At 70.6% G+C, this 57,492-nt stretch carries 47 protein-coding genes and 1 tRNA gene (1 of these 48 cut by a window edge); 19 read left to right on the forward strand and 29 right to left on the reverse strand.

Features of this window, described 5'->3' with window-relative positions:
* Window positions 1–558, reverse strand: the 5' portion of a protein-coding gene (locus JW613_RS15030; protein WP_209211317.1) for a nucleoside triphosphate pyrophosphohydrolase. Its footprint begins 456 nt before the window's first position; 558 of the gene's 1,014 nt are visible here — the first part of the coding sequence; its start codon is at window positions 556–558; the stop codon falls past the left edge of the window.
* Between the two features lie 89 nt (window positions 559–647).
* Complete coding sequence (locus JW613_RS15035; RefSeq protein ID WP_209211318.1) at window positions 648–1,310, reverse strand: SurA N-terminal domain-containing protein; 663 nt, start codon at window positions 1,308–1,310, stop codon at window positions 648–650.
* 344 nt (window positions 1,311–1,654) lie between these two features.
* On the opposite strand from JW613_RS15035, the gene JW613_RS15040 reads away from it, so the two are divergent.
* Window positions 1,655–2,917 (forward strand): FUSC family protein, encoded by a 1,263-nt coding sequence (locus JW613_RS15040; protein WP_209211319.1) that lies wholly within the window; start codon window positions 1,655–1,657, stop codon window positions 2,915–2,917.
* Window positions 2,918–3,102: 185 nt separating this feature from the next.
* Here the strand turns inward: JW613_RS15040 and mfd are convergent, their stop codons facing one another.
* The 6 genes from mfd to JW613_RS15070 all read right to left on the reverse strand — a co-directional run bounded on the left by mfd (window position 3,103) and on the right by JW613_RS15070 (window position 13,659).
* Window positions 3,103–6,663, reverse strand: coding sequence for a transcription-repair coupling factor (gene mfd / locus JW613_RS15045; protein WP_209211320.1), 3,561 nt, complete (start codon window positions 6,661–6,663; stop codon window positions 3,103–3,105).
* 175 nt (window positions 6,664–6,838) lie between these two features.
* Window positions 6,839–7,759 carry a coiled-coil domain-containing protein gene (locus tag JW613_RS15050; RefSeq protein WP_209211321.1) on the reverse strand — a complete coding sequence of 307 codons (921 nt, stop codon included), beginning with the start codon at window positions 7,757–7,759 and terminating at the stop codon, window positions 6,839–6,841.
* A 90-nt stretch (window positions 7,760–7,849) separates the two neighbouring features.
* Window positions 7,850–8,860, reverse strand: a complete 1,011-nt coding sequence (locus JW613_RS15055; protein ID WP_209211322.1) for an LCP family protein — start codon at window positions 8,858–8,860, stop codon at window positions 7,850–7,852.
* A 185-nt stretch (window positions 8,861–9,045) separates the two neighbouring features.
* Window positions 9,046–11,613 carry an SUKH-4 family immunity protein gene (locus JW613_RS15060; RefSeq protein WP_209211323.1) on the reverse strand — a complete coding sequence of 856 codons (2,568 nt, stop codon included), beginning with the start codon at window positions 11,611–11,613 and terminating at the stop codon, window positions 9,046–9,048.
* A 7-nt stretch (window positions 11,614–11,620) separates the two neighbouring features.
* A complete protein-coding gene (locus JW613_RS15065) occupies window positions 11,621–12,634 on the reverse strand; it encodes an SMI1/KNR4 family protein (protein ID WP_209211324.1) in 1,014 nt (337 codons plus the stop codon).
* A 158-nt stretch (window positions 12,635–12,792) separates the two neighbouring features.
* Window positions 12,793–13,659, reverse strand: coding sequence for a hypothetical protein (locus tag JW613_RS15070; RefSeq protein ID WP_209211325.1), 867 nt, complete (start codon window positions 13,657–13,659; stop codon window positions 12,793–12,795).
* A 189-nt stretch (window positions 13,660–13,848) separates the two neighbouring features.
* Here JW613_RS15070 and JW613_RS15075 point away from each other — a divergent pair, with 189 nt between their 5' ends.
* Window positions 13,849–14,496 (forward strand): YwqJ-related putative deaminase, encoded by a 648-nt coding sequence (locus JW613_RS15075; RefSeq protein WP_245225700.1) that lies wholly within the window; start codon window positions 13,849–13,851, stop codon window positions 14,494–14,496.
* Window positions 14,493–15,035: an SUKH-3 domain-containing protein gene (locus JW613_RS15080; RefSeq protein WP_209211326.1), complete on the forward strand. Its 543-nt coding sequence runs from the start codon at window positions 14,493–14,495 to the stop codon at window positions 15,033–15,035. The genes JW613_RS15075 and JW613_RS15080 overlap by 4 nt, the downstream gene beginning before the upstream one ends.
* Window positions 15,036–15,059: 24 nt before the next feature.
* Here the strand turns inward: JW613_RS15080 and JW613_RS15085 are convergent, their stop codons facing one another.
* The gene (locus JW613_RS15085; protein ID WP_209211327.1) at window positions 15,060–16,628 is read right to left on the reverse strand and encodes a sensor histidine kinase; all 1,569 of its coding nucleotides are present in this window, start codon (window positions 16,626–16,628) and stop codon (window positions 15,060–15,062) included.
* A gap of 228 nt (window positions 16,629–16,856) precedes the next feature.
* Here JW613_RS15085 and JW613_RS15090 point away from each other — a divergent pair.
* From JW613_RS15090 to pth, 5 genes are all read left to right on the forward strand, one after another.
* Window positions 16,857–16,927: transfer RNA gene (locus JW613_RS15090), tRNA-Gln, on the forward strand.
* A gap of 132 nt (window positions 16,928–17,059) precedes the next feature.
* On the forward strand, window positions 17,060–18,631 hold the full coding sequence (gene glmU, locus JW613_RS15095; RefSeq protein WP_209211328.1) for a bifunctional UDP-N-acetylglucosamine diphosphorylase/glucosamine-1-phosphate N-acetyltransferase GlmU: 1,572 nt from the start codon (window positions 17,060–17,062) through the stop codon (window positions 18,629–18,631).
* A gap of 164 nt (window positions 18,632–18,795) precedes the next feature.
* A complete protein-coding gene (locus JW613_RS15100) occupies window positions 18,796–19,773 on the forward strand; it encodes a ribose-phosphate diphosphokinase (RefSeq protein ID WP_209211329.1) in 978 nt (325 codons plus the stop codon).
* A 290-nt stretch (window positions 19,774–20,063) separates the two neighbouring features.
* Entirely contained in the window at window positions 20,064–20,672 is a 609-nt protein-coding gene (locus JW613_RS15105) for a 50S ribosomal protein L25/general stress protein Ctc (RefSeq protein WP_209211330.1), read from the forward strand.
* 179 nt (window positions 20,673–20,851) lie between these two features.
* On the forward strand, window positions 20,852–21,442 hold the full coding sequence (gene pth, locus JW613_RS15110) for an aminoacyl-tRNA hydrolase (RefSeq protein ID WP_099881735.1): 591 nt from the start codon (window positions 20,852–20,854) through the stop codon (window positions 21,440–21,442).
* Between the two features lie 23 nt (window positions 21,443–21,465).
* On the opposite strand, the gene JW613_RS15115 is transcribed toward pth, so the two are convergent.
* The 6 genes from JW613_RS15115 to JW613_RS15140 form a co-directional block, all read right to left on the reverse strand.
* Entirely contained in the window at window positions 21,466–22,080 is a 615-nt protein-coding gene (locus JW613_RS15115; RefSeq protein WP_209211331.1) for a hypothetical protein, read from the reverse strand.
* 386 nt (window positions 22,081–22,466) lie between these two features.
* A complete protein-coding gene (locus JW613_RS15120; protein WP_209211332.1) occupies window positions 22,467–23,093 on the reverse strand; it encodes a hypothetical protein in 627 nt (208 codons plus the stop codon).
* A gap of 20 nt (window positions 23,094–23,113) precedes the next feature.
* Window positions 23,114–23,509, reverse strand: coding sequence for a hypothetical protein (locus JW613_RS15125; RefSeq protein ID WP_209211333.1), 396 nt, complete (start codon window positions 23,507–23,509; stop codon window positions 23,114–23,116).
* A gap of 245 nt (window positions 23,510–23,754) precedes the next feature.
* Window positions 23,755–26,070, reverse strand: a complete 2,316-nt coding sequence (locus tag JW613_RS15130) for a hypothetical protein (RefSeq protein WP_209211334.1) — start codon at window positions 26,068–26,070, stop codon at window positions 23,755–23,757.
* A gap of 33 nt (window positions 26,071–26,103) precedes the next feature.
* Complete coding sequence (locus tag JW613_RS15135; RefSeq protein ID WP_209211335.1) at window positions 26,104–26,598, reverse strand: hypothetical protein; 495 nt, start codon at window positions 26,596–26,598, stop codon at window positions 26,104–26,106.
* A gap of 174 nt (window positions 26,599–26,772) precedes the next feature.
* Window positions 26,773–27,339, reverse strand: a complete 567-nt coding sequence (locus JW613_RS15140) for a DUF421 domain-containing protein (RefSeq protein ID WP_209211336.1) — start codon at window positions 27,337–27,339, stop codon at window positions 26,773–26,775.
* Window positions 27,340–27,648: 309 nt separating this feature from the next.
* Here JW613_RS15140 and JW613_RS15145 point away from each other — a divergent pair, with 309 nt between their 5' ends.
* The gene (locus JW613_RS15145) at window positions 27,649–28,164 is read left to right on the forward strand and encodes a hypothetical protein (protein WP_209211337.1); all 516 of its coding nucleotides are present in this window, start codon (window positions 27,649–27,651) and stop codon (window positions 28,162–28,164) included.
* A 61-nt stretch (window positions 28,165–28,225) separates the two neighbouring features.
* On the opposite strand, the gene ppc is transcribed toward JW613_RS15145, so the two are convergent.
* Complete coding sequence (gene ppc, locus JW613_RS15150) at window positions 28,226–30,961, reverse strand: phosphoenolpyruvate carboxylase (protein WP_307865917.1); 2,736 nt, start codon at window positions 30,959–30,961, stop codon at window positions 28,226–28,228.
* A gap of 413 nt (window positions 30,962–31,374) precedes the next feature.
* Between ppc and JW613_RS15155 the strand changes: the two genes are divergently transcribed.
* The 4 genes from JW613_RS15155 (at window position 31,375) to JW613_RS15170 (ending at window position 34,725) form a co-directional block, all read left to right on the forward strand.
* Window positions 31,375–32,514, forward strand: coding sequence for an acyl-CoA desaturase (locus tag JW613_RS15155; RefSeq protein ID WP_209211339.1), 1,140 nt, complete (start codon window positions 31,375–31,377; stop codon window positions 32,512–32,514).
* 163 nt (window positions 32,515–32,677) lie between these two features.
* Window positions 32,678–33,280 carry a TetR/AcrR family transcriptional regulator gene (locus JW613_RS15160; RefSeq protein WP_221506569.1) on the forward strand — a complete coding sequence of 201 codons (603 nt, stop codon included), beginning with the start codon at window positions 32,678–32,680 and terminating at the stop codon, window positions 33,278–33,280.
* Window positions 33,281–33,373: 93 nt separating this feature from the next.
* Window positions 33,374–34,054 carry a Uma2 family endonuclease gene (locus JW613_RS15165; RefSeq protein WP_209211340.1) on the forward strand — a complete coding sequence of 227 codons (681 nt, stop codon included), beginning with the start codon at window positions 33,374–33,376 and terminating at the stop codon, window positions 34,052–34,054.
* A 107-nt stretch (window positions 34,055–34,161) separates the two neighbouring features.
* Entirely contained in the window at window positions 34,162–34,725 is a 564-nt protein-coding gene (locus tag JW613_RS15170; protein WP_209211341.1) for a GNAT family N-acetyltransferase, read from the forward strand.
* Window positions 34,726–34,827: 102 nt separating this feature from the next.
* On the opposite strand, the gene JW613_RS15175 is transcribed toward JW613_RS15170, so the two are convergent.
* The gene (locus tag JW613_RS15175; protein WP_209211342.1) at window positions 34,828–35,631 is read right to left on the reverse strand and encodes a trans-aconitate 2-methyltransferase; all 804 of its coding nucleotides are present in this window, start codon (window positions 35,629–35,631) and stop codon (window positions 34,828–34,830) included.
* Between the two features lie 71 nt (window positions 35,632–35,702).
* On the opposite strand from JW613_RS15175, the gene JW613_RS15180 reads away from it, so the two are divergent.
* Both JW613_RS15180 and JW613_RS15185 read left to right on the forward strand, forming a co-directional pair.
* The gene (locus JW613_RS15180) at window positions 35,703–36,200 is read left to right on the forward strand and encodes a MarR family winged helix-turn-helix transcriptional regulator (protein WP_099881772.1); all 498 of its coding nucleotides are present in this window, start codon (window positions 35,703–35,705) and stop codon (window positions 36,198–36,200) included.
* A gap of 53 nt (window positions 36,201–36,253) precedes the next feature.
* Window positions 36,254–37,015 (forward strand): SDR family NAD(P)-dependent oxidoreductase, encoded by a 762-nt coding sequence (locus JW613_RS15185; protein ID WP_245225701.1) that lies wholly within the window; start codon window positions 36,254–36,256, stop codon window positions 37,013–37,015.
* 38 nt (window positions 37,016–37,053) lie between these two features.
* Here the strand turns inward: JW613_RS15185 and JW613_RS15190 are convergent, their stop codons facing one another.
* The 5 genes from JW613_RS15190 to galT form a co-directional block, all read right to left on the reverse strand.
* The gene (locus tag JW613_RS15190) at window positions 37,054–37,485 is read right to left on the reverse strand and encodes a PPOX class F420-dependent oxidoreductase (protein ID WP_245225702.1); all 432 of its coding nucleotides are present in this window, start codon (window positions 37,483–37,485) and stop codon (window positions 37,054–37,056) included.
* A 175-nt stretch (window positions 37,486–37,660) separates the two neighbouring features.
* Entirely contained in the window at window positions 37,661–38,569 is a 909-nt protein-coding gene (locus JW613_RS15195) for a response regulator transcription factor (RefSeq protein WP_209211343.1), read from the reverse strand.
* Window positions 38,570–38,879: 310 nt separating this feature from the next.
* The gene (galK, locus tag JW613_RS15200; protein ID WP_209211344.1) at window positions 38,880–40,037 is read right to left on the reverse strand and encodes a galactokinase; all 1,158 of its coding nucleotides are present in this window, start codon (window positions 40,035–40,037) and stop codon (window positions 38,880–38,882) included.
* Complete coding sequence (galE, locus tag JW613_RS15205) at window positions 40,034–41,041, reverse strand: UDP-glucose 4-epimerase GalE (protein WP_209211345.1); 1,008 nt, start codon at window positions 41,039–41,041, stop codon at window positions 40,034–40,036. Before galE ends, galK begins: the two co-directional genes overlap by 4 nt.
* A gap of 175 nt (window positions 41,042–41,216) precedes the next feature.
* Window positions 41,217–42,362: a galactose-1-phosphate uridylyltransferase gene (gene galT, locus JW613_RS15210; protein ID WP_209211346.1), complete on the reverse strand. Its 1,146-nt coding sequence runs from the start codon at window positions 42,360–42,362 to the stop codon at window positions 41,217–41,219.
* A gap of 281 nt (window positions 42,363–42,643) precedes the next feature.
* Between galT and JW613_RS15215 the strand changes: the two genes are divergently transcribed.
* Window positions 42,644–44,314, forward strand: a complete 1,671-nt coding sequence (locus tag JW613_RS15215; protein ID WP_209211347.1) for a sodium:solute symporter family protein — start codon at window positions 42,644–42,646, stop codon at window positions 44,312–44,314.
* Between the two features lie 28 nt (window positions 44,315–44,342).
* Window positions 44,343–44,657 (forward strand): hypothetical protein, encoded by a 315-nt coding sequence (locus tag JW613_RS15220; RefSeq protein WP_209211348.1) that lies wholly within the window; start codon window positions 44,343–44,345, stop codon window positions 44,655–44,657.
* 132 nt (window positions 44,658–44,789) lie between these two features.
* On the opposite strand, the gene JW613_RS15225 is transcribed toward JW613_RS15220, so the two are convergent.
* The 7 genes from JW613_RS15225 to JW613_RS15255 all read right to left on the reverse strand — a co-directional run bounded on the left by JW613_RS15225 (window position 44,790) and on the right by JW613_RS15255 (window position 56,014).
* Window positions 44,790–45,464 carry a helix-turn-helix transcriptional regulator gene (locus tag JW613_RS15225; protein ID WP_209211349.1) on the reverse strand — a complete coding sequence of 225 codons (675 nt, stop codon included), beginning with the start codon at window positions 45,462–45,464 and terminating at the stop codon, window positions 44,790–44,792.
* A gap of 227 nt (window positions 45,465–45,691) precedes the next feature.
* Window positions 45,692–47,494 carry a PQQ-binding-like beta-propeller repeat protein gene (locus tag JW613_RS15230; protein ID WP_209211350.1) on the reverse strand — a complete coding sequence of 601 codons (1,803 nt, stop codon included), beginning with the start codon at window positions 47,492–47,494 and terminating at the stop codon, window positions 45,692–45,694.
* Between the two features lie 150 nt (window positions 47,495–47,644).
* Window positions 47,645–48,988 (reverse strand): outer membrane protein assembly factor BamB family protein, encoded by a 1,344-nt coding sequence (locus JW613_RS15235; protein WP_209211351.1) that lies wholly within the window; start codon window positions 48,986–48,988, stop codon window positions 47,645–47,647.
* A 331-nt stretch (window positions 48,989–49,319) separates the two neighbouring features.
* Entirely contained in the window at window positions 49,320–51,191 is a 1,872-nt protein-coding gene (locus JW613_RS15240) for an ABC-F family ATP-binding cassette domain-containing protein (RefSeq protein ID WP_209211352.1), read from the reverse strand.
* Between the two features lie 127 nt (window positions 51,192–51,318).
* Complete coding sequence (locus JW613_RS15245) at window positions 51,319–52,179, reverse strand: EamA family transporter (protein ID WP_209211353.1); 861 nt, start codon at window positions 52,177–52,179, stop codon at window positions 51,319–51,321.
* A gap of 89 nt (window positions 52,180–52,268) precedes the next feature.
* Window positions 52,269–53,909, reverse strand: a complete 1,641-nt coding sequence (locus JW613_RS15250) for a penicillin-binding transpeptidase domain-containing protein (protein WP_209211354.1) — start codon at window positions 53,907–53,909, stop codon at window positions 52,269–52,271.
* 308 nt (window positions 53,910–54,217) lie between these two features.
* On the reverse strand, window positions 54,218–56,014 hold the full coding sequence (locus tag JW613_RS15255) for a dolichyl-phosphate-mannose--protein mannosyltransferase (protein WP_209211499.1): 1,797 nt from the start codon (window positions 56,012–56,014) through the stop codon (window positions 54,218–54,220).
* 124 nt (window positions 56,015–56,138) lie between these two features.
* Here JW613_RS15255 and rsmI point away from each other — a divergent pair, with 124 nt between their 5' ends.
* Window positions 56,139–57,005 (forward strand): 16S rRNA (cytidine(1402)-2'-O)-methyltransferase, encoded by an 867-nt coding sequence (rsmI, locus tag JW613_RS15260; protein ID WP_209211355.1) that lies wholly within the window; start codon window positions 56,139–56,141, stop codon window positions 57,003–57,005.
* Window positions 57,006–57,201: 196 nt separating this feature from the next.
* Entirely contained in the window at window positions 57,202–57,492 is a 291-nt protein-coding gene (locus JW613_RS15265; protein WP_209211356.1) for a hypothetical protein, read from the forward strand.

A 57,492-nucleotide genomic window follows, 5' to 3' on the forward strand; every position in this document is an offset into this window, starting at 1 on the left:
GAAGACCACCTGGAGCAGTACGTCGCCGAGTTCCTCGCGCAGTTCGGCGCGGTCGCCGCGTTCGATGGCGTCGATGAGCTCGTAGACCTCCTCGACGCCGTACTTGAGCAGGTCCTCGTGGGTGCGCAGCGCGCTCCACGGGCACTCGCGGCGGATCCGGTCCATCACCTGCACGGCGTCCAGCAGCCGGGCGCCGGGCAGGTCGTAGGAGCCCGGCAGCAGCTCCAGGTCCGGCATGGCCACCCGTCCCGAGCCCGCCAGCCGGGCGAGACCGTCGGTGAGTGCGGGCTCGCCCTCGGCGGTGGCGAGTACGACGACCGACCGGCCGCCGCCTTGAGCGCACTCCTCCACCAGCGCCCGCGCGTCCAGCTCGACGCCTGCCTCCGCCTTGACGCCCGCGTCCCGCACATAGGGCAGCTGCGGATGCGCCGGGTCGGCGCACACCACCCGATCGGCGGTGCGCAGCGCTTCCCAGGCGGGCCAGGACAGCAGTCCGGGCGCCACCCGGTGGGTGGTGGTGAGCAGGACGACACGGCCGGTCTCGGGGATCTCGTTCACCCTACGAACCTAACCCGGACGGCCCTGGGAGCGGCGAGTGCTCCCAGGGCACCGGACGGCCCGAGGGCCCGACGGCATGTGCCGGCCGGCTACATCTGCCGGCCGCGCTCCGCCGCCTCGCCGGTCACATCGCGCAGCCACGGGGTCTTCGCCCCGGTGAGGGTGGAGCGGTCCGCGTCCCAGCTGCCGTAGCGCGGGTTCACATCGATGTTCATGCGCTTGGAGACCTTGGACAGCTCCGCGGTCAGCTGCTGGTTGCCGTTCGGCGACATCGGGTCGATGCCCTTGGCATCGGCGATCTTCTCGACGAGCAGCTGCATGCGGATGCGGTTGTCGATCTCGTCGGGCGCGACGCTCTGCTGCCGCAGCAGCGCCGCCTCCAGCTGCTTGCTGCCGCCCGCCTGCTCCTCCAGCTGCGAGCGGACCCGCTGGACCTCGCGGCGGCTGACACCCACTCCCGCGTCCTCGGCCGCCTGTTCGACGATGCGCTCGCGGATCATCCCGTCGAGCGTCGCCCGGGTCAGCTTGCCGCTCTGCTTGATCATCTGCTCGCCCTGCGGGGCGTCGCGCTGCGCGTCCCGTACGGCGCCGACCCGGGACTGGAGCTGCGCCATGCTGATCCGGTCGCCCTTCACCAGCGCTGCCGCGCCCGGGTGCGCGTCGTTGCCGCACGCGGTGAGCAGCGGTACCGCGGCAACCAGTGCCGCGACGGCGGAAAGGGTGAGCGCGGACCTGCGGTGACGGCTTTCCATGGGGCCTCCCGGCGGCGGCGAGGGTCGCGCGTCCTCGCACGACCTGGCGATGATCGATGGTAGGGAGTCGAACGGGTCCATGACCACCGGTTCGACATCAAATCGACCAACGATTCGGGAGCAGTTGGGTAGCTCTCCCGTTCATCGGTACACGCGGCCGACCCCTCGGCGGTGGTTCGGGGCGCGGCGGGGCCGTCCGGTGTGGTCCGCCGGGCCGGCATGGACCGGGAGGACCGGGTGACCCGGGGCCGATGGAGTCGTCCCGGCCGCCGACCGCACCGCGACCGTCACCCCTACGGCGCTCTTGTGGTGGCACCGGAAGGAAAAGCGGGGAGGGACGCAGGGTGCGTGAAGTCACCGACCCACTGCTGAACCTGGTGCGGCGGCACCGGGAGCCCGTGGTCGCCCAGACGGCCAGGTCGACCATCGCCGCCGTGATCAGCTACGCCGTCGCCCTGCAGCTCAGCAGTGAGGCAGCACCGCTGACCGCGCCGCTCACCGCGCTGCTGGTCACCCAGGTGACCCTCTACACGACGCTGCGCACGGGCATCCGCCGTGTCAACGCGGTCGTGGCCGGGGTGCTGGTCGCCAGCGGCTTCAGCGCACTGGTCGGGCTGACCTGGTGGAGCCTGGGCGTGGTCATCCTCGCCGCGCTCATCATCGGTCGTTTCGTGAAGGCCGGCGAGTTCGTCCCCGAGACGGCGATCAGCGCCATGCTGGTGCTGGGCGTGACCCAGAACCAGGTGGCGCAGATGGCCTGGGACCGGGTGCTGGAGACGCTGATCGGCGCGGTGGTCGGACTCGGGTTCCAGGTGCTGTTCGTCCCACCGGTGTGGGTGCAGCCCGCCGGTGACGCGGTCATCGATCTGGCGGGCCGGATGAACCGGCTGCTGCTGGGACTCGGCGAGGACGTGTGCGGCTTCACCCCGGTCAGCCAGGCCGCCGACCGGCTGCACCAGGCACGCAAACTCGACCACGACATCGTGGAGGTCGATGTCGAGCTGCGGCGCGCCGAGGACAGCCTGCGGCTCAATCCGCGCGTCCGCGAGGGCCTGCTGTCCCGCATCGTCCTGCGCACCGGGCTGGACGCCCTGGAGATCTGCGCCGTCGTGCTGCGCACCACCGCGCGGACAGTGACCGACCTGGCCAAGAAGCGCTTGGACGAGCCGCTGTTCAGCGAGGAGATCGCCGACAGCATGCGGCAGCTGTACGTCCATATGGCCGCCGCGGTGGAGGCGTTCGCCGTACTGATCACCACACCGGTCAGCGCCAGCGCGGAACAGGCCGAGGACCGGCTGGTGCGGGAGCTGGAAGCCAGCCGCGCCAGCCGGGACACCGTCGCCTTCCAGCTCCTCGACAAGGTCCGCGAGCACCCCCGGCAGTGGCAGCTCCACGGCGCGCTGCTCGCCGAGGCCGACCGCCTCCTCGACGAGCTGGACGTGGAGAAGCGCTCCCAGCGCCTGTGGGAGGAGCTGGACCGCCAGTCCCGCGAGCAGCGCGAGCGCAACCCCGTCCTGCGCCGCATCCGCCAGATCCGCAGCCGTGAACGCTCCCACCGGCGCGAGCAGGAGGAGGAGCGCGAGCTGGAGTGGGAGGAGGAGCACTGAGCCGCTGCCCCTACCGGGTGACCACCGAACGACCACTGAACGACGACCGGGTGCGGTGGTCTACCACCGGCGGTGCTCCGACCCGCCCGGGCGGTCAGAACGAGCCGGGCGGGACGTGGGAGGAGGGCGCGTCGTGCGCTGACGCCGCGCTCCGCTGCGGCGGACAGCCCGGCTCGGCCCGCTGCTCAGGCGCCCGGGATCGTGGTGAGGAACTCCCCCACCCAGGCCAGGAGCTCACGGCCCGTCACGGGCTTCGCGCCGAGGGTGGCGGGCTTGGGGCGGGGCACCAGCACCTGGCCGGCGGTCTGCTTGACGACCGAACCCGGGTACAGCCGCTTGAGCCGCAGCTCCTGCGACTCCCGCAACTCGACGGGGCTGAAGCGGACGTTGTTCCCCTGCAGGGTGATGTCCGTGACCCCCGCGGAGCGGGCCAGCATCCGCAGCCCGGCGACCAGCAGCAGGTTCTCCACCGGTTCGGGCAGCGGCCCGTAGCGGTCGGTCAGCTCCTCCCGTACGGCGGTGATGTCCGCCTCCGTGTTGGCGGAGGCGATCGACCGGTAGGCCTGGAGCCGCAGCCGCTCGCCCGGCGCGTAGTCGTGCGGGACGTGCGCGTCGACCGGCAGCTCGATCTTGACCTCCAGCGGGGCCTCCTCGACCTGGCCCGCCTCCCCGGATTCCAGGGCCGCGCGGTAGTCGGCGACCGCCTCACCGACCATCCGGACATACAGGTCGAAGCCGACCCCGGCGATGTGCCCGGACTGCTCGCCGCCCAGCAGGTTGCCGGCGCCGCGGATCTCCAGGTCCTTCATCGCCACATACATACCGGCACCCATCTCGGTGTGCTGGGCGATGGTGGCCAGCCGCTCGTGGGCGGTCTCCGTGAGCGGCTTCTCCGGCGGGTAGAGGAAGTAGGCGTAGCCGCGGTCGCGGCCCCGGCCCACCCGGCCGCGCAGCTGGTGCAGCTGGGACAGCCCGAAGGTGTCTCCGCGCTCGACGATGAGGGTGTTGGAGTTGGAGATGTCGATGCCGTTCTCCACGATCGTCGTGGAGACCAGCACGTCGAACTTCTTCTCCCAGAAGTCGACCACCACCTGCTCCAGCGCCTGCTCGCTCATCTGCCCGTGCGCGGTGGCGATCCGCGCCTCCGGGACGATCTGCCGCAGCCGCGCCGCCGCCCGGTCGATGGACTCGACCCGGTTGTGGATGTAGAAGACCTGCCCCTCGCGCAGCAGCTCGCGGCGGATGGCCGCGCCGATCTGCTTCTCGTCGAACGGGCCGACGAAGGTGAGCACCGGGTGCCGCTCCTCCGGCGGCGTGGTGATCGTGGACATCTCGCGGATGCCGGTGACCGCCATCTCCAGGGTGCGCGGGATCGGCGTCGCGGACATCGTCAGCACGTCCACGTTGGCGCGCAGCTTCTTCAACTGCTCCTTGTGCTCGACGCCGAACCGCTGCTCCTCGTCGACGATGACCAGGCCCAGCTCCTTGAACTTCGTCTCCGAGGAGAAGAGCCGGTGGGTACCGATGACGACGTCGACGGTGCCGTCCCGCAGCCCGTCCAGCGTCGCCCGCGCCTCGGTGTCGGTCTGGAACCGGGAGAGCGCGCGTACGTTGACCGGGAACTGGCCGTACCGCTCGGTGAACGTGGAGAAGTGCTGCTGCACCAGCAGCGTCGTCGGCACCAGGACCGCCACCTGCTTGCCGTCCTGCACCGCCTTGAAGGCGGCCCGCACGGCGATCTCCGTCTTGCCGTAGCCGACGTCGCCGCAGATCAGCCGGTCCATCGGGACGGACTTCTCCATGTCCTCCTTGACCTCGCCGATGGTGGTCAGCTGGTCCGGCGTCTCCGCGTACGGGAACGCGTCCTCCAGCTCCCGCTGCCAGGGGGTGTCCGCGCCGAACGCGTGCCCCGGCGCGGCCATCCGCGCGCTGTAGAGCTTGATCAGGTCGGCGGCGATCTCCTTGACCGCCTTCTTGGCCCGCGCCTTGGTCTTCGTCCAGTCCGCGCCGCCCAGCCGGTGCAAGGTGGGCTGCTCGCCGCCCACGTACTTGGTGATCTGCTCCAGCTGGTCGGTGGGCACGAACAGCCGGTCGCCGGGCTGGCCGCGCTTGGCCGGCGCGTACTCCACCAGCAGATACTCGCGGGTGGCGCCCTGCACCGTGCGCTGCACCATCTCGATGTAGCGGCCCACGCCGTGCTGCTCGTGCACGATGTAGTCGCCCGGCTGGAGTGTCAGCGGGTCGATCTGCTTGCGGCGGCGCGCCGGCATCCGGGTGCCGTCCTTGCCCGCCGCCTTCTGGCCCGACAGATCCGTCTCCGTCAGCACCGCCAGCTTGAGGCCGGGGGCGACGAAACCGTTGTCGAGGGAGCCGCACGCCACGTGCACCAGTGACGGGTCCAGCGTCAGCTCGGGCCCTGCCGGCCTGGCCGGCACCCCCTCGCCGCCCAGCACCTCGACGGTGCGCGCCGCGGGTCCGTGCGCCTCGGTGACGTACACGCACCGCCAGCCGTCGGCCAGCCAGCCCTTGGTGTCGGCGAGCGCACGAGCCGTGTCGCCGCGGTACGACTCGGGGGCGCGCAGGCCCAGCTGAAGGGTGTCCCCGTCGTCCTCCGTCTCGGCGTCCGCGGCGAATTGGCTGACCGTCCACCACATCATGCCCAGCTCGCGGGCGTGCTCGCGCACCTCGGCGATGCCGCGCAGCGAGGCGGCGCCCACGTCGATGGGGGCCTTGGCGCCATCTCCGTCACCCGAACCGGCAGTCGCCGCCCAGGACGCCTGCAGGAACTCCTGGCTGGTGGCCACCAGATCGGCCGCGCGCGTACGCACCCGCTCCGGGTCGCACACCACGGTCATGCTGCCGGCCGGCAGCACGTCCAGCAGCAGCTCCATCTCGTCCACCAGCACCGGCGCCAGGGACTCCATCCCCTCCACCGCGATCCCCTCGGCGATCTTGCCGAGCAGCTCGTGCAGCTCCGGGTGGACCTCCGCCAGCTCCGCCGCGCGCCGCCGGACGTCGTCGGTCAGCAGCAGCTCGCGGCACGGCGGCGCCCACAGCCCGTGCTCCGCGATCTCCAGCGAGCGCTGGTCGGCGACCTTGAAGTAGCGGATCTCCTCCACCTCGTCGCCCCAGAACTCCACCCGGACCGGGTGCTCCTCGGTGGGCGGGAAGACGTCCAGGATGCCGCCGCGGACCGCGAAGTCCCCGCGCTTCTCCACCAGCTCCACGCGTGCGTACGCGGCGGCCGACAGCGCGTCGACCACCTCCTCCAGATCGGCGCTCCGCCCCTGCTTGAGCGAGACGGGCACCAGCTCGCCCAGCCCCTTGACCTGCGGCTGGAGCACGGAGCGGATCGGTGCGACGACGACCGAGACCGGGCCGGTGGCCGGGTCCGACGGGTCCGGGTGCGCCAGCCTGCGCAGCACCGCCAAGCGGCGGCCCACCGTGTCCGAACGGGGACTGAGCCGTTCGTGCGGCAGCGTCTCCCACGAGGGGTACTCGACGATGCCCTCCTCCGGGAGGAGGGAGCGCAGCGCGGCCCCGAGGTCCTCCGCCTCCCGGCCGGTCGCCGTCACCGCCAGCACCGGCCGGGAGGCCGAGCGGGCCAGCGCTGCGACGGCGAAGGGGCGGGCCGCCGCCGGGCCGACGATGTCGACGTGGTGCCGGTTGCCGTCGGCTGCGGCCTGGACGGCCTCCTCCAGCGCGGGGTCCTTGGTGACGGCATCGAGCAGACCGTGCAGGCTCATGAGGGCTTCGCTTTCGGCTTTCCGTCCGGGCGGGCGCGGTGTGTCGTGCTGGGCGCGCACGACGAAGAGCCCGGTTCGCAAGCGAACCGGGACCCTTTCAGGGTACGCCGCACCGGTGACACCGCCCCCGCCCGTCACGGACCGGGAGCTGCGACCGGGTGGGGACGGAGCCCCCTCAGTCCGCCGCTGAGGCTGACTGCTGAGCGGGGACGGCGGGGTCTTCCGGAGTGCGGCCGGTGAGGGCCGCGAGCGAGGACCGGACGTGCGCCATGTGCTGCCGCAGCTCCTCGGCCCGCTCGGCGTGCTCCCGCAGCACCCGTTCGGTCTCCCTCTCGATCCCCTCGGCCCGTACCCGGGCCTGAGCGATCAGCTCGGCGCCGCGCGCCTCCGCGTCCTCCTGCTGGTGCCGTGCCGCCTCCTCGCTCTCCGCGTGCTCCCGCTTGGCGTCGGCCAGGGCGCGCTGGCCGCGCTCCTCCAGCTCGGCGGCGTAGGCCTGGAAGTCGGCCTCCTTCGTGGCCAGCTCCCGCTCGAAGGCGTCCGCCTGGGCGGCCTGCTCCTTCTCCTGTTCGGTGAGGAGCACAGCGCACCTGCGGGACATCTCCTGCAGCGCTTCGGAGGCGTCCTGGCTGATCTTCTCGGCCTGCGCACGCGCCTCGGAGCGCAGCTCGTCAGCACGGTCCTGGGCCGCGTCGAGGGTCCTGGTCGCGGCGGCCTCGGCGTCCGCGCGGCGGCGGGAGGCCGCGTCGCGGGCGGCGTCGCGCACGGCGCGGGCCTCTTCCTCGGCGCGTTCGGTCAGCTGCTGCGCCTCGGACTCGGCCGCGGCCCGTACGTCGGTGGCCTCGGACTCGGCGGTGGCGAGGAGCCCTTGGGCGCGGGGGCCCAGCGCTTCGTAGGTCTGCGGTGGCAGTGCGGCGGCGACACCGCGCAGCCGTTCCGCCTCCTCGGCCAGCTCCTGGGCGAGCTGGGTGAGCTGCGCGGTGCGGTGCCAGGCGGCCTCGCGTTCCGCGTTCAGCTCGGTCACGCGGCCGTCGACCTGTTCGGGCCGGTACCCGCGGCCCCGGACGACAACGAAGCCGTGCGGCGACGACGCACTCATATCGAGCCCCTTATCTCAGCTGTCCCGTCACTCTCTGCGATCCGACGGTCCCGACGCTCACGCAACGGGACCGGCCTGCCCCAGGATGCGCTACTTCACCGGGGTTGCCGTAATCGGCACATCCTGTCGCAACTGATGAAAAAGAGAACGTGACCCGGATGGCTCCCACGCGACCACACTTCCGGCACCCGGCACGCTGAGCCCGGGGTTCGCCACCGGGACGGTCGTAGTACCCCCGTCGCCCTCCGTCAGCCGTCTGATCTTCCAGCCCATTCGTGTGAGTGACAGCGCGGAGCTCCCCTTGTCGACGGTGACCGCGTCCAGGGCGGAGCCGAGGAACGGATAGAACCGGAACGGGTTGCCCACGGTGCCCGGGCCCGTGCCCTCCCGGATGAGAGCGCTCAGCAACTGCCGCTGCCGCTTCACCCGCCCCAGGTCCCCCTCCGGATCGCTGTAGCGGGCCCGTACGAATGCCAGCGCCTGCCTGCCGTCGAGGGTCTGGCAGCCCGCGCGCAGGTCCGCACCCGACTTCTCGTCGCGCAGCGGCTTCTTCAGGCAGATCCGCACGCCGTCCAGGGCGTCGACGACCTGGGTGAAGCCGAGGAAGTCGATCTCCGCGTAGTGGTCGAGGCGCAGCCCGGTCGCCTGTTCGACGGTCCGGGTGAGCAGCTCGGGGCCGCCACGCGCATACGCCGAGTTGATCTTGTCGCGGCCATGGCCCGGGACGGTGACGTACGAATCGCGGGGAATGCTCACCAGATACGGCCCCGCCGCGCCGTAGTGCAGCACCATCACCGTGTCCGTGTTGCGCTGGCCGCCCCCGCCGACGTGCAGCTCCTCGCGCTCCCGGCGGCTGAGATCGGCGCGGGTGTCGGTGCCGATGATCAGCCAGTTGGTGCCCTTGCCCGGGGGCGGGCGGCCCGGATAGTCGGCGAGCGCCTGAGTGTGCCGCACCCGGTCGTCCGCCCACACATAGGTCCCGGCGACCGCCGCGCCGCAGGCCAGGACGAGGACCAGGAGTGCGAGGGCCACCGCCCGCGGCCATCGGCGGCGGCGTCGCGGCCGGCCCGCGCGGTAGAGGGTGCTGCTCTCCCCGTACATGGACCGAGGGTCCCGCACCCGGCCCGCGGCCGCCCGCCACCCTGACCCGTCCGACGGACGCCGCCCCTACCCGGTCCCGGGGTGCGCGGGCGTCGTACGGGACCGGGGGCGGGGGCGGAGCTGTGGCCGGGGCCGGTGTGGCCCCGGCCCGCGGCGGGACCGGGCGCCCGCGAGGGGACGGAAGATCAGAACAGACCGTCCCACATCTGCTCCAGCAGGACCGCCCACCAGTTCTCGGGCGAGGCCAGAGCGGCGGCGTCCAGCGCCGCGAGCTGGGCCTGGAAGTCGACCGTCCACCGGCCGGCCTGCTCCGCCGTCAACCCGAACCGCAGACGCCACATCCGCCCCAGCATGGCCATGCACCGCACGAACTCCGGCAGCCCGGTGTTCACGAACTGCGGCGACGCGGGTTGGCCACCGGGCCCCGCCTCCAGCGGCACGGCGACGATGTTCGCCGTCCCGTACTGCACGCACAGCTGCCGACCGAAGTCCGTCCCCATCACCAGGTAGGACCCCGCGTCGGAAGCGGGCTGCACACCGCGCTCCTGGGCGAGCTCGGCCAGGGTGGGCACCGGGCGGCCTGGCTGGGCCTGGCCCCAGAAGAAGGGGCCCATGTCGATGGGGACGCCCGCCCAGACCAGGGTCTGCGCCACGATGTCGGGCACGCCCTGCCGGGAGACCGCCCGCTGATCGAAGCGGAAGACCCCCTGCGGCCCGAACGCCTGCATGAGCTCCTGCCCGATGGCGTCGGGCGGAATGGGCGGCGCGGGCGGGATCTGACCGGGAGGCGGCAGCGGCACCCGCTGGGGTGCCGGCCGCGCGGGGCCGTCGGCGACCTGGTGCAGCTCGCCCTGGTGCTCGACCAGATGCCGCATCCCCTGCTGCCGGGACGCGTGGTCGGTGCCGTACGAGGCGGTGTGGCTCACCCGCACCTGCGGCCAGGTCTCACGGATCATGCGCGCGCAGTAGCCGCCGGGCAGGTCGCAGGACTCCAGCTCGGTGTGGAGCTCGACGACCTGCTGCGGGGGCACGTTCATCGCCCGCAGCTCGTGCAGCAGCTGCCACTCCGGGTGCGGGGTGCCCGGCGCGGAACGGCGGATGAGCTGCTGCTCGGAGCCGTCGGGCGCGCGGTAGCGCAGGACGGCCATGTAGCCGGGACCGACCGTGGGCTGACCGGGCTGCGGCTGCGGCGCACCGGGCGGCGGCCCGCCGGGGCCCGGCGCCATGGCGGGAGCCGGGGCGCCGGGCGGGGGAGTACCGGGCGCACCGGGCGGCGGAGTGCCGGGCGCTCCAGGTGCACCGGGTGCGCCGGGCGCACCCGGGGGCGCGGGCACGGTGGGGCCGCCGGGGCCGGGGCCGGCCAGCATTGTCGCCGCCTGGTGCACGCCGCCACCGCCCGTACCGCCGGGGGGCGGGGTGGCGGAGTCGCCGGGGGCGTCCGCCTTCGGCTGCTGCCCGCTCTGGTTGATCTGCTCGGCGAGGTCGTCGGCCGAGACCATCTGCGTCGGCACATAGCCGCCGCCCGGCCCACCCGGCGCGCCGGGAGCACCGGGTGATCCCGGTGCTCCGGGAGCACCCGGCGCGGAGGGCGGCGGTGGAGTGCTGTGGCCACCGCCGGAACGGCTTGCGGGGGCCCCGGGGGCTCCGGGGGTGCCGGGAGCACCGGGCGGCGGAGGCACGGAGGGACCCGTACCCCTGGAGGACGGCTGGGCCGGGGTGGAGCCGCGCGCGGCACGGCTGGTGGCGGCGTCCGCGACGTCACCGGAGCCGGGGGTGCCGGGCGCCCCGGGGGCGCCCGGCATCTGGAGACCGCCTTGGGAGGGGTCGGCCAGCATGGTGGCGGCATGGTGCACCCCGCCGCTCCCGGGGCCGGCGCCCGTGTCACCGCCCGTTCCCGTGTCGCCCGTGCCGGGATCACCCGTTCCCGTGTCACCCGCGCCGGGGTCGCCTCCGGGCGCGCCGCCCTGGGAGGGCCCGCCGGAGGGCCGGGCCGGGGAGTGACCGAAGTCGGTGTCCGGACCGTCGAGAGCGGGAGCCACCGTCGTCCTGGGCAGCACACTGCCCTCGGGCAGCAGTTCGGTACGCGCCTCGGAGCCGGGGGGCGGCGGGGTGTCGTCCTCGTCGCTGCCCATCAGCGGCGGCGCGAACACGGTCGCGGGCGGCGCCTGCGCCTCGCCCCTTCCGGCGCCACCGGTGTCGGCGCCGTCCCAGGGGCTGGCCCCGGGCGGGTTCCCGCCCAGCGAGTCCCCGGCGGAGGCGGCGGCAGCAGCCGGGGCGGCAGGGGAGGCCGGCGGCGTGTCCGGCACGGCGGAGCCCGGAGCACCGGGCGCAGCTGTCGGACCGGGCGCACCGGAGGTTTCCGGGCCGTCGGCGCGCCGGTCCGGGATGCCCATCTTGTCGGCCGCCTGCTGCAGCCACTCGGGCGGCGTCAGCAGGAACGAGGTCGCCTCCAGATCGAGCCGCTGCTGGGGCGGCGGAGGTGCCACGGCCGGTTCCTCGCCGTACTCCTCCTCGTAGCGGCGGATGACCTCGCCCACCGGCAGCGCGGGCCACAGCGTCGTCTCGCCGCTGTCGCGGGCGATGACCAGCCGGACGTTGCCGCCGTCCGAGACCGGTCCGCCCTCGCGGTCCTCGGCCCAGGCGACGAAGCCCAGGTCGAACTCGCGCACCAACACCTCACGGTGCTGGTAGCCGGGTACGTCACCGTTGACCCAGCGCTCGGCGCGCTCCTGGGCCTGCGCCAAGGTCACCATCGCGCTCTCACCTCTCCACAGGGACGGCGCGGGCGAAGCCGCCGTCCACCATCAGGTTCGCCACGGTCTCCAGCTCCGGCGGGTTGCCGGCCAGCCGCAGCAGGAACTCGTCGAAGTCCGCGCCGCACGGCCGCAGCAGCCGCTCGACCCGCTCCTGGACCTGCATACCGTCGGCGTCCCGGGCGTCGTCGTACGCGCAGAACCACACCGAACCGGGCGCCTCGCCCTTCACCTTCACCGCGATCAGCCCACCCTGCACGAATCCGACCCCCAGGTAGTCCTTGGTGAGGTGGTCGCGCAGGCACTTGTTGATGTAGACGAGATCGTTGACGGCCGCGTCGTCACGCACCGTGAAGAACGGCTGGTCCACCAGCAGGCCCAACTCCGCGTCGAGCGCGACCCCCTGGGGCGCGCAGCCGCCCGCGACCTTCAGGAACGTCCGGTAGGCACCGGGCAGCCGATAGCCCAGCCGCTCCTCGACGTCCACCACCTGCCGCTCGCTCACCGCGGACTCGGGGCCGTGCGGGACGGCGAAGTGCGCGGGCCGGGTCTCCTGGAGGGGGCGCGTACCGGTCTTCTCGTGGTCGACACCCGCCGTCGTCAAACCGCCGTGGTGCCGCAGCAGCGCCTTGACCTCGACGGGCACGAGTTCCATCCGGCGGCTGAACGGCACGTGGTGCCACGTCCAACCGTGCGGGGTGGCGACGGACGGCAGATCCGCCCACAGCTCGTGCCCTTCGGCGTGCAGCGCGGCATTGGCCGACACGTAGTCCGTCAGGCGCAGTTCGTCGCCACCGAAGCCGTCCGGGGGCTCTGCGATCTCTGCTGCCGCACGGGCGTACGCGGAGAAGTCCGGGAACCCGCTGTGGTCGACCCGCACCCCCTGGGGGTAGCGGGCCGCCCTGACGGGATCCGGGAAGTTCACGACCTGCCCGGCGTACGCCCGGTTCGGTGGCGCGGGGGCTTCTCCCCGGCCCTGGGGGCCGGGAGGTGCCCCCACCCCAAGCCGACCTGTCGTCATGGCGTTGGCTCCCTGCTGCTTCTGGCTGGTTCCGAACAGCCTATGCGGTACCGCAGCAGGCAGACACCGCCCCTGGTGGTCAGCCCCGCGACCACCAGGGACTCAGCCCCGCGACCACCGGCGGCCCAGCCCGCGACCACCAGGGATTCGATCCTCGGTCAACGCCCGGTGGCGGCCTCCAGCTTCGCCAACTGCTTGTCCACCACCGGCTTCGGCTCCGCGACCCGCTCACCCGACAGCGAGGTGGACATGAAGCTCATGGTGTGAGCACCGGAACGGACAACCGTCACCAGCACCCCCGTCTTCCTCTTTTCCGGATTTTCCATGAGGAACCGCACGGAGTCGTCGCCCCGGCCCGGAGACGGCCGTGCCTCGACCGTCACCTTCTCGGTCCTGCCGGCCTTCTTGTCGACGATCTGCTCGCACTGCCGCGCGGCGCTCTTGAGATCGCCCATGAACGCCTCGGCCTCGCCCGGCCGATAGGCGGACAGCAGTACCTGGTGAATGGTGCTCCGGGCGTTGAGCTCGTCCTCACTTCCCTTGACGATGCCGGCACCGGCCCAGGCGGAGCGCTTCTGCTCGGAGTCGGAGCTGAAGACATCGATCAGCGGGCGGCACTCCGGGCCGGTCCGCGGAGTGTCGTCGTCGTCCTCACTGAGCGCCGTCTTGCTCTCATTGACCCGATAGCCCGATATGTCCCCGGTCTTGAGGAGCGCGGAGCGCAACTGCTGTTCGCCGAGCGGCTTCGCGGCGGCCTTGTCGCTGCCGTCGGCACCACCGCTGCCGCTCGCGTCACCCTTGCCGTCCTTGCCGTCCTCGGCGTTGCCGCCCTTGGCGCCGCCGTCCTTGCTGTCGCTCTTGCTGTCACTGCTCGCGCCGCCGCCGCTTCCCCCTCGGTCGGCGTCGCCTCCTCCACCGCAGGCCGTGAGCGGCAGCAGCAGCGCGGGCAGCGCGGCGGCAGCCACGAGCGTGCGGCGCGGCGCGCGGAGACGCGCGGGCCGCGTCGTGCGGGTCGTGCGGGTCATGGCCATCCCTCTCGGTCGCGGAGGCTGGCCATCATCCGCCGCCCCGGGGGGCGCCACAAGGCGCCCTTCACGATGTCGCCACCACCGCCACAATTCCATGACATCACCGGCGGAATGATCGACTCATGCGCCACACTGCATACTTGGGCGAGCCCCGGCACAGAGGGGACACTCTGGGAGGAAGCTCCATTGCACACGGCACCACAGGCGCATACACCGCGGCAGCCGGAAGCGCCGCAGTCGCAGCACGGCTCGTACAGCAGCTCGTACAGCAGCGGCGACCCGCGTATCGGCTGGATAGCCGCAGTCGACTCCCTCAGCGCCACCGCACCGGTCCTGCTCCAGCGCCGCGACGGCATCCTGCCGGCCGTCGCCGCCGCCCTGTCCATCCGTGGCGAGACCCTCACCTGCACGGGCAGCAAGGGCGAACGTCCACCCACCCACCACCCCTTGGTGCAGGACTTCCTCGACACCCTCACCACCGAGCGCCGCTCCCGCCAGACCGGCCGCTGCCCCGAAGCCGTACTGCTGTCGCGCTATCTGACCGCCACCGAGGCCGTCCGTGCGGAGAAGCGCGGCGGACGCAAGGCCGCCAGGAACGCGCGGAGCGGCAAGGGGACCGTCGGCAAGGCCTCCCGCACCGGGAAGGCGACCAAGCCGCTCACGCTCAGCGAGGCCAAGCGCGCCCTCAAACACGCCAAGCTCACCGCGCGCCGCATCCGGGAGGACGGCGACCCGCTGCACGGCAGCTACGCGCCGCCGTGCCGCTCCTGCGGGGCGCTGCTGGCCCACTTCGGGGTGCGGGCCGTCGACCCGGCACAGGAGAGCGCGCAGTGACCACCCGTTTCCCCGTCGCCGTCGACGACCCGCTGCGCACCGCCGGGTGGGAGCCCGGCCGCTGGGACATCCGGCAGGCCGAACAGTGGGCCGACACCCTGCGCGGCCACATCTCGCCCGGCGGCCACCGGCACGCGGTCTTCCCCGCGGCCGTCGAGGTGTGGGCCGAGTTCGGCACCCTGCACATCACCCCCACGGGCCCCGGCCGGCATCTGGCCCCCTCACCCGTGTACATCGACCCGCTCCCCGGGCTGCACTCGGCGCGCACCTTCTCCGATCTCGGCCGCGCGCTCGGCACCCAGGTCTGCCCGATCGGTATCGAGGGCGAGGACGAGGCGCTGCTGGCCATCGACGCCGAGCGCCGTGTCTACAGCATCGACGCGACCGGCGACTGGTATCTGGGCGCCGACTTCGACGCCGCCCTCTCCGCCCTGCTGATGGGGCTGGTCCCGGCCCGGCTGAGCGCGACCCCGCCGCCCACTCCCCCGCCGGAGAGCAGCACGGGCCCCGAGGGCCTCACGAACGCGCGTACGGGATGATTCCGGTCGTGCGCACGGGGCGATTCACGGTCGTGCGTACGGGATGATCGCCGAGACGCGGAAGCCGCCCGCGTCCGTCGGCCCGGAGACGAAACCGCCACCGAGCGCCGTCACCCGCTCCCGCATCCCCACCAGGCCGTTGCCGCCGCTGGGCAGACCCGCGTCGGCCGCGCCGTCGGCGGCCGGATCGTTCTCGACCTGGAGTGCGACCTCGGCGGTGCGGTGCGCGACCCGTACCCGGGTGGCCGCCCCCGCCGCATGCTTGTGCACGTTGGTCAGCGCCTCCTGGACCACCCGGTAGGCGGTCTGCTGCACCGGCGGAGGGCACGTGCCGTCGGGGCTGCCCTCGACGCTGAGCTCCACCGTCATCCCCGCGGCGCGTGACTGTCCGACCAGCACGTCGAGCTGCGCGAGGGAGGGCACGTCCGGCACGTCGGAGGAGGCGGCGCCCTTGTCGGCGCGGGGCCCGCCGTCGTGCGCCCCCGTCCGCGCTCCCTCCTTCCGGGCTTCCGCGGCACCCGTGCTCGCCCGCCCGGCGACCGCCGAGGCGAACTCGGCCAGTCGTGAAGGAGCCTCGGCGGCGCCGTCACCGGGCTGCCCGTCGACGGCGTCGGAATCCCCCATGGCCGCCGAGCCGGTCGCGGCGGTGGCGGTCGCGGCGGAACCTGTCGCGGAGCCGGGACGGGAGCCTTCCGCCACATGGGACCGCTCCACCTTGTCTGTCTTGTCCGATTTATCTGCGCGCTCCGAACGCTCCGTCCGCTCCGTACGCTCCGTTTCACCGGACCGCAGTACGCCCAGCATCGTGCGCAGCTCGTTGAGCGCCTGGCGGCCCATATCGCCCACCAGTGCGGCGTTCTTGGCGGCCTTCTCCGGGTCCTTGAGCGCCACCGCCTGGAGCGCCGCAGCGTGCACCACCATCAGGCTCACCCGGTGTGCGACCACGTCGTGCATCTCCCGCGCGATGCGGGTGCGCTCCTCGTTGCGCGCCCACTCGGCGCGCTCCTCCGCCCGGTCGGCCAGCAGTGACAGTTCGCGCTCCAGGCCGTCGGCGCGCTCCCGCAACGACTCCACCAGCCGCCGCCGCGCGCCCACGTACAGGCCGAGCAGCACGGGTGGGGCCGTCACACCGATCGACATGAGGACGGTCACAAGGGGGACGAACCAGGCCGAGGGGTTGAAGTCGGGGTCCTGCCCGATGCTCTGATCGAGCCGGAAAGCGGTGATCACCAGCATGCCGAGGGCGGCCATCGAGGCGAGCAGTCCGGTGATCCGGCGGGGCACCTCGGTGGCGGCGAGCGTGTAGAGGCCGACGACGCTGAGGAAGGTACCCATCTCGGCCGGTATGACGGCGATGGCGACCAGGACGACGGCTATCGGCCAGCGGCGACGCAGCACCAGCATCGCCCCCGCGACGGCGCCGAGCACCACCGCGAGCACACTGGGAATCCCCACTTCCCGGGCGAAGCCCTGACCCTGCAGCGCACACTCCGCGGCGGAGGCCGCGCCCAGGGCGATGTCGAGCACCGCACTCCGTGGTCTCTCCCACCACCACGGCCCGCCCCGCGTACGGTTTTCCCCCGTCTCGGTCATACCGACCACCCTACGACCGCCCCCCGGCAGCTTGCCCTGCCGATCCCCGGAACATCCCATTCCGCTCGTTCGTCCGTGACCGGACGGTTTCCCTCGGCGAGACAGCGCGGCGGCGTGCGCCGGGACAACACCCCCGCCCCTCGCCATTACCGTCGCGTGCGGACCTGATCGTGCGGCATAGTATGGGGTGCCCGATCAGCCGGAGCGGCATATCGGACATACAGTTAATCCCGGGTCGACTAAGGGCAAGTCAGCGGTTTTTGGTGCCGTCGATGGGGGTTCGAATCCCTCCCCGGGAGCCCACTCCCCTTCACGGGCGCTCTCCCCGCTCCCCGCCGCCACTGCCACGCGCGCACCCGTCGACGTCGGCGTGCGCCGACCCACCGGTATTCTGCGGACAGCACCCACCCCCGAAGCCGAAGGGCACACCCGTGAGCGTCACTCGCCCGGCAGCCGTCGTCGTTCTCGCAGCGGGTGAGGGCACCCGCATGAAGTCGGCGACTCCGAAGGTCCTGCACGAGCTCTGCGGCCGTTCGCTGGTCGGCCATGTCGTCAGCGCCGCGCGAGCACTGGATCCGGAGCAGCTGGTCGTGGTCGTCGGGCACGCGCGGGAGAAGGTCACCGCGCATCTGTCGCAGCTGGACCCCGGCATCCGTACCGCCGTACAGCACGAGCAGAACGGCACCGGGCACGCCGTCCGGATGGCGCTGGAGGAGCTGGGTGAGGACGGCCCCGCCGGGACGGTCCTGGTGACCTGCGGCGACACCCCGCTGCTGACCGGCCGGACGCTGCAGCAGCTGGCGGACACCCACGCCGCGGACGGCAACGCCGTCACCGTACTGACCGCCGAGGTCCCGGACGCGACGGGTTACGGCCGGATCGTCCGCGAGAGCGGCGGTGGCGCGGTCACGGCGATCGTGGAACACAAGGACGCGAGCGAGGAGCAGCGCGCCATCCGGGAGATCAACTCGGGGGTGTTCGCATTCGACGGTCGACTGCTGGCGCAGGCGCTCGGCAAGGTCCGTACCGACAACAGCCAGGGTGAGGAGTACCTCACAGATGTGCTCGGCATCCTGCGGGAGGCCGGTCACCGGGTGGGCGCCGCCGTGGCGGGTGATCACCGCGAGATCGCGGGCATCAACAACCGCGTACAGCTGGCCGAGGCCCGCCGGATGCTCAACGGCCGACTGGTGGAGGACGCCATGCTGGCGGGCGTCACGGTCATCGACCCGGCCACCACGTGGCTGGACGTGGGCGTGACCTACGAGCCGGACGCCCTGGTCCACCCGGGCACCCAGCTGCTGGGCAGCACACATCTGGGTCCGGACAGCGAGGTCGGGCCGAATACGCGGTTGACGGACACCCGGGTGGGTGCGGGCGCCACGGTCAGCAACACCGTCGCGCAGGGCGCGGAGATCGGCGAGGGCGCCTCGGTCGGGCCGTACACCTATCTGCGTCCGGGTACCCGGCTGGGCCGCAAGGTGAAGGCCGGCAGCTATGTGGAGATGAAGAACGCCGAGATCGGCGAGGGCACCAAGGTGCCGCACCTTTCGTATGTGGGTGACGCGGTGATCGGCGAGCACAGCAACATCGGCGCGGCGAGCGTCTTCGTGAACTACGACGGTGAGAGCAAACACACCACGACGGTCGGATCGCACTGCCGCATGGGTGCGGACAACATGTATGTGGCTCCTGTCACGGTCGGGGACGGTGCCTACAGCGCCGCCGGGTCCGTGATCACCAAGGATGTACCGCCCGGCTCGCTGGCCGTGGCGCGCGGCCAGCAGCGCAACATCGAGGGCTGGGTGGCCCGGAAACGACCGGGCAGCGCCTCCGCGCTGGCAGCTCAGGCGGCCCAGTCAGCCGACGAGGCGCAGACGGCAGCCGCGCAGGATGCGACCCGAGCAGCCTCCCGAGCATCGTCCGAGAGCCCCTCGGAGGCGGCTGAAACCACCCGTTCCACCGAGGGTGCGACCGGGCAGGTTCCCGCCGAAGAGGGTTAAGACCGGGTATCCGGTTGTATGACGCTGGGCGTACGGTTATGGGGAGCCTGACAGGCCATGCGGCCGAAAACCGATGCCGCCCCCGTTGACCGATGCGGCCCCGCCAACCGACGCCGCCCCCCGCTGAGCCGCCGTGCGGCGCACCACACAGGGAGACAACAGCAGTGACCGGGATCAAGACGACCGGCGAGAAGAAACTCATGCTCTTCTCCGGCCGCGCCCACCCCGAACTCGCCGAAGAGGTCGCCAAACAGCTCGGTATCGGCGTGGTCCCGACCAAGGCTTTCGACTTCGCGAACGGTGAGATCTACGTCCGCTTCCAGGAGTCGGCGCGCGGCGCCGACTGCTTCTTGATGCAGAGCCACACCGCGCCCATCAACAAGTGGATCATGGAACAGCTCATCATGATCGACGCGCTGAAGCGGGCGTCGGCACGGAGCATCACCGTGATCGTCCCGTTCTACGGCTACGCCCGGCAGGACAAGAAGCACCGCGGGCGCGAGCCGATCTCGGCGCGGCTGATGGCCGACATGTTCCAGTGCGCGGGTGCGGACCGCATCCTCACCGTCGACCTGCACACCGACCAGATCCAGGGCTTCTTCGACGGCCCGGTCGACCACCTGTTCGCGCTGCCGCTGCTGGCGGACTACGTGGCGGCCAAGACCGACCGCAACAAGCTCACTGTCGTCTCCCCCGACGCCGGCCGGGTCCGGGTGGCCGACCGCTGGGCCGACCGGCTCGGCGCCCCGCTGGCCATCGTCCACAAGCGCCGTGACCCGGATGTGGCCAACCAGGTGACCGTGCACGAGGTCGTCGGCGATGTGAAGGGCCGGGTCTGCGTCCTGGTCGACGACATGATCGACACCGGCGGCACCATCTGCGCCGCGGCCGACGCGCTGTTCGCGAACGGCGCCGAGGATGTCATCGTCACGGCCACACACGGCGTGCTCTCCGGCCCGGCCGCCGACCGGCTGAAGAACTCCAAGGTCAGCGAGTTCGTCTTCACCAACACCCTGCCCACCCCCGGCGAGCTGGAGCTCGACAAGATCACGGTGCTGTCGATGGCACCGACGATCGCCCGCGCGGTGCGCGAGGTGTTCGAGGACGGCTCAGTGACCAGCCTCTTCGACGAGCAGGCCTAGGCCCCACGGGGGCATGGCGGGACGCCCCGGGGCACGGCGGTGGGCCGCGCCGAGGCAAGGCGCTTGCCCGCTCGCGGGTGAGGCCCGCTCCCCGTTGATCGATTTCCGACCGGCCTCCCTCGCCGCGTAGACTCTGCGAGTCGCTCGGCGAGGGAGGCCGGTCTTCGACGTCTGGGATCCGACGTCCGGACCGGATGCTCCGTTATCGACGCGCGCTCTTCGTAGCAGGTCCGTCGGGACCGAGTGGCACCGCAGACACCCGTACCACCGTCACTCACGAGGAGCGCAGCATGGCTGACGTCAACATCAGCGCGACCATCCGCAACGAGTTCGGCAAGGGCTCGGCCCGCCGTCTCCGCCGCGAGGAGAAGGTCCCCGCCGTCATCTACGGTCACGGCGCCGACCCCGTCCACGTGGCCCTGCCCAGCTACGACATGATGATGGCGCTCAAGACCCCGAACGTCCTGATCCACCTGGACGTCGAGGGCAAGAAGGAACTCGTCATCCCCAAGGCCGTCCAGCGCGAGGCCATCCGCGGCTTCCTGGTCCACATCGACCTGCTGACCGTCAAGCGCGGCGAGAAGGTCGAGGTCGAGGTCCCGATCCACATCGAGGGCGAGCTGGCCCCGGGCCAGAACCTGATCGAGCACGTCTACAACTCGCTGCCGGTCGAGGCCGAGGCCACCCACATCCCCGAGTCGGTGACCGTCTCCGTCGAGGGCCTGAACGTCGGCGACCAGATCCTCGCCAAGGACATCACCCTGCCGCCCAACACCTCGCTCGCCATCGAGGGTGACGAGACCGTCATCCAGGTCCTGGCCGCCCAGGCCGAGGAGCCCGCGGCCGAGGGTGCGGAGGCCGCCGAGGGCGAGGCCCCGGCCGCCCAGAGCGCCGAGTAGGACCCCGCGCCACTGCGCAGAGCAGGGGCCCGCGCGCCTCTGCTCGGGGCGCGACCCCGTGGTCCGCGGGCGCCGGACGGGACTGCCGACACCGGCACACCGTCCGGCGCCCGCGGCACGGGAACCCAGGAGGGGACCGGCGCACAGCCGGGCACGATCTGACGACCGGAGGACCACGTATGTCGGCCACCACCCCGTGGCTCATCGCCGGACTCGGCAACCCGGGCCCCGACTACGCCGGCAACCGCCACAACGTGGGCTTCATGGTCGCCGATCTGCTCGCCGGCCGCATGGGCAGCAAGTTCAAGTCGCACAAGGCGGCCCGCGCCCAGGTGGTCGAGGGCCGCATCGGGATCCCGGGCACCACCAGCACCCGAGTGGTGCTCGCCAAACCGATGTCCTACATGAACGTCTCCGGCGGCCCCGTCAAGGCGCTGCTGGACTTCTACGGCATCGGCGCCGACCGCCTCGTCGTCGTCCACGACGAACTCGACCTCGACTACGGCACCCTCCGCCTCAAGCTCGGCGGCGGCGACAACGGCCACAACGGACTCAAGTCCCTCACCAAGGTTCTGGGCCGCGACTACTACCGCGTCCGCTTCGGCGTCGGCCGACCCCCCGGCCGGATGCAGGTCGCCGACTACGTCCTCAAGGACTTCTCCGCCGCGGAACGCAAAGAACTCGACTACTTCGTCGACCGCACCGCCGACGCGTGCGAGTCGCTGATCGCCGACGGCCTGGAACGCGCCCAGAGCACGTACAACAGCTGACGCGCCGCATTGCGGCCCGCGGGTCAGTCGCGGTTGATGGCCTGGATCTCCTTGACGGTGACGGCCACCTCGTCGACGGACTCCCCGTCCGGCATCTGATGGCGCGGCGTTCCGTCCGGGCTGTCGCCCTCGGCCCAGGAGACGCGCCAGGTCAGATACGCCTTGAGCGTGTGGGCCGCTCCCTTCGCGGTGACGCGCCGATACGTGATGTTGCAGTCGGCGTCCTCGGTGTCCACCGCGTAGCCCCCACCGTCGCTCTCGGCCAGGTCGTACGTGCACGACGCCGGATCCGCGTCGTCCGTCCCCGCCACCAACCGCAGCGTCGCAGGTTCGGCCACCGTGGTGGCCGCCAGGTCCAGCCCCGCCTCCTGAATGGCGGCGGTCACCCATACCCGGCCCAACTTCTTGGCGAAGCGGGCGTGGGTGGCGAGATTCACCACCTGCTGCTTCGGCTTCGGCGAGAGGGCCAACGGCGGCGCGGGCAGCGTCGTCTTCTTGTAAGCGAGCCCGGCGAGGATTTCCGGGTCGAGCACGGGCGCATCGGTGGGCGCCGGGTCGTCGGGCCCGACGAAGACGAAGCCGTCCTGATCGAGGCACTTCTGAGGAGTGCCACCGGTGCTGCTGGTGTCGTACCGCATGATGTACCACTGACCTTTGTCCCCGATATGCATATCGGGGTACTTCGCCCGCACCCCACCCTCCCGGCTTGCCCCCTCCCCGTGCCGTACATCAACGGTCGTGGCGTACGCGGAGAACTCCTCCGGCGAGTACCGGGGCTCGTACCAGCACGCCGGCGGCTCCCACTGCCCTCCCCGCACCGGCGCCATGGGAGTCCCCCCGGCCTTCGGCACATTGTGGAGGGAGAACTCGACCCGGGAGGCGATGTCGTTGGGTTTGTTGTTTTGCGGAGGTGGGGAGGGTTCGGTGGTACCGCCCCAGCCACCGCCGTTCCCGGCTAAGGCGGGGGGCGCCGACGATAAGAGCATCGCCGTGGCAGCCAGAACCGACGCAGCGGTTCTCTTGTTCACCGTGCGCATTTCTTGTCACCACTTTTCCCTGCCATCGAAATAACCACCCATGTATCACCGCGCTTCTCCATGATGGCCTTCCCGCTGACGAAATCGTTGATGCTCGGCCTGGTACGAATCACCTTTCCCGTCTTCACCATCTTGGCGAAAGCATCGCGTTGGCTTTCACAGAAGGTGACGGAAGCAGAGCTCTTCCCCAGGGTGACCTTGCGGTCGTAGTAGCGGTACGTGCCCGTTCCCACTTTTCCGTCCGCACGGTACTGTTTGACACGCGACTGGACTTGCTGCCCCGCGGCGTCTTGGTAGTAACGGTGAACTACCGGCACATCCGGCTCACCTGTCGAGTACGCCAGCGCCATGGCCTTGACCGCGTACGCGTGATCCCGTAGAACCTTGGCCTTCTTCGGATCACGCGTCGCCTCGTCCTCGAAGACGACACGAACACCCTTGGGAAGATCTAAGTTCGGCGCGCCCAAACTCTTCGACCGGCTCGGACTCGAACTCGGCGATGCCGAGGCCGACTTCTTACCGTCCTTCGCCCCCTCGATGTCACCCTTCCCGGACTCGTCACCGCTCCCGCAGGCACTGAGCAGCACCAGACCTGACACCGCTGCCGTCGCCATCACCGCACGTGTGAATGAGCTCACCGGCTACCTTCCCCTCTTTTGATGTGGACCGGCCCCTCGGGCAGCTCATCGGCGCCCTTGCATTTGTAGACGTTCTGCGCGAGGGTGCGGGCTGCGTAACCGGTCAATTCTGCGAGTTTCGTCATGCCGGCCGCATCGGCATCACGCGCCTTGCTCGCGCCTACATTCAAGAACAAGGTGTTGTCGGGGCCTTCAGCAGTAGGACATGGGATGCCGAAGTGGACCGTCCCGTTGAACTCGTCGTACGTTCCGCGAGCAGGACCGAGTTCCGCAACAAATTTGTTCTCTTTTTCCAGCTCGGCGAGGGGGTCGTTCGGGAAGCCCGAGTAGTCGACCCGGAAGCTGACACTTCTCCCCTTGGCACTCAGCTCGCAGACCGGGACGTCAGACATTCTGCGGCTTCCCGGGAAATTTCGAACGAGATGCGATTCCACTCCCCCCTCCCCTCCACTGAGAAGCGGCTCCAATTTCTTACCGGAAAAAGTACCGCCACATACACGTTCGGGTATGGCAATACCTTCTTCATTGCTGGGGCGGAGCCACCATACAGTTGCGGTAAGAACAGCTACGACCAACGCTGCGCACAGCGCGAGCGTCCGTTTCCCCATCAGGGCCCTCCGACCTTCCTCCACCTCCCTCATTTTCCCGGGAAATCATCGGCCACCGCGTTCGCAACGTCGGTAGCTGCCCAGTCCAAGGCTTCACCTTTCACACCCGCACGTTCTCCAGCGATTTTCGCGATCTCCTCCATCGCCTTTGCTTCCCGCATCTTTTCAGCGGCAAGAAAATCCCTGCGTCCTTCCTCCACTTGACGAACTACTTCCTCGGGGTCTTTTCGATACTGATCGAAAACTGCCTCTTGGACCGCACCCGCAATCTGCCCTGCGGCTTCGCCTCCGTAGGTGAGGCGACCCAAGCCCATGTCCACAATCGCCCCGACCAACTCTTGTTTCTTGTCCAACGATTCGTTGTACCGTTCGACGGCTCCGACTCTGTCCTGCGCTTTTTCGATACCCTCAGCTCTCCCTTCGGCTGCCGCAGCCGCAACCTTCGCGCCCGGCTCCGCGCCCTTGACCGCTGCATCCGAAAGACTGTTGTCTCCAGGCGGTTCGTGCATCGCGTTACGCAGGATCTCTGCCGAGACCGCGTGAGAGGCGTGCGTAATGGAGGCGTATCCGTCCGCATCCTGGGAGGCTGCCCGCAGGAAGCGTCCGAGTTCGTCGCCTTTCAGGTTTCCGACCTCTGCGACCTTCCCCTGCTCGGCAATAAGGCCGTCCGGAACGTGGACGATGCCGCGCTGCACATCGCGCATGTAGTCGGCAGCCATATTCCCCATGTGCGGCTGGAGCGGTTCCAACTCTCCACCGTGCTCCACCAAAGAAGCGTTTTCCGCTCCGCCCAGCCGCGACACCACGCGACGGAACAAGTCCGCCTGTTCCTGCGTATGCTTCAGCGGCGGGCCCTCGTCGCCCGGGGGGCGTCCCGTCGTTGCTGCTTCAATTGCGCTGCCCAGGGCGTCCTTGCCGCGTTTTGACTCGTCGTCGTCTCCGTCGGGCGGCCAGTCGCGAGGGTCGATCGGCTCCTCCCGGCTCTTGTCACCGAAGAAGTAGTCGAAGTTGGACAGTTCCTCGGGGCCGTGCTTGTCGCCGCCGGTGTAGCCGTTGAAGAACTCGGTCGCCGCGTCCGGGCTGTGGCTCAGCCCTTTCATCAGGCCGGCCATCGGGTCGAAGCCCGTGCCGCCCTTGGGGTCGAGGTTCAGGACGCCGTCGCGTCGGGCGTTGTGGGGGTTGGGCCAGCCGGCGGAGCCGTACTCGTTCCTGCGTTCGGTCTCGACCATGTCGTTGCCGACCGCGTTCAGGAAGCCCTCGTCGTACTTGCCGTGCCGCAGCATGTTGCCCAGCACCTGATAGCCGAGGACTTTCTGCTGGGGCATGGCGCCTTTGCCCCGCTCGTTGCTCTGCGGGTCGTGGAGGAAGATCGGCTCCTTGCCGACTTTCTTCAGTTCCTCCGTCCACGCGCTGCCGAGGTGGGTGACGTTTCCGTCCTTGCCGCCACCGGGATGGGTGGCCAGCGCGAGGCCGCGGTCCAGTGAGTTCTGGATGGTTCGGGAGAGTTCGCGGCGGGTGTCGCCGCCGTCCGTGGAGGCGTCGATGCCTAATTGACCGTGCAGGCGCAGCGCCTTCTTTGACCCCAGTTCGCGGTAGAAGCGGGTGGCGAACTCGGCGTCCGTCGCGTTGTACTTGGTCAGATCGCGGAGCCGCTGCAGGTCCGGCGTGCTGAGTTCCTTGCCGTGTGCCGCCAGTTCCAGCTCTTTCCTGGCGAGGCCGGCCGCCTCCTTGGCCTGGGCGTCGTCCAGGGATTTGTACGTGGCGTGGCCGGCGTCGTACTTGTCCTTGCCGTGGCTCTTGCCGATGTACCGCGCGGCGGTGGCGTCGATCTCGCGGGCTTTGCCGATCAGGAAGTTCAACCGGGTCTCGATGGCGTCCCTGGCTTCCCGCTCCTCGGGGGTGCGTTTCTTGCCGGTGCCGCCGATGTAGTAGCCGCTGGCCGTCGTGGCGTCGTCCGTTCCGTACCGGAACTCGCAGGACACGGTGCCGTTTCCGTTGTCCGTGACGTGGACGTCGAGTTTGCGGGCCTTCTCCTTCTCGGCCTCCACGTCCTTTTGGATGGCGACCAGGTCCTCGTGCGCGCCGTCCATCAGTTTCCAGATGCTTTCGGCCTCGCGCCGCAGGTCCTCGACCTCTTCCGCGATCTTCCGCACGAAGGGGCGTACCGCGTCCGCGTTGGCTCCGGCCCATCTCGCTTGCCGGGCCTTGGCGTTCATGTCGTCCTCGGCCTCGGAAGCCCGCGTCGTGAGTTCGCTTTGGATCTGCTTCCAGTCCGCCGCTGCCGTGCCGAAGCTGGATAAGTCCACCGACAGCAGGTCGGTGTAGGTGATCTGGGACTCCTTCATGCCCCGCCGTTCCCCCCTCGGTATGGCGATGGCTCAGTGCAGCAGTCTGGAGATCTGTGACGGCGTGAGCTCTGTTCCGTCCTTACCCAGAATCTGGGCACCGATCTTCCGGTCCTCTTCTCCGTGGTGGTCCTTGGAGAAGTCCAGGTGGTTGGAGATGTGGGCGCACCCTTGAAGCACTGTGTTCACCTGCGAGGTCCAGAACTTCGCGGTGCGGGCCAGTTCCTCGCCCAGTAGGAACGAGTGCGTCTTCAGCTGTGTGGCCGCGCGTCCGGTCGCCCCGGAACCGTTGCCGTCCTCGCCCCCGCCGAGGTCGGCCGACTTCCGCAGTTTGCGCCAGAGGTTGTAGGCGGCATGCCCCACGCGTCCGAGGTCGTCTCGTTGGACGACCAGCCATCCGGACCCGTCGAGACGACTACCGGCTCCCGGCCCGGTGTCCGGCGTGGTGGCCTGGTTGAGGCGCATGGCGGTCGATTCGGTGCCGCCTGAGCTGCTTTTGAGGTCGTTCCACTCCTGCTCGAAGGACATCCAGCAACCGCTCCGTCCGATCCCCGGCTCTCTTCCACGGTGTGTGTCTCTGTGTGTGCCTCTGTGTGTCTCTACTGTCACGTAGCGGCACGCGCAGTGACTGTAGTGCACATGTGACGGACTGGGGAGAGGATTCGAGGGCTCCGGGTGAGGGCCCGGCGCAGCCGTGAGGGATTACTTCCCCCGGCTCGCCCGCAGCATCTCCTCGATGGCCGTGAGGCGGTCCGCGAGACGGTCGATGTCGGCTCGGGTGGCTTGCTGCGCCTCGGCGCCGGGGACGACGAGCAGCCTGCCGTCCGGCTCCAGGCTGCCGTGCTCGACGGTCTCGACGGTGCCGCCGGTCTGGAGCCGTACCGCTTCCTCGACCTCTCCGGTGCGCAGTCCGAGGCGCCGCATCGCGCGGCGGACGATCCGGCCGTCCTCGATGACGGTGGTCGGCTTGCCCTCCAGCAGTCGGGCGCTGTGCCCCTCGACCGCCAGCAGCCTGTTGACGAGCGCGTTGACGCCCACCAGGGTGGCGGCGCCCACCACGCCGCCGAGCAGGCTGTAGTCGTCGCCGATGACGGCGTTCTGTACGACGTTGGACAGCAGGAAGATCACGACGAAGTCGAACGTGTTCATCGACGCCAGTCCGCGCTTTCCGGCCAGCCGGAACAGTACGACGATGACGGTGTACACCAAGACGGTGCGCAGGATCTTCTCGACGACCGGGATCTCGATGGTCATCATGTCGTGCCACATGTCGTCTGGCCTCCCTCTCGGTTCTGACAGTTCCCACAGTGGAGTTGCGGTTTCCCGATAGGCGCCGCAACGCGCGGAGAGAGAACGAGAGAAGGGGCGGCCTGGGAAGGAAGGGGGAGGAGGGAAGGAAGGAAGGGGAAAGGAGAGGCAGCGGTGAAGGGGGCAGCGGCTCCTGGAGACGGCTTCGACCGCGCCGACCGTACGCCCGTACGCCCGTACCGGAAGACTCGACTCCGATACGGCCCCAAGCACGTACAAGCCGGTCACCCAAGGTTGACCGGCTACCGTCAAGTGGCCAGGATCTCCGCCATGTCTTCACGAGCCGCACAGACCACAGTCAAGCGCAGCCGTATGCGGCGGCTCGGCGAGAGCGCCTTCGGGATGCTGCTGCTGGCGCGGGCCGGGCTGATGGCGCTGATCGCGCTGGTGCTGGTGGTGGCCGGGGTATGGACGTCGTGGGAGACGGCGGCCACCGCCATGACGGGCGACGAGCGCGGCACCGTCACCGTGAAGGAGTGCGGGGACGACGAGTGCACCGGGACGTTCCTCGGCGAGAAGACGTCCGAGCCGGAGCGGGTGACCGTCTCCGAGTTCGTCTCCGGCGGTGAGGGCCGGACGCTGGACGTGGCCGTGCAGCCCGGCACCGACCACGTCGTTCGGACGGGACCGGCCGGGATCCTGTACGCGTGGGTGCCGCTGGGCGGGGCCCTGCTGCTGGCGTCGCTGGTGATCGCCGGCGGGCTGCGGATGCGGAAGACGGCAGTGGTCACCGGGTTGTGCGGAGCGCTGGTCATGGGCGGGGCCTGGGCCCTGCTCACCTTCTGACGCGCGGAAGGGAAGCGCGCAGAAGGGAAGCAGGGCCCAGGCCCGTACGCCGCGGAGGCCGTCAGCCGGTGTTGCGCAGGCCGGCCGCCACGCCGTTGACGGTCAGCAGCAGCGCGCGGCCCAGGTTCTCGTCCGGCTCCTTGCCCTGGGCCGTGGCCTCCCGCTGGCGGTGCAGCAGGGTGACCTGCAGGTAGGAGATCGGGTCGAGGTAGGCGTCACGGATCTTCAGCGTCTGCTGGAGGACCGGGTTGGCCTCCAGCAGCTCGCTCTCGCCTGTTATACGGAGTACTTCCTCGACCGTGCGGGCGTGTTCGGCCTCGATGGTGGCGAAGACGTGCCGCAGTTCCTGGGGAACGAGCGTCTCGACGTAGTGGCGTGCGATCCGCAGATCCGTCTTGGCCAGCGTCATCTCGACGTTGGAGAGGAAGTTGCGGAAGAAGTGCCAGTGGGTGTGCGCCTCTTCCAGCACGCTGTCGAGTCCGGCCTCGCGGGCGGCCTTCAGTCCTGTACCGACGCCGAACCAGCCGGGGACGATCTGCCGCGACTGGGTCCAGCCGAACACCCACGGGATGGCGCGCAGTCCGTCCAGGCCCGCTCCGGTGTCGGGGCGGCGGGAGGGGCGGGAGCCCAGGTGGAGTTCGGCGAGCTGGTCGACAGGCGTGGAGGCGAAGAAGTACGCGGGCAGATCCGGGTCCTCGACCAGCTCGCGGTAGGCACGGTGCGCCGCGTCCGAGACGGTGTCCATCGCCGCGTCCCAGCGGGCCAGCGCCTCGTCGGACTGGCGGGGCGCGGTGTGCAGGGCCGACGCCTGGAGGGTGGCCGAGACGGTCAGCTCCAGGTTCTCCCGGGCCAGCGAGGGCACCAGGTACTTGTCGGAGATGACCTCGCCCTGCTCGGTGACCTTGATCTCGCCCTCCAGGGTGCCCCAGGGCTGGGCGAGGATCGCGTCGTGGGTGGGGCCGCCACCGCGGCCGACGGTGCCGCCCCGGCCGTGGAAGAGCCGCAGCCGTACACCGTGCCGGTGGGCGACGTCGCGCAGTCGGCGCTGGGCGCGGTGGATCTCCCACTGGCTGGTGGTGATGCCGCCGAACTTGGAGGAGTCGCTGTAGCCGAGCATGACCTCCTGGAGGTCGCCGCGCAGGGAGACCAGCTTGCGGTAGGAGGGGTCGGAGAGCATCGCGTCGAGGAGCTCGTCGGCGATCTTCAGCTCGTCGGTGGTCTCCAGCAGCGGCACGATGCCGATCTTGGCCCAGCCGCCGTGCAGATCGATCAGCCCGGCCTCGCGGGCGAGGACGGCGGCGGCGAAGACGTCGTCGGCGCCCTGGCACATCGAGATGATGTACGACTCGATGACCTCGGGTCCGAAGGTCTCCAGCGCCTTGCGGACGGTCTCGAAGACGCCGAGCGTCTTGGCGCCCGCGGCGTCCAGCGGCGCGGGGCTCGGGGAGAGCGGCCGACGGGAGCGCAGCTCCTTGGCCAGCAGCCGCTGGCGGTAGTCGCGCGGCATGTCGGCGTAGCGCCAGGACTCCTCACCGAGCCGGTCGAAGAGCTGGCCGAGCGCGTGGTGGTGGGCCTCGGCGTGCTCGCGTACGTCCATCGTGGCGAGCTGGAGGCCGAAGGCGGCCATCGTGCGCACGGCGCGCTCCAGGCGGCCGTCGGCGACCAGGCCGCCGCGGTGCTCGCGCAGCGAGTCCTGGATGAGGGCGAGGTCGTCCAGCAGCTCGCCGGTGCCCAGATAGTCCCAGCCGTCGGTGTGCGGGAGCTTCTCGGCCAGCCGGGTGCGAGTGTTGAGCAGCTTCTGCCGGATGCAGGTGGCCTTGAGCCGGTAGGGCTCTTCCTTGTTGAGCCGCTTGTAGCGGGGGCTGATCTCCGGAAGCCGGGCGAGGTCTCTTTCGAGTGAATCCAGCAGCGGCTGCGTGGCGCCGCAGTTGCGGATCGAGTTGGAGAGGGCTCCGCGCAGCTCGTCCACGTGGGCGAGGGCGTCGGTGATGCCGTGCTCGTGCTGCAGCAGCAGCACGTCCCAGGTGACCTCGGGCGTGACGTTGGGGTTGCCGTCGCGGTCGCCGCCGATCCAGGTGCCGAAGGTCAGCGGGCGGGTGCCGGACGGCAGCGGGGCTCCGGCCCGCTCCAGCTCGGCGGCCAGGTCCTCCAGTACGTCGCCTACGGCGCCGCGGTGCAGCTCGTCCAGGTAGTAGATGGCGTTCCGGGCCTCGTCGGCGGGCTCGGGGCGGGCGACGCGCAGCTCGTCGGTCTGCCAGATCAGGTCGACGTTCTCGGCCAGCCGCAGATCGGTGCGGCGGCGTTCGGCGCCGCCCAGCTTGCCGTCCGCCTCCTCCAGCAGCTCGGCGATCTTGCGCAGCTTCGTCAGCACCGAGCGGCGGGCCGCCTCGGTGGGGTGGGCGGTGAACACGGGACGTACCGAAAGGTTACGCGCGGTGTTCGCCAGATGCGCCGGGTCGGCGTCCTTGAGCATGTCGGCGGTACGGGCGAGCATCCCGCCGTCGCCGGAGCGGCGCTGGCGCAGTTCACGGCCGCGGTGCACCTGCTCGGTGACGTTGGCGAGGTGGAAATAGGTGGAGAAGGCGCGCACCAGCTTGATGGCGGTCTCCAGGTCGGTCTCGCCCAGCAGCTCGGCGGCTGCCTCGCCGTTGCTGCGGGTGAGCGCGCGTACCCGTTCCACCAGGTCGAGCAGTTCGGCGCCCTCCTGGCGCACCAGCGTCTCGCCGAGCAGGTCGCCCAGCCTGCGGATGTCCGCACGCAGGGCCGAGGTGGCCTCGGCCGCGTCCACGCTGTCCACGCTGAGGGGGTGACTGCCCGCGGACTCCCCACCGGAGGCCGTCCCCTCGGAGGGGGTCCTGCCCGGAGCAGGCCCGCCCTGGATGCTTCCGGCCGTCCCGGGGTCACTCGATCCGGGCAGGTTCTCCGGCGGCTCGGGGGTTCGCTGGTTGCTGTCGGCGCTGCTCACAGGTGCGGCTCCCTTGCGGGGTTGCTTCCCTTGCGGGGGTGCTTCGGGCAGGTGGCGGACCGCGCTGTCCGACGGAACAAGGATAGGTCGGCCCCAGCGTGGTACAGGACTCCCGTCCGAGAGGTGGGCAGCGCGGCGGACCGCCCCGACGCGCACCCCTCTTGTCCCGTGACTCACGGCTGCCATACTTACGACGCCGTAGGTTACGGAACCGTAGCCATACCGAGGTCCAATGAGGGACATCTATGACGACAAGCCCGGACGTGCTCGACAGTTCGCCACAGGCCGCCCCCGCCGACTCGCCGGAGGCCGCCTCCACACCCGGACCGGCCGCAGGTGCCGCCTCCCCGACCCCGCTCCCGTCCGCGACGCTGGGTGGTGAGAAGCGGCGCTCGGCCGAACAGATCGCGCTGCTGCTGTTCATCACCGTCCCGTTCGTCGCACTGGTGGCCGCGGTGCCGCTGGCCTGGGGATGGGGGGTGAGCTGGCTGGATCTGGGGCTGATGGTCGCGATGTACTTCATCGGCTGCCACGGCATCACGATCGGCTTCCACCGCTACTTCACACACGGTTCGTTCAAGGCGAAGCGGCCGCTGCGGATCGCGCTCGCCGTCATGGGCTCGCTCGCCGTCGAGGGCCCGCTGGTGCGCTGGGTCGCCGACCACCGCAAGCACCACAAGTTCTCCGACGCCGAGGGCGACCCGCACTCCCCGTGGCGCTACGGGGAGACGATCCCCGCGCTGATGAAGGGCCTGTGGTGGGCGCACGTCGCATGGATGTTCGACGAGGAGCAGACCCCGCAGCACAAGTACGCGCCCGACCTGGTCAAGGACCCCGCGCTGCGCGCCGTCTCCCGCCAGTTCGTGATGTGGACCGTCATCTCGCTGATGATCCCGCCGGTGATCGGCGGACTCGCCACCTGGTCGTGGCAAGGCGCGGTGACCGCCTTCTTCTGGGGCTCGCTGGTGCGCGTCGCACTCCTGCACCACGTCACCTGGTCGATCAACTCCATCTGCCACGCCGTCGGCAAGCGCCCCTTCAAGTCCCGGGACCGGTCGGGCAACGTGTGGTGGCTGGCGGTCCTGTCCTGCGGCGAGTCCTGGCACAATCTGCACCACGCCGACCCCACCTGCGCCCGGCACGGCGTCGAGCGGGGACAGATCGACTCCAGCGCGCGCATCATCCGTTGGTTCGAGAAGGCCGGCTGGGCGTACGACGTGCGCTGGCCGAAGAGCGAGCGGCTGGACTCCAAGCGCTCCACGGACGGTTCACGCCGTCGCAGGACCGAGCAGCCCGTCCCGAACGGCACCGAGCAGGACCCGGCGACCGACGGGACGAGTGAGGCCGACTCCCGCCGTCCCGACCGGTCGGCCCAGGCGGCATGATGCTGTGCTGACCCAGGGGCCCAGCCAGGCCCCCGGGTCCCGAGACAGCCATACGACAGGGAAGGCCCACTCTGTGCCGACCGACGAGACGACGCCGCCGACGACGCCGTTCAGCGGCGGGACGCCGCCGTCCAGCAGTCCGAAGAAGCGTGCCCGTCGCCGGATGACCGGCAAGGAGCGCCGCGAACAGCTGCTGGACATCGGCCGCACCCTCTTCGCCGAACGTGGCTTCGAGGGAACGTCGGTGGAGGAGATCGCCCACAAGGCCGGGGTCTCCAAGCCTGTCGTCTACGAACACTTCGGCGGCAAGGAGGGCCTGTACGCGGTCGTCGTCGACCGCGAGATGCGGCGCCTGCTGGACATGGTGACCGGGGCGCTCACGGGGGGCCACCCCCGTGAGCTGCTGGAACAGGCCGCCTTCGCGCTGCTCGACTACATCGAGCAGTACACCGACGGCTTCCGCATCCTGGTGCGAGACTCCCCCCTCCCCCAGTCGACCGGCACCTTCGCGTCGCTGATCTCCGACATCGCCACCCAGGTCGAGGACATCCTCGGCCGCGAGTTCAAGAACCGCGGCTTCGACGCCAAGCTCTCCCCCCTCTACGCCCAGGCCCTCGTCGGCATGGTCGCCCTCACGGGGCAGTGGTGGCTCAACGTCCGCAAGCCGAAGAAGGCCGAGGTGGCGGCGCATCTGGTCAACCTCGCCTGGCACGGCCTGGACGGGCTGGAGCAGAAGCCGCGCCTGATCGGTCACAGGAGGTCGTGAACCATCGGCCCCCCTGCGGGGGCCGCCACCCATTTGGACGACCTCCGTCGTACCCGCCCGCTACCGTGGAAGCGCAGGCCGAGAATCCCACTTATGGGAGGAACAATGACTGCCGAGCCGATCGCCGGGCACGAGCCCGAGCCTGAGCGCCAGCCTGAGGCCGAGCGTCAGTCTGCGCCACAACCCGCGCGCGAACCCGGCAGGCGCTGGCCGAGGCCGCCCCTGGACGGATACACCGTGGACGACCTGTTCACGCTGCCCGACCTCCCGCCGCACACCGAGCTGATCGACGGGAGTCTGGTTTTCGTGAGTCCGCAGCGGGATTACCACAGCATCGTGATCGACCTTTTGCTGGCGGGCCTGCGCAGCAGCGTCCCGAAGACGCTGAAGGTGCGCCGCGAGATGGCAGTCGTGCTGGACCGGAAGAACGCTCCTGAGCCGGACATCTGTGTGGTGAACGCCGATGCCGTCACCGAGCGGAGTCTGACGCGGTACGCCGTGGAGAATGTCCAACTGGCAGTAGAGGTCGTCTCCCCCGAATCGGAAGCCCGCGATCACGACACCAAGCCGCACAAGTACGCCGCAGCGCGCATCCCGAACTTCTGGCTGGTGGACCAGGCGGGCGCCGACGAGCACCCCGTCGTACGAGTCTACGAACTCGACCCCGTCACAAAGGCATACGCGCTGACCGGCATCCACCACAACCGGCTCAAGGTGAGCGTGCCGTTCGACATCGACATCGACATCACCTCGGAAGCGCTCGACGAGTTCTGAGGGTTCTTCGCGGCGGGCCGAAAATCCCTCGGTCCGAAACGGAACGTGTGGGAAGCTCCCCTCGCGGTGTGCCGAGGTGTGCACACCTTCGACCGCGGAGGACGAGGATGTTCGCGATATCCCTGGGTGACGACGGCGCGGAACTGCGCCCTCTCGAACCGTGGCAGGCCGAGGAGTTCCTCGCCCACATCGAGCGCGGGCGGGAGTTCATCGGGGCGCATGTGGGGCTGCCCGACGCCAACAAGGATCTGGAGTCGGCGCGCGCCTTCCTCCGGTCCTACGCCGAGAAGGCCGCCACCGACACCGGGCGGATCTACGGCATCTGGACGGCCGAGGACGAGTTGGTCGGCGGGGTGCTCTTCCGCACGATGGACGTGCCCCAGGGCAACGCCGAGGCCGGCTGCTGGCTCGAACCCTCAGCCGTGGGCAAGGGACTGGTGACCCGCGCGGTACGCGTCATCATCGACTGGGCCGTCGAGGAACGGGGCATCCACCGCGTCGAGTGGCACGTGTCCGCGGCGAACGAGCCCAGCATCGCCGTCGCCCGCCGCCTGGGCATGACGAAGGACGGCGTCCTTCGGGAGAGCTTCCTCTACCGCGGCAAGCGGGCCGACATGGAGATCTGGTCGGTCCTCGCCCCGGAGTGGCGCGCCGGCAGAAAGGCGTCCTAGCGCCCTCCCCCGCACCCCGACAGCGACCACGACCGCAGCCGCGGCCGCGACAGCGACCGCAGCCAGGACCGCGACGAGTCACCGCTTCACCGCTTCACCGGTTCACCGCTTCACCGCGACCGCGAAGACCCGGCGGAACGGGAACGCCGTCGTGCCGTCCGCGGCGCGTGGATATGCCTCGCGGAGAGCTTCCGCGTACTCGGCGAGGAAGCTGTCGCGGGCGGCGGGGTCGTCGGCCAGGCGGGCCAGTACGGGGCGCAGTGCGGTGCCCTTGGTCCATTCGAGTACGGGGTCGGGGCCGGTCAGCCGGTGGAGGTAGGTCGTCTCCCAGGTGTCGACGTCGCAGCCCTCGGGGCCCAGCGGGGCGAGGAGGTCCGCGTACTCGGCGGGGCTCAGCACGGTGTCGGCGCGGGAGGGTGCGCCGACGCGGTCGCGCCAGCGTGGGGAGTCGCGCAGTTCACTCAACAGGGTGTGGCTCGGTGCCCGGAAGTTGCCGGGCACCTGGAAGGCGAGGACGCCGCCGGACGGCAGGGCCGCGAGCCACTCGGGGAAGGAGTTCTGGTGGCCGGGCACCCACTGGAGGGCGGCGTTGGAGAACAGCAGCCCGAAGTTCTCCCCGGGGTCGGGGCGCCAGTGGGCCAGGTCGGCGTGGGCGAAGTCGAGGCGGCCCGGCCGGGCGTGCGCCGCGGCCTCGCGGAGCATCTCCGGTGAGTTGTCGTATCCGGTGATGTGCGCCTCGGGCCACCGCTCGGTCAGTGGTGTGCTGGGGCCACCGGGGCCGCAACCGAGGTCGGCGATCCGGACGCGAGGATGACCCGGCAGTTGATCGGGTACCTGTGCGAGGAGATCGAGAACGGGACGAAGGCGAGGGCCTGAGTGCCGTAGATACTGCTGGGGGTCCCACATGGCAGCAGGGTGCACGCACTCTCTCTTGACGTCAAGAGACTTCACGTCGACACAACCTCTACACTGATCCCATGGAGGACGAGGTCGACCGTTTGGTGGCAGCATGGCGCCGAGAGCGCCCTGACCTCGACGTCGAGCCGCTCGAGGTGCTCAGCCGGGTCAGCAGACTGGCCCGGCACCTGGACCGCGCCCGCCGTATCGCGTTCTCCGAGCACGGTCTGGAGCCGTGGGAGTTCGACGTGCTGACCGCGCTCCGCCGTGCGGGCACCCCCTACCAGCTCTCGCCCGGCCAGTTGCTCACCCAGACCCTGGTCACGTCCGGCACGATGACCAACCGCATCGACCGCCTCGCCAAGAAGGGGCTCGTCGAACGACTGCCCGACCCCAGCGACCGGCGCGGGGTCCTGGTCCGGCTCACGGCCGAGGGACGGGACCGCGCCGACAGCGCACTGGCCGGGCTGCTCGACCAGGAGCGCGCCATTCTCGCCGAGCTCTCCCCGCTGCAGCGCGGCGAATTGGCCTCACTGCTGCGTCAGCTGACGGCACCGTTCGACAACATTCCCACCTGAGCCCTGTCCCGGGGCTCTACCCCGCGCGCACCCCGGGCCGTACGATCACGCGCATGGCCATGGGCGCGCGGTTCGAGGGACATACGGTCATCATCACCGGTGGCGGCTCCGGCATCGGTGCCGCCACGGCGCACCGGCTCGCCGACGAGGGCGCAGCCGTCGTCATCCTCGACAAGGAGGAGGCCGGTGCGCACCGCACCGCGCGGGAGATCACCGCCTCGGGCGGACGGGCGGCGTTCGTTCTCGGTGACGTCACGGACGAACCGGCCTGGAGGCGCGCGGTGGAGACCGCCCGCGAGGGGTTCGGGCCGGTGGACGGGCTGGTCTGCAACGCGGCACTGGTGCGCGGTGGCGCCGTCGACGAGATCTCCGTCTCCGACTGGGAGGCCCAGCTCGGAGTGAATCTGACCGGAGCCTTCCTCGGAGTCCGTGCCTGCGCCGGCGATCTGCGTGAGCGGGGCGGCGCCGTGGTGCTGACCTCCTCCGTGCAGGCCCTCGTCGGACTGCCCGGACGGCCCGCGTACGCCGCCAGCAAGGCGGGCCTCACCGGGCTCGGCCGCCAGCTCGCCGCCGACTTCGGTCCCCGGGTACGGGTCAACTCCGTACTGCCGGGTCCGATCATGACGCCCGCCTGGGACGAGGTCGACGAGGAGGACCGGCGACAGGCGGCCGGCGAGACGGTCGTCGGCCGCCATGGGCGCCCCGACGAGGTCGCCGCCGCCATCGCCTTCCTGCTCTCCCAGGACGCCTCCTTCGTGACGGGCGCCGGACTGGTGGTGGACGGAGGCTGGAGCGTCTTCAAGAACTCTGCGTGAGCCGAGCCGGGCCCTTCCCGAGCGAGCCGCCCCGGCCCTCAGTCGGCCATGTCCGCGTGGGCGATGGCCCGCTCGATACGGGCCCGCACCAGATACTCGCCGGGGACGGCATTGCGTGCCCCGAAGGCCTCGGCCCGGTCGGCGCCCATGTAGCGGCCGGCGATCCGGGTGGCCCACTCGCGCATCAGCTCCAGATCGTCGATGAACTCGGCCGCGACGCATTCCAGCATCACAAAGCTGAACGGCGGCTCCTGGGTGTCCACACAGAGCGCGAAGCGCGGGTCGCGGCGCAAGGAGCGGTACTTGAGCGAACTGCCGCCGGTGTTGAAGAGCAGCTGGCCCTCCTCGTCCAGCAGGAACCATACGGGGGTGACATGGGGGCGGCCGTCCTTGCGGGTGGTCGCCAGCTTTCCGGTGCGAGTGCCCGTGAGGACGAAGTCGCGCCACTGGGCTTCGGTCATCTGCTGCATTGCCACGTCTCCGCAGTCGGTCCGGACGATCGGATCAGAGGTGATCACGGGCTTCGGATCAGAGATGATCAGGTGATCACGAACTTCGGACCTCAGCCTAGAGCCCGGCACCGACAGGAGGAGCCGGACACGACGCGGGAGGCGGCAGCCGGAGCCGGACCCGAGGGCGCCGGAGTCAGCGTGCTCCCGCCGGCTCCAGCTCCGCCGGGCCCACCCCGGCGCGCCGGGCCAGGGCGACGGCCTGCAGGGTCGAGTGGACGCCCAGCTTCCCCAAAACGTTCTGCATATGGGTGCGCACCGTGTGCGGCGACAGATACAGCCGTTCCGCGACGGCCTTGCGTCCCAGCCCCGCCACCATGCACCGCAGGACCTCCCGCTCGCGCGGGGTCAGGGACTCAACGAGGCGTTCGCTCTCGGTGCGGTGCTTGCGGCTGGCGGTCAACTCCTTGAGCACGCCGGTGAGGAGGGCGGGCGGCAGATGGGTCTCGTCCTTGAGGACGCCGCGGATCACCTGCAGCAGCCGGGAGAGGGAGCAGTCCTTGGCGACCCAGCCGCCCGCGCCCGCCTGGAGCGCAGCGGCGGCGTGCCGGGGGTCGTCCCGTTCGGCCAGGACGACGGTGCGCACCGTCGGATAGTCGGCGCGCACGCGCGCCACCAGCGGTAATCCGCCGGTGGCGACCGCGGTCGCCGGCGTATCGGCGGTCGAGGCGACCGCAGCGCCGGTGACCACCGCTGCCGACGGGTCGTCGGAGGCGCCCAGCAGTCTGCCGGGCAGGTGCCGGTCACCGTTGGCCCGTGCCGAAGCAGGCTGGGGCGCTCCGCCCTGGGCGGGCACCGGGCCCGGGCCGGGCATCGCACCGTGGGCGGGCTGCGCCGCGCCGTTCAGCGGTGCGCCCAGGTCGGCGTCGACGAGCAGGACGTCGAACCGGCGGCCCTCTGCCGCGCCACGCTCCAGATGGCGCAGCGCTGCCGCGCCACTGCCCGCCGCGCCGACTTCGACGTCCTGTTCCGCCGCGAGCGCCGCGGCCAAGGACTCGGCGAAAATGCGGTGGTCGTCGACCACCAGCACGCGAATACGTTGCATGGCACCCCCTGGCAGTGCGGGCACGGCGCCCATGCGCGGGAAAGCGCGCCATCGACACGGCCGCCGCCGTGTTCGCTGTCTACCCCGCCCCTGGGCGTCGTACCCGGCTGTCTCGCCCCCTGATCAGCACCGGCCCCCACCGGCGCTGTACAAGATTCAGGGTACGGCTGGGCTGTGACAACGGAAGGCAAATCACAAAAATCGTTCCACTCGTGACTCCACGAGGGGCGCGCCGGGGCACGTCAGGAGCGCACGCGCGCGGCCGGAAGCCGCGCACGGGACAGCCGCCGCGCGCCCGGGAGCAGCCGTCTCACAGGCGCCGGGCACCCGCGCTCGGCACCGCCTCGAACACCTGCGGCACCAGATGGCCCCCGGCCTCGAACGCCGAGGTCACCGCCTCTGCGATCTTCTCGGTCTGGGCCTCCTCGGCCAGCACGATCGCCGAACCGCCGAAGCCGCCGCCGGTCATCCGGGCGCCGAGCGCACCCGCGGCGAGCGCGGTGTCGACCACCAGGTCCAGCTCCTCGCAGGAGACGCGGAAGTCGTCCCGCAGGGAGGCGTGCCCCGCGGTCAGCACCGCGCCCACCGCACGCGTCTCGCCCGCGTCCAGCAGGGCGATCGTCTCCTCGACCCGCCGGTTCTCCGTGACGATGTGCCGCACACAACCGCGCACCTCGGGGTCGTCCAACCGGGCGTCCAGGCGGGCGAGCGCCGCGTCGAGCTCCTCATGGGCCACATCGCGCAGCGCCGCCACTTCGAGCGCCCTCGCGCCCGCCTCACACGCCCGGCGGCGCCCCGCGTAGGCGCCGTCGGCCAGCGTGTGCTTGACGCGGGTGTCGACGACGAGCATCCGCAGCCCCTCGGCGGAGAGGTCGAAAGGTACCTGCCGCTGAGTCAGGTCGCGGGTGTCCAGGTGCAGTACATGGCCCTCGGTGCAGCAGGCGGAGGCCATCTGGTCCATGATCCCGCAGGGCATGCCGACGAAGTCGTTCTCCGCGCGCTGGCACAGCCGCGCCAACCACGGCCGGGACAGCCCCAGCTCGTACAGCTCCGACAGCGCGAGCGCGGTGGCGACCTCCAGTGCCGCCGACGAGGAGAGCCCGGCACCGGTGGGCACGGTGCTGGAGATCTGCACGTCCGCGCCGCCGATCGGCAACCCCGCCTCGCGCAGCGCCCAGACGACACCGGACGGGTACGCGGCCCAGCCGCCGTCCGCGCCCGGCGTCAGCTCGTCGAGCCGCAGCTGGTAGGCGGCGCCCGGCACATCCGCCGAGTGCAGCCGCAGCACACCGTCGTCGCGCCGGGAGACGGCCGCGTGCACGGTGTGCGGAAGGGCGAGGGGCATCACGAAACCGTCGTTGTAGTCCGTGTGTTCGCCGATGAGGTTCACCCGGCCCGGCGCCGCCCAGACGCCCTCCGGCTCGGCCCCGTAGACCTCCACGAACCCCTCGCGGACCTTCCGACTCACGCTGCGCCCTCCGGTGTCCGCTCCTGGGCTGTGCCTGCCACGTCCTGCGCGAATCGCCAGGCGTCCGCCACGATCTCCTCCAGTCCGCTGCGCTCCGGCCGCCAGCCCAGCGCCTGCCGGGCCCGGTCGGCGGAGGCGACCAGCACGGCCGGGTCGCCTCCCCGGCGCGGGGCGACCGCCTCAGGTACGTCGTGCCCGGTGACCTTGCGGACGGTCTCGATGACCTCCCGTACCGAGAAGCCGTTGCCGTTGCCGAGGTTGCAGATCAGATGCTCGCCCGCGGTCGCGCTGTCGAGGGCGAGGAGGTGGGCCTTGGCGAGGTCGGCGACGTGGATGTAGTCGCGCACGCAGGTGCCGTCGGGCGTCGGATAGTCGTCACCGTAGACGGAGATCTTGGCGCGCCGCCCCTGGGCGACCTGGAGCACCAGCGGGATGAGGTGCGACTCGGGGTCGTGGCGCTCACCGTAGGCGGCACCGTCGGCGGCGAAGTAGGCGCCCGCCACATTGAAGTAGCGCAGCGAGGCCGCGGCCAGCCCGTGGGCCGCGCACTCGCCGCTGATCATGTGGTCGACGGCCAGTTTCGAGGCTCCGTACGGGCTGGTGGGCGCGGCGGGGTCGGTCTCGGTGATGGGGGTGCGCTCCGGTTCGCCGTAGACGGCGGCCGTGGAGGAGAAGACCAGCTTGCCCACGCCCGCCCGGCGCATGGCGGCCAGCAGTTCGATGGTGCCGCCGACGTTGTTGCGCCAGTACTTCTCGGGATGCTCGACGGACTCGCCCACCTTGGAGTGCGCGGCGAAGTGCAGTACGCCGTCGTACGAGGCGTCCAGTACGCGTGCGGCGTCCTGGATGCGGCCGCTGACGAACTCGGCACCGGCCGGTACGCCCTGGGAGAAGCCGGTGTCGAGGTCGTCGAGCACCGTGACGGTGTGCCCTGCCTGCAGCAGGTGGGCCGCCACGACGCTGCCCACATATCCGGCCCCGCCGGTCACCAGGTACTTAGCCATTGCCCCAGTCCTTTGTTCGCTTCTCCGCCCACACGGCAGCCTGACCCACCGTCCTCGACCGCGCCCCGGCAGCCGCGTGCACGTCGCTCACCAACGTCCTTCGTTCGCTTCTCCGCCCGCACGGCGGTCGCCTCCGCGTCGACGGGCCCCACGAAACCATCTCTGTCTGTGCGTTTCATGAAGCCACCTCCCGCAGGCGCTGCGCCGCGGCTTCCGGGGGCACATCGTTGATGAACACGTTCATGCCGGATTCGGAACCCGCGAGGAACTTCAGCTTGCCGGGAGCCCGTCGGATGGTGAAAAGCTCCAGATGCAGTGCGAACTCGTCGCGAGCCGCGAGGCGGGGATCGCCGTCGACAGAGCTGTCGACGGGGCTGTCGGCGGAGCCGCCGGGGAACGGCGCCTGGTGCCAGGCGGCGATGTAGGGGGTACGGGACTCCCTCTCGCCGAACAGGCGGTCGAAGCGGCGCAGCAGCTCCAGGTAGATACGGGGGAACTCCGCGCGGGCCTCCTCGCCGAGCGCGAGCAGATCGGGCACCCGGGATCTGGGGTACAGATGCACCTCGTACGGCCAGTGTGCGGCGTAGGGCACGAACGCCGTCCAGTGTTCGCCCTCGATGACCACCCGCTCCTGGGCGGCGCGTTCGGCCGCGACGAGGTCGTCGAAGAGGTTGCCGCCGGCCTTGGCCGCGTGCTCGGCCACGGAGCGCAGCATCCGGACGGTGCGCGGGGTGGTGAACGGATAGCCGTAGATCTGACCGTGCGGGTGGGAGAGGGTCACCCCGATCTCCTCGCCGCGGTTCTCGAAGCAGTACACCTGCTCGACACCGGGCGATCGGGACAGATCCGCGGTGCGGTCGGTCCACACGTCCAGGACGAGTCGGGCCTGCTCCTCGTCGAGGTCGGCGAAGGAGGCCTGGTGGTCCGAGGTGAAGCTGACGACCTCGCACCGGCCGGCGCCGGGCGCGTGCCGGAAGAGCCCGGCGGAGTCCTCGGTCTCCTCCTTGCCGGGCGCGCCGTGGAAGGAGGGGAAGCGGTTCTCGAAGACGGCGACGTCGTAGTCGGGCTCCGGGATCTCGCTCATCCGCCCCTCCCGGGAGGGGCACAGCGGGCACTCGTCGGCCGGCGGGTGGTACGTGCGGGCGTTGCGGTGCGCGGTGACGCCGATCCACTCGTCCAGCAGCGGGTCGTGCCGGATCTGGGAGAGCGCCTCCGTGGCGGGCATCGGGCGCCGGTCGACGGCGGTGCGGACGGCGTCGTCGCTCAGGTCGTAGTAAACGATCTCGCGGCCGTCGGCAAGACGGCCTGAGGTCTTCTTCACCGGATGGCTCCTCGTTCCTAGGCCTCAAACATAATCACACACAAGGAACCAGGAGCCAACAGCGAACGAAAGGCGACAGCGAACCGGGCAGTGCGGCGGCTTTCCACCTCCGCTCTCCGCCCTGGAGCGTCGCGACAGAGCGGGCAAACCGGATGATCCGCCGATGCCACCCCTCGACAATCATCACAATCAAACAAACTCCTGCAACATGACCTTTCAAAAAGTGAAACGTCGGCGGTACGTTCGCGTCCGTTCCGATCGCGCAATGAAGCGAGTGACCCATGTTGCACCTGGCCGAAGGGCTACGGCTCCCCACCAACGGACTCGACTACACACTCCTCGGCATCTACTTCGCCGTCGTACTCGGGATCGGCTTCGCCGCCCGGCGCAGTGTGAAGACCAGCCTCGACTTCTTCCTCTCCGGCCGGTCGCTCCCCGCCTGGATCACCGGCCTCGCCTTCGTGGCGGCCAACCTCGGTGCCACCGAGATCCTCGGCATGGCGGCCAACGGCGCCCAGTACGGCGTCTACACCGTGCACTGGTACTGGATCGGCGCCATTCCCGCCATGGTCTTCCTCGGCCTGGTGATGATGCCGTTCTACTACGGCTCCAAGGTCCGCTCGGTGCCCGAGTTCCTGCTGCACCGGTTCGGGCCCTCCTCCCACCTGCTCAGCTCGGTCATCTTCGCGGTCTCCTCCGTACTGATCGCCGGCGTCAACCTCTACGCGCTCGCCCTCGTGCTGAAGGCGCTGCTGGGCTGGGAGCTGTGGATCTCCATCGTCGTCGCGGGCTTCTTCGTGCTCGCGTACATCACGCTCGGCGGACTCTCCTCGGCGATCTACACCGAGGTGCTGCAGTTCTTCGTGATCCTCGCCGCGCTGATCCCGCTCACCGTGGTGGGCCTCAAGCGCGTCGGCGGCTGGGGCGGCATCACCGACACCCTCTCCGGTGAGAAGGGCGGCGCCTTCATGACCGCCTGGGACGGCACCGGGATCGGCTCCGACAACCCGCTGGGCGCCAACTGGCTCACCATCGTGCTGGGCCTCGGCTTCGTGATGAGCTTCGGCTACTGGACGACCAACTTCGCCGAGGTGCAGCGCGCGCTGTCCGCCAAGAACCTCTCCGCGGCCCGGCGCACCCCGCTGATCGCGGCCTTCCCCAAGATCTTCATCCCCGCGGTCGTGGTCATACCCGGCCTGATCGCGCTCGTCATGGAACCGACGCTGGGCAAGACCGAGGACGGGTTGCAGTACAACGACGCCATCCCGGTGCTGATGCGCGACCTGCTGCCCAACGGCGTGCTCGGTATCGCGGTCACCGGTCTGCTGGCGGCGTTCATGGCCGGTATGGCGGCCAACATCTCCTCCTTCAACACCGTCTTCACCAACGACATCTACGCGGCGTATCTGAAGAAGGACCGGCCCGACGAGCACTATGTGGCCACGGCCCGCTGGGTCACCGTCGTCGGCGTGCTGATCGGCATGGGGACGGCGTTCATCGCCTCCTCGTTCAGCAACATCATGAACTATCTGCAGACGCTGTTCTCCTTCTTCAACGTGCCGCTGTTCGTCGTCTTCATCATCGGCATGTTCTGGAAGAAGACCACGCCCGCCGCGGGCTTCTGGGGGCTGCTGACCGGCACCGCCGGCGCGATGGTGAACTACTTCTGGTTCTACAAGCAGGGCGTCATCGACATCCCCAGCGACCAGGGCGCCAACTTCGTCTCCTCGATCGTGGCCTTCGTCGTGGGCTCCGTGGTCATGGTGGCCGTCACACTGTTCACCAAGCCGAAGCCGGCCGAGGAACTGGCGGGGCTCGTCTACGGCACCCGCTCGCCCGGCGAGCCGGAGCCGCCCGGCGAGGGCGACGACGCCTGGTACCGCAGGCCCGCGCTGCTCGGCTGGGGCGCGCTGATCCTCGCCGCCGTCTGCTACATCCCCTTCTCCTTCTGAGCCCCGACGCGAAGGACACCGAAGCGCAATGAGCGACAACAGCACCCCGAAGCCCGCCGCCCAGCAGGTGGCCAAGGAGATCGAGGAACTGGAGAAGCGGTCGCAGACCGCGGCCCGCCTCTTCGACGTACGGCGCATCATCGGCGGCTTGTTCGTGGTCTACGGCGTGATCGTCACCATCGCCGGGATCTTCGCCTCCGAAGAGGACCTCAAGAAGGCACAGGACATCAACATCAACCTGTGGACGGGCATCGCCATGCTGATACTTGGCGTCGCCTTCCTCGTGTGGCTGAGGCTGAGCCCGACCATCCCGCCTCCGGCGGAGGGGGAAGCCGACGAGTAGGGGCGCCCCGAAGGGGCGCGGGGAACTGCTCCCCCAGCCTCCGGCCGGGAGGTGCCCCCACAACCACAGCCTGCCCGCAGGCTGTAACGGACGGACAGGGGCAGCCCCCTTCCCCACCACGACCCGGTGAGGTCAGCCAGTGGCGCCGCCCGCGCGGTCCAACAAGCCCGTGCGGGCGGCCAGGGCGGCGGCCTCCAGCCGCGAGCCGACCCCCAACTTCATGAGCACCCGCTGCACATGGGTCCGCGCCGTGCTGGGCGCGATCCCCATTCCCGCGGCGATCAGCCGGGTGTCCTCGCCCTCGGCCACCCGTACCAGCACCTCCACCTCCCTCGGGGTCAGCATCTGCAGCAGCCGGGCGCCCTCGTCGTCCGGCTCGGCGGCCGGGTTCAGCAGTTCGGCGAAGGACTGCGTCAGCAACTGCGGTGCCACGGCGGACTCTCCGGCCCTGGCCTTGACCATGGCCCGTTCGACGCCCTCGATCCGCTCGTCGTGCCGCACATAGCCGGACGCCCCCGCCGCGAAGGCGGAGGCGATCCCGCGCGGGCTCGGCACCGGGCCGAGCACCACCACCGCGATCTGCGGTTTCTCTCTCTTGATCCGCACTACCGGGTCGAAGACACCCGGTTCGGCCGGCGTCGCCGTGCCCAGCAGACACACCTCCGGTGCCCTGCTGATCACCAACTCGGCGGCGCCGCCGCTGGGCGCGGCCGCCGCCAGCACACGGTGTCCGCGCAGCTTCAGCGCCGAGGCAAGGGCCTCGGCGAGCAGGCGGTGGTCGTCGACCACCATGAGCCGCACGCTCATCAAGCTCGCTCCCCCCACACACTCCCGTCGGCCCCGCACCCCCCGGCGCAGCCGTCCCTTGTTCTCCGGGAAGCTACACGCTCACTCGCCGTTCCGCGCCCCTTACGGGCTGAAATCCCCAAGGGAGGGCTTGAACCCGGCGCCTGAAGACAGCCATCGGCCCGCCATGGCGCAGCATGGCGGGCCGGTCGTGTGGGGTGTCGGGTCGCGTGGGTGGCGGGTTCGGCTCAGTCGCTGGTCGGTGCGAAGCCGACCGCGAGCCGCGGCTCCTCGTCGTTCAGGCTCGAACGGTTCTCCGAGAGCGTCTTCTCCAGCAGGAAGAACCTGTTGTGTTCGAAGATCAGCGGCGTGTCCAGCGAACCGGGGGAGACGGAGAACGCCTGCTCCCCCTCGTCGAAGTCGGAGGCCGGCATCTTCAGCAGCGTCGTCTGCTTGCCCTTCTTCGGCTCGATGGTGACGATTTCACCGCCGTGCCCGATGCTGGGCGTCTTGTAGCCCAGCACGTTGGAGCCCTGCGTCTTGAACGGGATGATCTCGCGGCTCTTGCCCGACGGCGACTTCCACTTGGTGCGGCCGGAGTCGAAGTCGAAGGCCATGATCTCGTTGACCTGGGACAGGCTGTCGGAGCCGCCGTCGTGCTGGGAGGTCGCCAGGTAGACCGCTTCGGGGCCGACCGCGATGCCGTAGCAGCTGTTGACGTCCACCCGGCACGGCTTCTCGTAGCGGTCGCCCAGGGAGATCTTCGCCTTGAGCTTCTTGTCCTCGCCGACGGTCAGCACATCGCTGGTCAGCTCGTCCCCCGCGCCGGCGACCAGCACCAGCGGCTTGGTGGAGGCGACGCGGACGTTGCGGACGCCCTTGGGCGGCTCGTACTTCCACTTGGCCTTGCCGGTGTCCAGGTTCAGCCGCTGCACGGAGATCTGCGGCGACTTGATGCTGCTGCCGCACTCCACGACGGCGACCAGTTCCTCGCCGCCCGCGTAGCCGACGTCACGGCACTCGCTCGGCTTGGCCTCCCACAGCTTCTTCTTGTTGGAGATCTTGTAGCCGGCGGAGCCACCGATCCACGCCGCGGCCACGGTGTCACCGCTGATGGCGACGCTGTCGACGGACTGGGTCTCCATGTTGGGCATCGTCTGGTCCCAGGCGATCTTCTTCGCGTCCAGGTCGACGACGACCAACCGGGTGCAGTCGGCGCTGTTGGAGATGGTCTCCTGCACGACGACGGCGACCTTATGGTCCTTGGTCATCTCGTTGGAGGCCGCGCAGACGTTGCCCTTGAGCGAGAGCTTGGTCTCCCTGCCCGACTTGAACTCCTTGATGATCATCTCCTGGACCGAGGACTTGGCGAACACCTTGTCCGTGGCCCAGCCGCCGTTGACGCTCGTGTAGTCCTTGACCTCGGGCGCCTTCATGTCGACGATCTGCTTGGCCTGCGTGTTCTTCGGCGGCGCGTTGGGGTCCTTGTTCTCGGAGGTCTTCTCGCCCCCGCCCTTGGACTCGTTCTCCTTGCCGCCGTCGTCCTTGGTGAGGAAGAAGACACCGCCGACGGCTATCACCGCGACGGCGACGACACCGGCGACAACCGCGATGATCTTGGAGTTGCTCTTGCCGCCACCCCCGCCACCGGGCATCCCGGCGCCGGTGTTGGCGTACGGGTAACCCCCCGGCGGCTGCTGCGCGTAGCCGCCGGGCGGCGGGCCGGGAGGACCGGGAGGACCAGGCTGTCCGGGCGGGCCCGGCGGTGGGGGTGTCACGGCGCCGAAGGCGGCCTGCGTGGGAGCCGCGTGCGCGTTCTGCTGCGGGTAGCCGTATCCGGAAGGTGCCGCGGGCGGGGGCTGTGACGGCGGCCCGCCGGGTGCCTGCGCAGGCGGCGGGGGCTGCTGCGGATAGCCGTACGACGGCTGCCCGGCGTCCGGCTGCTGCGGGTAGCCGTAGGACGGCTGCCCCTGCTGATCCCGCGGCGGTTCCTGCGGTGCGCCGAAGCCTCCGGATGGCGGCTGGCTAGGCGGCGGAGGCGGCTGCGACATGAACAATCCCTCGTTACGGGCAGACCGGGCGCCCGGCCCCTCGAACCCCCGTAGGGCGGAGCAAATCGGACAATGTGGCCTACCAATGGCAGACTTCGGAGCGGAAGTTCTTTCTACCATCGGACACCGAGGGCCCGGATCGCGGTTCCGTCACCGTCCGGTACCGAACCCCATGGCCATCGGTGCGGCGTCCTTCTGCGACTCCTCCTTCCCGTACAGCAGGCTCCGCTGGAGGAAGAGCCGACCGCCCTCGTAGAGCGCCGGGGCACTGGTGCTCATGGTCGGTACCCGGAAGTTGCCCTGCTGCTCGGCGCTCTTGTCCGGCAGCCGCAGCAGCCCGCGCTGCTTGCCGTCCTTCGCCGAGACGCTGACGACCTGGCCGCCCTTCCTCAGGGTCGGTGTCACATAGGCGATCGCCTTGTCGCCCTCGATGCCGATGGGGTAGACGGTGCGGTCGTCACCGGAGCTGGACTTCCACTTGGGCTCGCCGCTGTGGAACCCGAAGCCCATCACCTCGTTGGTCTCGGCGAAGTCGCCCTTGCCGTCGTGCTCCTTGGTCGAGACGAAGACCGTCTCGTCGGTCGCCACGACGTTGAAGCACGACTCGCTTCCCATGTTGCCGATCCCGCAGCCCGGTTCGTAGCGCTTGCCCAGGCTGAAGGTGGCGGCGACGGACCCCTTGTCGTCGATGGTCATGACCTCCGACTCGACCTCGCCGCCGGTGCCCACCACCAGCACGATCGGATCGGTGTCCACCACCCGGACGGAGCGCCCGTCCTCCACGCCTCGGGGCAGTTTGACGTCCCAGGTGGAGTGGCCGGTCTTCGGGTCGAGCTGGTTGACGGTCAGGGTGCTGCCGCACTCCAGGACCACCAGCAGCCGGGCGCCGCCGCCGTAGCGGGTGTGCTCGCAGGTCTCCCCCGTCTCCTTGCTCTTCCACAGCGGGTCGCCGCCCTCGATCGGGTACGCGGCGAAACCGCCGATCCAGGAGAGGGCGACGGTGTCCTGGGCAACCGTCAGGTTGAGATCGCCGCCGCCGAAGATGGTGTCGCCGAAGGGGACGGGCTTCTCCCAGAGCTTCTCGCCGGTGTCGACGTCGAAGACCGCGACGCTGTTGCAGCCGTGGCCGCTCTTCTCGAAGCCGACTGCCGTCAGGTGCTCGTCGGTCATGTGCGGCGACGCGGCACACACCGGTCCGCCCAGCGGGATCCGCCAGGCCCGCTTGCCGCTCATGCGGTAGCCCTCGACGGCGTTGATCGAGGACTTGGCGTAGATCTTCTTCGTGGCCCAGGCGCCGTCCGCTCCCTTGGACTCCTTGACGTGGGTGTTGGGCTGCTCAAGGGTGAACAGCTGCTCGGCCGTCCGGCCGCCGGCGACCGCGCTGCCACCGTCGGCCTGGCCGCCCCCGCCGCCCCCGCCGTCGTCGCCGGTGAACATCCATATGCCGCCCGCGATCAGTACCACGGCGACCACGGCCGCGACGGCGGCGAGCACCTTGGTATTGGCCCCGCCGGACCCGGTCGGCGGGCCCGAGGGCGGCTGCGGCCCGTAAGGACCCTGCGGGACCGGAGCAGACGGCGAAGACGGAGGAACCGGCGGCGCCGACGGATAGCCGCCGTACTGCGGCTGCCCGGCGCTCCCGCCGCCCGGCGGCTGGGCCGGCGGTGGTCCCGGCGGACCTCCCGGGGGCGGGGAAGGGGGCTGCGGAGGCGGGCTCCAGCCACCGTGCGGCGGCTGACCGGGCGGCGGGGGCGGTGGCTGTGTCATCGCGGTTCCTCAGAACGGAGCAAGGCGATTCTTTGTACCACCGACCACGGGTGTGTTGTCATGCACCCTCAGTGTCGGCCAGCTCCAGCCAGCGCATCTCCAACTCCTCGCGCTTCTCGCGCACCTCGCGCAGTTCGGCGTCCAGCTCGGCGACCCGCTCGAAGTCGGTGGCGTGCTCGGCCAGTTCGGCGTGCAGGGTCGCCTCGCGCTGCTCGGCCTTCTCCACCTGGCGCTCGATCCGCTGCATCTCCTTCTGCGCGGCCCGGGAGAGCCCGGCGGGCTTGGCGGGCGACTTGGCCGACGCGGCGGGCTGTTCGACCGCGGTCTGCTCCGGCGCCGCGGCGGGGGTCGCCGCCGCTGCCCTGGCCTCCATCCGGGCGCGCCGCTCCAGATACTCGTCGATACCGCGCGGCAGCATCCGCAGCGTCGCATCGCCCAGCAGCGCGAGGACGCGGTCGGTGGTGCGCTCGACGAAGTACCGGTCGTGCGAGATGACCACCAGGGAGCCCGGCCAACCGTCCAGCAGGTCCTCGAGCTGGGTGAGGGTCTCGATGTCCAGGTCGTTGGTCGGCTCGTCCAGGAACAGGACGTTGGGCTCGTCCATCAGCAGCCGCAGGATCTGCAGCCGCCGCCGCTCACCGCCGGACAGGTCGCCCACCGGCGTCCACTGCTTCTCCTTGGCGAAGCCGAACCGCTCGCACAGCTGCGAGGCCGTCATCTCGCGGCCCTTGCCGAGGTCGATCCGGGAGCGAACGGCCTCCACCGCCTCCAGGACGCGCAGCGTCGGCTCCAGCTCGGCCACCTCCTGGGAGAGATAGGCCAGCTTCACCGTCTTGCCGACCTTGATCCGCCCCTCGGTCACCAGCGGTGAGGCCTGCTCACCACCGGTGCGGGCGGTGTCGGCGAGGGCGCGCAGCAGCGAGGTCTTGCCCGCGCCGTTGACCCCCACGAGACCGATCCGGTCGCCGGGGCCCAGCTGCCACGTCAGATGCTTGAGCAGCACCTTCGGCCCGGCCTGTACGGTCACGTCCGCCAGCTCGAAGACGGTCTTGCCCAGCCGCGAGTTCGCGAACCGCATCAGCTCCTGGCTGTCCCGGGGCGGCGGCTCGCCCTCGATCAGCGCGTTCGCGGCCTCGATACGGAAGCGCGGCTTGCTGGTACGGGCCGGAGCGCCGCGCCGCAGCCATGCCAGCTCCTTGCGCATCAGGTTCTGCCGCTTGGTCTCCTCCTGCGCGGCGATACGCTCCCGCTCGGCACGGGCGAAGACGTAGTCGGAGTAACCGCCCTCGTACTCGTGCACCGAGCCGCGCTGCACATCCCACATGCGGGTGGCGACCTGGTCGAGGAACCAGCGGTCGTGCGTGACACACACCAGCGCGGAGCGGCGGGCCCGCAGATGGCCAGCCAGCCAGGAGATGCCTTCGACGTCGAGGTGGTTGGTGGGCTCGTCCAGCACGATCAGGTCCTGCTCGGCGATGAGCAGCTTGGCGAGCGCGATCCGGCGGCGCTCACCGCCGGAGAGCGGGCCGATCACGGTGTCCAGGCCCTGCGGGAAGCCCGGCATGTCCAGGCCGCCGAACAGCCCGGTGAGCACGTCGCGGATCCGTGCGACGCCCGCCCACTCGTGGTCGGCCATGTCGCCGACCACCTCGTGCCGGACGGTGGCCTGCGGATCGAGGGAGTCGTGCTGGGTCAGCACACCGAGGCGGAGGCCGCCCGCGTGGGTGACCCGGCCCGCGTCCGGCTCCTCCTGCCGGGCGAGCACCTTGATCAGGGTGGTCTTGCCGTCTCCGTTGCGGCCCACGACGCCGATCTTGTCGGCCTCACTGACGCCCAGGGAGACGGCGTCGAGGAGGGTGCGGGTGCCATGCACCTTGTCGACGGCTTCCATGTTGACGAGGTTCACGGGGTTACCGCGGTTGCCAGCCATCTCACTCCTGTTGGGGACCAGCTCCCCAGGGTAGCCCCGCCGAGGGGCCTGCCGAGCAGCGGCCGGGGGTCGGAGGTCCGGGAGGGGATCGGGCGGCCCGGGAGGGGGTCGGCGCGCGGGCCCGGGCTCAGCTGCCGTGCAGCATCAGCGCTATGCCGCCGACCATGAGCACACTCGCCGCGGTCCTGGGCCAGCCGAAGCGCTCCTTGAAGAAGAGGGCACCGATCGCGGCCCCCGCGATGATCGACGACTCGCGCAGCGCCGCCACCGGTGCCAGCGGCGCCCGCGTCTGGGCCCACAGCACCAGTCCGTACGCCAGCATGGACAGTGCGCCGCCCACCAGCCCGCGCAGCGCTATGGGGCGCAGCTGCGCGGCCAGCTCCCCGCGACGGGTCGCGAGCGCCCACAGGGGGATCGGCAGGCCCTCCAGGAGCATCAGCCACGCGATGTAGCCGAGCGAGGTGCCCGAGGCCCGTACGCCCACGCCGTCCACGACGGTGTACGAGGCGATGGCCAGCCCTGTGCACACGGCGGCGGTCAGCGCGGGCCACTGCGGGCCGGCCGCCTTGCCGACTCCGGTGCGCAGTCCCCACAGGGCAACCCCGACCAGCCCCACCGACGCCAGCAGCACCCCCGCGAGCTGCCAGGCGTCGGGCATCTCGTGCACGAACACCGCCGCCAGCACGGTCACCACCAGCGGCGCCGTACCCCGCGCGATGGGGTACATCTGCCCGAACTCCCCCATCCGGAAGGAGCGCATCAGCAGTGCCTGGTAGACGACGTGCAGCACCGCCGAGACGAGCAGCGCCGGCCACGCCCCGGCGGCCGGCAGCGGCGCGAAGCAGGCGAGGAGGGCCCCGCACAGCGCGCCGCCGCCACCGACCAGCGTGAAGGCGAGCAACTGGTCACGGATGCCGTGCGCCAGGGCGTTCCAGGTGGCATGAGTGAGCGCCGCGGCCAGGACCGCGGCGACGACCATCGGCGTCACCGGGCGCCGCCGGCCGCGGCGCGGATGCGGGATCGGTGTGTCATGTACGGGACGCTACCGCCCGGTGATCGAGCGGTTTCCCCGGGGCGTCAACCGGCGGCGTCCAGCACCTTGCGGACGACGGGACCGGCGTTCTCGTTGCCGTGCCCGGACTCCGGGACCACGGCAGCGGCGGCGACGTCACCGGAGTAGGCGGTGAACCAGGCGTTCGGCTTCTTCTGCCCGTCGACCTCCGCCGAGCCGGTCTTGGCTCCGAAGTCACCACCCAACCCGGCCATCGGCTTGGCCGCGGTCCCGCTCGTGGCGGTGAGCTTCATCAGGGACTTGAGGTCCTTGTGCACACCGGGCTTCATGCTGCGCGGCGCCTTGGCGAGGGAGCGCTTGTCGAGGGAGGGGGACACCAGGTACGGCTGCTTGAAGGTGCCGTTCTGCACGGTGGCGGCGACGGACGCCATGTTGAGCGGGTTCATCCGCACGCCGCCCTGGCCCATGAGGGAGGCGGCCATCTGGGCGTCGGACTGCACGGGGACCCTGCCGTCGAACGTGCTGGTGCCGGTCTTCCAGTTGAGGCCGATCCCGAAGACGTCGCGCGCCTCCTTGGTGAGGTCGTCGTCCTTCAGCTTGGGCGCCTGGCTGATGAAGGCGGTGTTGCAGGAACGGGCGAAGCTCTGCGCGAAAGTGCCGTTCTTGATCTCGAACTTGTCGTCGTTCTGGAACTTCCAGCCCCCGTACGTGAAGTACTTGGGGCACGGGTGCGCCTTGCCGGGCGAGGCGAGTCCCTTGTCGAGCAGCATGGCGCTGGAGACGACCTTCATGGTGGAGCCGGGAGCCAGCGAGCCCTGCAGCGCGCTGTTGAAGCCCTTGGCGGGCGAGTTGGCGATGGCCAGGATCTCGCCGGTGCTGGGCTTGACCGCGACGACGGACGCCTTCTCCTTGCCGCGTACGGCGGCCTCGGCCGCGCGCTGCGCCTTGGCGTCGATGGTCGTCTTCAGCTTGCCCGGGGTGGGCTTGGACAGCTGGCGCAGCACGTCCTTGGTCTTGCCCTTGGCGTCGACGATCCGGGTCTGCACGCCGGGGGAGCCGTCGGTCTTGTCGCCGTAGCGCTTGCCGAGGTCGCTGATCACGCCGGCCAGGGCGGGGTGATCGTCGGCGCTGAGCGGCGAGCCGTCACGGTCGACGGCGGTGACGGGCGGGGTGCCCGACTCGTCCGTCTTGACCGTCTGGCCGTCCTTGAGCTCGGGGTGCAGCACGGACGGCTTCCAGTCGACGACCGGCTCACCGGTGCCGGGGGCGCGGACGATCTCCAGTGCGGAGTCGTAGTTCCAGGCGGAACGCTTCTGGCCGTAGGCGACCCGTGCCGTGACATCGAAGGGCACCTTCTCGCCGTCGGCCGCCTTGGGGCTGACGGCGACCTTGGTGACGTGGGCCTTGCTGCGGAAGGTGCGCAGCGCCTTGCCGGCCGCTGTGGAGTCGTCGGTCAGCGCGGCGGCCTTCTTGGTGTCGCCGTCGGCCCAGGCGCCGAGGAACGCCTTGGCGGCGGTACGCACTTCGCGGGGGCTGAGCGGACCCTTCTTGGCCTTGCCCGGCGCCTTGCCCTCGTCCTCGGCGGCGACGGTGCCCTTGCTCTCCTCACCGTCGCTGCCGACCAGGGCGTAGACGCCGACGCCGGTGAGCCCGACGACGGCGGCTGCGACCCCACCGATCACGGCCATCTTCTGTGTGTCGCGCATCCGAGTTCTGCCTCTCCACCCCGCCTTGGCCTTGCGGCCGAAGTCCTGACGCCAGGCACCCTAGAGCACGTTCATGACAGAACGTGCCCCGGTATGCCCGTTTGGCCCCTTCTTCCGGAGATCTGGCTTCCAGGTTTCACCGGTTCCGGGAATCCGGACCGCAGAGCGGAACCGCCGCGCCGCGGCGGCCGCACTCCCGCGGCCTCTGGGGCAGACGAGCGGCACGGGGCGATCGGTTCCGGATAGCGGCCTTGTGTCCGAATCGCGATCTTCGAGTCATCCGAACGTTGCCGGGCGGCCGGCTGCCGTCAGATCCACGAATCCAGCCACATCCGGTGCCGCCACTCCCCCATGGGGATCGTCTGCCCGGTGTAGATCGGCCAGAAATAGATGAAGTTCCAGACGATGAGCAGCCCCACGACCCCCGCGGCCACCACGCCCAGGGTGCGCCGTCTGTCGTCCGTGCCCGGTGGTCCGGCCAGCGCTCCGGCCGCCATCGCCAGTCCCAGACACAGGAACGGCAGGAACACCACGGCGTAGAACAGGAAGATGGTGCGCTCCTGGTAGGCGAACCAGGGCAGATAGCCGCCCGCGACACCGCACAGGATCGCGCCCGCCCGCCAGTCGCGGCGGAAGAACCAGCGGTAGAAGACATAGACGAGGGCCGCGCACGCGGCCCACCACAGCACCGGGGTGCCCAGTGCGAGGACCTCCCGGGCGCACCCCTCGGCCTTGTCGGTGCAGCCGTCGGTGCCCGCCTTGGGCGACTCGTAGAAGTAGGAGACGGGACGGCCCAGTACCAGCCAGCTCCACGGGTTCGACTGATAGGTGTGACCCGAGGTCAGGTTGACGTGGAAGTCGTAGACCTGGCTCTCGTAGTGCCACAGGCTGCGCAGCGGCCCCGGCAGCCAGCCCCAGGGGCCCGCGGCGCCCTGCTTGTCCGCCCAGTCGCGGAAGTAGCCGCCGGAGGTGGCGAACCAGCCCGTCCACGAGACGACATAGGTGACCACCGCGACCACGGGCAGCGAGACGAAGGCGGGCAGCGCGTCCTTGCGGAGCATCGCCGGGAAGGGCCGGGAGGCCCCCGCGGTGCGACGTGCTCCCATGTCCCACAGGACGGTCAACAGACCGAACGCGGCCAGCACATACAGCCCGTTCCACTTGGTGGCGCAGGCCAGCCCCAGGCACACCCCGGCCGCCAGCCGCCAGGGCCGCAGCCCCAGGCCCGCACGGTCCCCCACGAAGGCGTCCGGCAGCGGCGCACCGGTGCCGGGCCCTTCGTCGGTGCTCGCGCACGGCAGCCGCGCGGCGAGCCGTTCCCGGGTCCGGTCGCGGTCGACGAGCAGACAGCCGAACGCGGCCAGCACCCAGAACATCACCACCAGGTCCAGCAGCGCGGCCCGGCTCATCACGAAGTGCAGCCCGTCCACGGCCATCAGGGCGCCCGCCAGGCAGCCCAGCGCCGTCGAGCGGAACAGCCGCCGCCCGATACGGCACAGCATCAGCACCGAGAGGGTGCCGAGCAGCGCCATCATGAACCGCCAGCCGAACGGATTCAGCCCGAAGAGGGCCTCACCGAGCCCGATGATCCACTTGCCGACCGGTGGATGGACGACGTACGAGCCCTCCGGCGAGAGGGGGATGTGCTGCGGATCGCCCAGGATCTTGTCGTTGGCGTTGTCCGGCCATGTCCCCTCGTACCCGTAGTGGATGAGCGACCAGGCGTCCTTGGCGTAGTACGTCTCGTCGAATATGACGGCGTGCGGGGAGCCGAGTTGCCAGAAGCGCAGCACCCCGGCGAGGAGCGCGATCAGCAGCGGCCCGCCCCAGGCGGCCCAGCGCGCCAGCCGCACGGAGACCTCGGGCGCCAGTCCGAAGACCGCCCCCAGCCGCGGGTCCGGCGCGGGGAAGGCCGGGGTGAGCCGGTCGCGGACACCGGCACGGGGCCGGGCCGCGTAGCCGAAGCGGCGCAGTCGCGCCTGCCACCTGGGGAGCCGCACAGGGTCGTCCCCGATCCCGGCGCTGGCCTCGCGGTCCGGGCTGCCGGGCCCGCCCTGCCTGCGGTCGGCTTCCCCCACGGTGTCACTGGTCGTCACGCGGGCCATCGTAGGGATCGCCGGGGCGCCGTGCGCGGGCGCGTCGCCACCGCGTGTGGTGTCGGTCGCCACCGCGTGTGGTGTCAGGGGTGACGCCGCACCGGGGGACGGGCGGCACTGCGAGGATGGGCGGGTGACTGGAACGCTCGTGCTCGCCGGCACCCCCATCGGCGACCCCTCCGACGCCCCGCCCCGACTCGCGGCCGAACTGGCCGACGCCGATGTCGTGGCCGCCGAGGACACCCGGCGGCTGCGCAAGCTGACCCAGGCGCTGGGTGTCACCCCGGCCGGGCGGATCGTCTCCTACTTCGAGGGCAACGAAGCCGCCCGTACGCCCGAGCTGGCCGAGGCGCTGGCGGAGGGGGCGCGGGTGGTGCTGGTGACGGACGCGGGCATGCCGTCGGTCTCGGACCCGGGGTACCGGCTGGTGGCGGCGGCCGTGGAGCGGGGAGTGCGGGTCACCGCCGTCCCCGGCCCCTCGGCGGTGCTGACGGCGCTGGCGGTCTCGGGGCTGCCGGTGGACCGGTTCTGCTTCGAGGGGTTCCTGCCGCGCAAGCAGGGCGAACGGCTCGGCAGGCTGCGCGAGGCCGCCCAGGAGCGGCGCACGCTGGTCTACTTCGAGGCGCCGCACCGGCTGCAGGCCGCCCTCGCCGCGATGGCCGAGGTCTTCGGCGCCGAGCGCGAGGCCGCCGTGTGCCGGGAGCTGACCAAGACCTACGAACAGGTGCGGCGCGGACCGCTGGGCGAGCTCGCGCGGTGGGCGGCCGAGGGGGTGCGCGGCGAGATCACCGTCGTCGTGCGCGGTGCCGACGCGCCCTCCGCGGGCCAGGCGGACGCCGCGGAGCTGGCGCGCCGGGTCGCCGAGCGCGAGGAGGCGGGCCAGCCGCGCAAGGAGGCGATCGTGGAGGTGGCCCGCGCCGCGGGGGTACCGAAGCGGGAGGTCTTCGACGCCGTGGTCGCCGCCAAGAACGCCCAGGGCGCCTCCCGGCCGAAGGCCTGAGGAGCCCGGCGCAGCCGGCCGGGCAGGTAAAGGACTTGCCCGGCAAGGCAAAGGGAAGGTCCATGGACGCCCTTCACCTTGACGCTCGGCCCAAATTTCCCCAAACGGAGGAAAAGCCCCACCGAGCCGCCTTCCGGTCCGCTCATACGAGGAGTGCACTGGCAGTGGGCGTGATGCGCCCCAGGAAGGAGCTGCCATGAAGCACGAGAGCGGCAACGGCAAGGACATGCCCCACTCCGGGCGGGAGACGGTGCACGAGGCGTACTCGTTCGCCTGCATGAAATGCGGCCACGGGTGGGAGCAGGAGTACGAGATACAGCATCTCGAATACACCGACGGCAGGCCTCTGGTCGTGTATTACGAGGACGGGAAGCGCGTCCCCTCGCCGCTCACCAAACCCACGTGCCGCTTCTGCGACGCGCATGTCGTCCGCATCATGCGTTCCGGGCGCGTCTCGAAGGCGGAGGCTGCACTTCCGCACCACTGA

Source organism: Streptomyces smyrnaeus, from assembly GCF_017676345.1.
In the GTDB taxonomy this organism is placed as follows: domain Bacteria; phylum Actinomycetota; class Actinomycetes; order Streptomycetales; family Streptomycetaceae; genus Streptomyces; species Streptomyces smyrnaeus.

Excerpts from the sequence above, each read along its gene's own strand:
- JW613_RS15035 (WP_209211318.1), bottom strand. The coding sequence starts at position 1,310 with ATGGAAAGCCGTCACCGCAGGTCCGCGCTCACCCTTTCCGCCGTCGCG.
- mfd (WP_209211320.1), bottom strand. The coding sequence starts at position 6,663 with ATGAGCCTGCACGGTCTGCTCGATGCCGTCACCAAGGACCCCGCGCTG.
- JW613_RS15050 (WP_209211321.1), bottom strand. The coding sequence starts at position 7,759 with ATGAGTGCGTCGTCGCCGCACGGCTTCGTTGTCGTCCGGGGCCGCGGG.
- JW613_RS15055 (WP_209211322.1), bottom strand. The coding sequence starts at position 8,860 with ATGTACGGGGAGAGCAGCACCCTCTACCGCGCGGGCCGGCCGCGACGC.
- JW613_RS15060 (WP_209211323.1), bottom strand. The coding sequence starts at position 11,613 with ATGGTGACCTTGGCGCAGGCCCAGGAGCGCGCCGAGCGCTGGGTCAAC.
- JW613_RS15065 (WP_209211324.1), bottom strand. The coding sequence starts at position 12,634 with ATGACGACAGGTCGGCTTGGGGTGGGGGCACCTCCCGGCCCCCAGGGC.
- JW613_RS15070 (WP_209211325.1), bottom strand. The coding sequence starts at position 13,659 with ATGACCCGCACGACCCGCACGACGCGGCCCGCGCGTCTCCGCGCGCCG.
- JW613_RS15085 (WP_209211327.1), bottom strand. The coding sequence starts at position 16,628 with ATGACCGAGACGGGGGAAAACCGTACGCGGGGCGGGCCGTGGTGGTGG.
- JW613_RS15105 (WP_209211330.1), top strand. The coding sequence starts at position 20,064 with ATGGCTGACGTCAACATCAGCGCGACCATCCGCAACGAGTTCGGCAAG.
- pth (WP_099881735.1), top strand. The coding sequence starts at position 20,852 with ATGTCGGCCACCACCCCGTGGCTCATCGCCGGACTCGGCAACCCGGGC.
- JW613_RS15115 (WP_209211331.1), bottom strand. The coding sequence starts at position 22,080 with ATGCGGTACGACACCAGCAGCACCGGTGGCACTCCTCAGAAGTGCCTC.
- JW613_RS15120 (WP_209211332.1), bottom strand. The coding sequence starts at position 23,093 with ATGGCGACGGCAGCGGTGTCAGGTCTGGTGCTGCTCAGTGCCTGCGGG.
- JW613_RS15125 (WP_209211333.1), bottom strand. The coding sequence starts at position 23,509 with ATGTCTGACGTCCCGGTCTGCGAGCTGAGTGCCAAGGGGAGAAGTGTC.
- JW613_RS15130 (WP_209211334.1), bottom strand. The coding sequence starts at position 26,070 with ATGAAGGAGTCCCAGATCACCTACACCGACCTGCTGTCGGTGGACTTA.
- JW613_RS15135 (WP_209211335.1), bottom strand. The coding sequence starts at position 26,598 with ATGTCCTTCGAGCAGGAGTGGAACGACCTCAAAAGCAGCTCAGGCGGC.
- JW613_RS15140 (WP_209211336.1), bottom strand. The coding sequence starts at position 27,339 with ATGTGGCACGACATGATGACCATCGAGATCCCGGTCGTCGAGAAGATC.
- JW613_RS15145 (WP_209211337.1), top strand. The coding sequence starts at position 27,649 with ATGTCTTCACGAGCCGCACAGACCACAGTCAAGCGCAGCCGTATGCGG.
- JW613_RS15155 (WP_209211339.1), top strand. The coding sequence starts at position 31,375 with ATGACGACAAGCCCGGACGTGCTCGACAGTTCGCCACAGGCCGCCCCC.
- JW613_RS15160 (WP_221506569.1), top strand. The coding sequence starts at position 32,678 with ATGACCGGCAAGGAGCGCCGCGAACAGCTGCTGGACATCGGCCGCACC.
- JW613_RS15165 (WP_209211340.1), top strand. The coding sequence starts at position 33,374 with ATGGGAGGAACAATGACTGCCGAGCCGATCGCCGGGCACGAGCCCGAG.
- JW613_RS15170 (WP_209211341.1), top strand. The coding sequence starts at position 34,162 with ATGTTCGCGATATCCCTGGGTGACGACGGCGCGGAACTGCGCCCTCTC.
- JW613_RS15175 (WP_209211342.1), bottom strand. The coding sequence starts at position 35,631 with ATGTGGGACCCCCAGCAGTATCTACGGCACTCAGGCCCTCGCCTTCGT.
- JW613_RS15180 (WP_099881772.1), top strand. The coding sequence starts at position 35,703 with ATGGAGGACGAGGTCGACCGTTTGGTGGCAGCATGGCGCCGAGAGCGC.
- JW613_RS15185 (WP_245225701.1), top strand. The coding sequence starts at position 36,254 with ATGGCCATGGGCGCGCGGTTCGAGGGACATACGGTCATCATCACCGGT.
- JW613_RS15190 (WP_245225702.1), bottom strand. The coding sequence starts at position 37,485 with ATGCAGCAGATGACCGAAGCCCAGTGGCGCGACTTCGTCCTCACGGGC.
- JW613_RS15195 (WP_209211343.1), bottom strand. The coding sequence starts at position 38,569 with ATGCAACGTATTCGCGTGCTGGTGGTCGACGACCACCGCATTTTCGCC.
- galE (WP_209211345.1), bottom strand. The coding sequence starts at position 41,041 with ATGGCTAAGTACCTGGTGACCGGCGGGGCCGGATATGTGGGCAGCGTC.
- JW613_RS15215 (WP_209211347.1), top strand. The coding sequence starts at position 42,644 with ATGTTGCACCTGGCCGAAGGGCTACGGCTCCCCACCAACGGACTCGAC.
- JW613_RS15220 (WP_209211348.1), top strand. The coding sequence starts at position 44,343 with ATGAGCGACAACAGCACCCCGAAGCCCGCCGCCCAGCAGGTGGCCAAG.
- JW613_RS15225 (WP_209211349.1), bottom strand. The coding sequence starts at position 45,464 with ATGAGCGTGCGGCTCATGGTGGTCGACGACCACCGCCTGCTCGCCGAG.
- JW613_RS15230 (WP_209211350.1), bottom strand. The coding sequence starts at position 47,494 with ATGTCGCAGCCGCCTCCGCCGCCTAGCCAGCCGCCATCCGGAGGCTTC.
- JW613_RS15240 (WP_209211352.1), bottom strand. The coding sequence starts at position 51,191 with ATGGCTGGCAACCGCGGTAACCCCGTGAACCTCGTCAACATGGAAGCC.
- JW613_RS15250 (WP_209211354.1), bottom strand. The coding sequence starts at position 53,909 with ATGCGCGACACACAGAAGATGGCCGTGATCGGTGGGGTCGCAGCCGCC.
- JW613_RS15255 (WP_209211499.1), bottom strand. The coding sequence starts at position 56,014 with ATGGCCCGCGTGACGACCAGTGACACCGTGGGGGAAGCCGACCGCAGG.
- JW613_RS15265 (WP_209211356.1), top strand. The coding sequence starts at position 57,202 with ATGAAGCACGAGAGCGGCAACGGCAAGGACATGCCCCACTCCGGGCGG.